Below are 55,558 nucleotides of genomic sequence, written 5' to 3'. Positions count from 1 at the left end.
TCTCGGCGCAACCACCACATCATGTGACGCCGCCCGGTGCGATGCTCATCCGAATTACCCGCCGAAAAGCTGTTGATAGCAAATTTGCATGACCGATCGGCGGTCGCGACAATGCCGAATTTCGAGTGTGGCGGTGGGGACGGATATCCGATTCGTGGTCGGCCGACGTGGCGGCGGTACCGGGTCGCCGCCCCGCTAGCATGGGCGCATGACGTACACCCTCGTGTTGCTGCGCCACGGCGAAAGCGAATGGAATGCTCTGAATCTGTTCACCGGCTGGGTGGATGTGCACCTCACCGACAAGGGTGTCGCCGAGGGGAAACGGGCCGGTGAACTGCTGGCCGAACACGGTATCGCGCCCGATATCGTCTACACCTCGCTGCTGCGCCGCGCGATCAGCACCGCGAATATCGCGCTCGACGCCGCCGATCGGCACTGGATTCCGGTGGTCCGGGACTGGCGGCTCAACGAACGCCACTACGGCGCGCTGCAGGGTAAGAACAAGGCGCAGGTCCGGGACGAGTACGGCGACGATCAGTTCATGACGTGGCGCCGTAGCTACGACACCCCGCCGCCGCCGATCGAGGACGACAGCGAGTACAGCCAGGCCGGTGATCCGCGGTACGCCGGCATCGAGGTCCCGCCGACCGAATGCCTGCAGGACGTGGTGGCGCGCATGATCCCGTACTGGGAATCCACCATCTCCGCGGATCTGGTCGCGGGCAAGACTGTTCTCGTTGCGGCGCACGGTAATTCACTGCGCGCCCTGGTGAAGCATCTGGACGGAATCTCCGACGAGGACATCGCCGGGTTGAACATTCCCACCGGTATTCCGTTGCGCTACGAACTGGACGAGAACCTCCGTCCGGTCGGCCCCGCCGAATATCTGGACCCCGAGGCCGCCGCTGCCGGTGCCGCCGCGGTGGCCGGCCAGGGCGGTAAGTAGCCGGTCCTAGCCGATGCCGGGATCCGGCACCGGCTGCCGTCCGCCGACGATCAGCGCAATATCCTTGGCGGGCAACCGAATCGGTGCCCCGTTTCCGATCCGGAGATCAGTGTCGGTGGCCTCGAGTGCGAGGCCGTCGAGATGCACACCGAAATAGGCCAGCTGCCGTCGATCCGGATCGCCCACCGCGAGTGCGATCCGGTCGGCGGGTGGCTGGGGGAGCCCGAGCGGCTCGGTGATGTCGAGGCCGTGGAAGACATCGTGGGCCAATGCTCCCTGTTGTCCACCGCGCGGCGGGCGCCAGGGGTGTTCGATATTCGCACGCAGCGATGTGAGCAGATCGTCGTCGGACAGCGCGGTGGTGTCACGATGTGCGATGCGGTCGCTGAACCGGTTGAAATTGCCGCCCGCGGCGATGATTCCGGTGATCACCCGCAGACCCGAATGCCGATAGGCGAGCGTGATGTGGGCGACGACCTCCCGGATCCGCCAGCCCGCGCAGAGTGAGGGCGCCGCCCATTGCGCGGGTGTCAGCTCGGCCAGCAGTCCGGCGAGGCGCCGGCGTTCGGCGAAGGTCTCGGCTCGCAGCGTGGATTCGGTCGCGGTCATGTGGTCTCCTCGACAAGACGGTGAGCGTCGACCCGGACGGTGCCGACATCACTTGTACGTCCGAGGATCGCGAAACTCATCGCCGCGCCCCGGCCCGAGTCACAAACGAGGGGGAAGGCCGAACTCCGCGAAGCGCTCACCGGTGCCGAGAAATGTCGTCGTATGTCCGATCCGCTCGTCTCGGAATTCCAGCCCTACCAGTGCGAATGGTTTCAGAACGCCGGTGTCGTCGGGGCGGTACTGGCCGAAGCCGATCTGCCCGTTGACATCGGTGACCAGCAACCGGTCGGCGGCGCAGGCATCGCTCGCGGCGACCAGTGCTGCCACCGTCGCCGAGCCGCGCATCCACCAGCGCAGCGGCGGCATCGAGGTCGTCACATCGGTGTGCAGCACGGCGACCAGCCCGTCCAGGTCGTGGGTTTCGAACGCTCGTAGGTAACGTTCGGCCAGATCGAGCGCGGTCGCATCGGATACCGCCGTCGTCCGATGTTCGGCCAGAGTGGCTCGCGCGCGCTGGAGTGCGCTGTTGACCGCCGCCGTGCTGCTGCCCAGGATCTCGGCGGTCTCCGCTGCCGAGAAGGCCAGCACATCTCGCAGAATCAGCGCGCCTCGCTGCGGCGGGGTCAGCAGTTGGAGAACGGCCACGAATGCGAGCCGGATCGATTCGCGCTCGATCACTCGCTGCGCGGGATCGGTCGCGGCGATCAGATGCGAGCCCGGCATCGGTTCCACCCAGGCCCCTGGTGCCATGGGTTCGCCGAAGACACCGGGTTCACCCAGGTCATCGATGTCCATCGGGGAGGCGCGCCGACTCGTGGCCCGCAGCAGATCGACACAGACATTGTGCGCGATGCGGTGCGCCCAGGTGGTGAGCCGTGCTCGTGCCGGATCGAAGGTGCCGATCTCGCGGAATGCGCGCAGCAGGGTCTCCTGCACCGCGTCCTCGGTCTCCGACGAACCGCCGAGCATGCGGTAGCAGTATCCGGTGAGCGGAATCCGTAGCGCCTCGAGCTCCGTCGCACCCGGCGTGGATGTCATGCCGATGCACGATACCGGCGGCGTTCGCCCGATTCGTCGCGCCATTCCGCGGCCGAATTCCGCCGATTTGGTCGGTCGATATGTCAAACTCACCGGATATGTGATCCCTGCCTCTCTCGACCTGCCTTTGCTATCGAATTGCTGTGGCGGCGAACGCTTCTGGGTTCGTCATCGGCGGTAGTCGCATTCGGGCCGGTAGGGAGTGGTGTGGGTAACTTTCGGTAGGTGAGCCGACGGAATTTCTGCTGGTAGTAGACCTGGGGTGAGAGGCTGAGAAGTTGAGAGGGTTTCTTTGCATTGGTCGTAGCCGCTGGTTTGCAACTTACTCGGCGGTAGATACACTCTCGGACGTTCGACCATTTCGAGAGGCGGGTCACGTCCGATGAAGTACGCGTTACGCGCCACAGTTGCCGCCGTCGCGGCCGCGGTGACCGTCCCCTTCTTCGCTGTTCCGGCGCACGCCGGACCCGTCGCGACCGGCCCGGACGGTGGCGCCGCGGGTGCCGGGTGGACCGCCGCCGAGGATGGGCCCCAGCAGTATCCGAATATTCACATCGATTGGGATGTGCCCATCACGATGAGTGACGGCACGGTGCTGAAGGGCAATGTCTACCGGCCGGCGGATACCGCCAGCCGTCCGGTCGACACCCGCACGCCCGTGGTCGTGAACATGACCCCGTACACGAAACTGGTGTCGAATCTGGCCGACCACGCCAATTCCATTCCGGGGCTGTCGGACGGACTGCTGAATCTGCTGCGCCAGATCGATCTCGGCGGCACTCCGCTGTCCGGCGTCACCGATCTGACCAAGGCGTTCGGCGGCGGTGAACTCCGCAACTTCGCCATCGACCGGCAGTTGATCAAGAGTGGTTACACCCAGGTCGTGGTGGATGTTCGCGGTACCGGCTTCTCCCAGGGGGAATGGGACATGCTGCGGCAGCGGGAACAACAGGATACCGTCGAGGTGATCGATTGGGCCGCACGGCAATCGTGGTCCGACGGCAAGGTCGGTATGAACGGCCTGTCCTATTCGGGCATCAATCAGGTGCAGGCCGCGGAGAAGGCGCCGCCGGCGCTGAAGGCGATCTTCCCGGTCGTCCCGGGCAGCGATCTCGTCGACGATGTGCTCGCCCCGGGCGGCGGATTCGGATTCAACTTCATTCCGTTGTGGCTGACCGCGATCAACAGCTTGAAATGGGTTCCGGATGTGCAGTCGATCCTGACCGGGAAATTCGACAACACCTGGCTCAGCGACCGCATCAGTGATCCGTACACCTATATGGATGTGCTGCTGAACGCCTACACCAATACGGATATGGCCACTCTCGATCCGCGCGTGAAGGGCATGTTGAACGACATGTCCTCCGAACGGCAGGCGTGGCTGGGCGATCCGAGCCGGATTCAGGTGCCGACCTTCGTCACCGGTGGCTGGCACGATCTTTTCACCTACTCGGAATCCAAGATCTACAACGAGATTCCGTTGCCGCCCGGACAGAAGCAGCTGTTCATGGGCAACACCTACCACCTCAATTCGGGGAACGAATACGGTGCACCGGGACTGCCGCCGCGGCTGGATGTACTACAGCGCGCGTGGTTCGACAAGTGGCTCAAGGGAATCGACAACGGCATCGACACCTACGGCCCGGTGACATTGCGCCAGCAGGGTGGCGGCTGGATCACCCAGGGCGGATTCGGGCCGTCGGCCCCCGCCGAGGAGGCGGCTCGTTATCGGCGGATGTATCTGTCGGGCGATCGCAGCGGCACCGCGGGCAGCGTCCACGACGGTTCGCTCACCGGTGAATTCACCGGTGCGCCGGCCAGTTTGACGGTTGCCCCCGGTCTGACCACGTTGTGCTCCAACGATGCCGCGCAGGCCACCGCGGGTGTGCTGGCGGTGCTGGACGGTTGTGCCAAGGATTCCCGGATCGCGGAGACCGGCGCGCTCACCTTCACCAGCGCGCCGGTCGTGGGCGAGACCACCATCTCGGGTCCGATCGCGGTGCGGCTCAACACCGTTCAGGACGCGGCCGACGGGTACTGGACCGTGACCGTGAACGATGTCGCGCCCGACGGGCGATCGACGGTGCTGTCCTCCGGCCAGCTGATGGCGTCGTTGCGGGAGGTCGACGAGGCCAACAGCAGTCGTTCGGACAGCGGCGATTACACCGATCCGCGGGCCTACACCTCGCTGGACAAGCGGCAGCCGACGGTGCCGGGTGAGGCGACCGAACTGAACATCGCCCTGTCCGCCACCCAGGCGGTGCTGGCGCCGGGGCATCGGCTGCGCGTCGACGTGTTCGCCGGTAACTTCCCCAAGGGGCTGCCGATCATGCCGATGCTCATCGATACCGGTCTGAAGCCGGAACATCTGCAACTCGATCCGAATGCCCCCAGTTTCGTGAACATTCCGGTCAAGGGGGACTCGGGCTGGTGAACCCGTAGGGCTCACCGACTGTCCCGGATACGCACAACGGCGTGTGTATCCGGGACTCTTCACGGTGTGGCGCCGGGCGATATAGTCGTCACAGCGTCACTGGGAGGGGAGCTGATTCGGGTGGGTGGATTCTTCGGTGCGACAATGGCTTTCCCGACCGTGCTGTTCACGCTGGGTGTGATCTGGGTGCTGATCTACTGGTTTCTCGTGCTCGTCGGCCGGGTCGAGCCGGATATGAACGGCCCCAAGCGAGATCCGCGGGTGGGAAACAAGTTCCGCGATATTCCGCCGGCCGTCGTGTTCACATCGCTGGCGGCGCAGGCCTGGTTCTGGACTCTGCTCGCGCGCGCGATGTTCGATTGGGACGGCTACAGCGTGATGCGGGTGTTCTTCGACGGCATATTCGTGGCGGTGATCGCACTGTGCCTGGCGTATGTGGGCACCATTCCGGTGGTCTTCGTATTCCGCCGGGTTCGCAGCGCGTGGGACTGAGGCGAACGTCACAGTTCGTCGGCGGGGGGACGCGCCGCTGCCCCGAGCCGACACGCCGAGGCGATCCAGCCACGCCGCGCCGAGACGCCGGATGTGTGGCGCCGTCACGAAATATGGGGGTGAGCGGCCGATTCGGCGGCCGAAACCCGCCGTTCAGGGCTAATCCTCGCCTCGGCCAACTTTGCGTGAACAGGTGGCCAACGATCGCGTAATCGGCCGTGACCTGCACGAAACTTCGTCAACCCGGGTTTGGTGTGCGTGTGTGCGACCGTACGATTCCATATGTGAGCGTTCCCCAGGCCGTGCTGTTGGCAGTACTCGCGGCCGTAGTCGGTCTGGCTGTCGGCGGCTTGGTCATTCCGTATGTGAACGCCCGGCAGGCTCAGCGGCGCGCGGCCGAATCGGGCATGACGATGTCTCAGGTATTGGATCTGATCGTGCTCGCGTCGGAAAGCGGTATCGCCGTCGTCGACGAATATCGTGATGTGGTGCTGGTCAATCCGCGAGCCGAGGAATTGGGGCTGGTACGTAATCGGCTGCTCGATGAGCGCGCCTGGGTGGCCGTCGAGAAGGTCATCGCCACCGGCGAGGATGTCGAATTCGATCAGACCCTGAAAAACCCGCTGCCGGGTCGCAGTTCCATCGCGGTGCGCGGAGTGGCGCGGTCGTTGTCCCGCGGAAATTCCAATTTCGTCGTGTTGTTCGCCGACGACGACTCCGAACAGGCCCGGATGGAGGCCACCCGCCGCGATTTCGTCGCCAATGTCAGCCATGAGCTCAAGACTCCGGTCGGTGCGATGAGCCTGCTTGCCGAGGCGATGCTGGAATCCGCCGACGATCCGGATTCGGTGCGCCATTTCGGGCAGCGGCTGGTGACCGAATCCGATCGGATGGGCAAGATGGTCACCGAGCTGATCGCGCTGTCGCGACTGCAGGGCGCGGAGAAACTGCCACAACTCGAGGCCGTGGATGTGGACACCGTGGTGCACGCCGCGCTGGAACGGTCCCGCACTGCCGCCGAGGCGGCCGGGATCACCGTCAGCACCGACGTCAACAGCGGACTCGAAATCCTCGGGGACGAAACGCTGCTGGTGACGGCGCTGTCGAATCTGGTCGAGAACGCCATCAACTATTCGCCCAAGGGTTCGCACGTCTCGGTGAGCCGGTCGCTGCGCAACGGGCACGTGAACATCGCGGTCACCGATCGCGGTATCGGAATAGCCAAGGAAGATCAGGAGCGGGTCTTCGAACGATTCTTCCGCGCGGACAAGGCGCGCTCGCGCGCCACCGGCGGAACCGGACTGGGGCTGGCCATCGTCAAACATGTGGCGGCCAACCACAACGGTGAGATCACGCTGTGGAGCAAACTGGGGACCGGCTCCACGTTCACCCTGCGCATTCCCGCCTGCCGAACGGGCAATCAGAATTCCGCCGAGCAGGCGGAGTGGAAGAATCCCACCGCAAACGGGGTGGGCAAGAACGACGAAGGTTCGCGCCGGCGGACCGGACAAAACGGTGTGGAGGCAACCCGATGACCAGTGTGTTGATCGTCGAGGACGAGGAGTCGCTGGCCGATCCGCTCGCGTTCCTGCTGCGCAAGGAGGGCTTCGAGGTCACGGTCGTGGGCGACGGGCCATCCGCGCTGTCGGAATTCGATCGCTCCGGCGCCGACATCGTCCTGCTGGATCTGATGCTGCCCGGAATGAGCGGCACCGATGTGTGCAAGCAGCTGCGTACCCGCAGCAGTGTGCCGGTGATCATGGTGACGGCCCGCGACAGCGAGATCGACAAGGTGGTCGGCCTGGAACTGGGAGCCGACGACTATGTCACCAAGCCCTATTCCTCGCGTGAGTTGATCGCTCGTATCCGTGCCGTACTGCGGCGCGGTGCCGGTGAGGAGATGGACGGGTCCAGCGACAGCGGTGTTCTCGAGGCCGGCCCGGTGCGAATGGATGTGGATCGGCACACCGTGCAGGTCAACGGAAAATCGGTGACGTTGCCGCTGAAGGAATTCGATCTGCTCGAATATCTGCTGCGCAACTCCGGCCGGGTGCTGACCCGCGGCCAGCTGATCGACCGCGTCTGGGGCGCCGATTACGTCGGTGACACCAAGACCCTCGACGTGCACGTCAAGCGGCTGCGGTCGAAGATCGAGTCCGATCCGGCCAAGCCGGAACATCTTGTCACCGTCCGTGGGCTGGGCTACAAGCTCGAGGCCTGAGCGACACGAGCACGAAGAAAGCCGCGCGGCCGGTCCGGTCGCGCGGCTTTCGCTGTCGAAGACGCCTGGTGACAGACCGGGCTAAACGAGATGCACCCAGGCGGTGCCGATCTGCGGCACGTCCTGCTTCTGCAACTGGAACCAGCCGAAGTCGTCCTTCTGCCAGCAATCGTCGAGCGGCGTGGTGTTGTCCCGGCAGGCGATCGGCCTGGACGTGCCGTAGGGGCTGACGACGACCTGCTTGCCGTTCTGCTGCGCCTGCAGCGCCGCCGGGTCGTTGTACGCGACGAAGTTGTCGTTCTGCAGCGAGTAGTGGGCGGGGTCGGCGGTGGGGTCGGCGTGCACGGCCGGAGCCAGCGCCAGGGCCGCGCCGGCGGCGAGAACTGCAGTAACCACGAATTTCCTCATCATGTCCAAATACCTATCACGAGGACGTGACGCGCGCATGGCCGGCCGATGACCGTACAGGGGTGCTTCACAATTCTCGTGACGATTTCGTGGTCGAAAGATATGCGCCGAATGCCGCCGCGGATTCGGTGAGTGCTGCCCGTACCGCGGCGTCGGTGACCGCTCCGTCGGCCCCGACCATACTGGCCTGCACCGTAATTCGCCGGCACGCCGATTCGATTTCCGTCGCACCCACATATCCGAGGACCGTGCGCAGCGATGTAACTGCTCCTTCACCACGTCCGGGTGCTGCCACCGAAATCCAGGCGACCGGTTTCTCGTGCAGGTCGGCGGTGCCGACCGTCCACTCCAGAAGATTCTTCAGGGCACCCGGGATCAGGCCCGCATATTCGGGCGAGCAGAAGACCACGCCATCGGCGGCGGCTATTTGCCGGCGCAGCGCGGAGACCGCCGGCGGTGACTGTTCATCGCCCGGGACGAAGGCGGGGATATCGACCAGATCGGTGAACAGTTCGGTCGTGATATCCGGTGCGGCGATTTCGGCGAATGTGCGCAGTGCGGCGGTATTGGTGGATCCCGGCCGAGTGCTTCCGGAAATCAACAGAATTCGAGTGCTGCCCATACGGGTACGAAATGCCTTGGCGGATCAGATATTCCCGCACCGATCGGTGTCGGCCTTCGCGCGCGCGGCGGTCGTGGCCGGATGTACCGCGATCAGTCCCAGCCCTTCACGGCGCCGGCAGTGCCGGGCCAGTTCGTCGTAGGCCGGTTGCCCGATCAGCTCGATCAGCTCGGGCGCGTAGGACTGCCAGACCGGTCGGCTGCCGGTATGAGCATCGGGCGAACCCGAGCAGTACCAGTTCAGGTCCAGGCCACCGGGACCCCAACCGCGACGGTCGTATTCGGTGATGGTGGTGCGCAGGATCTGCTCGCCGTCGGGGCGGTCGACCCAGTCCTGAGTGCGGCGGATCGGCAGCTGCCAGCAGACCTCGGGTTTCACCGTCAACGGTTCCACCCCCGTGCGCAGGGCCATGGTGTGCAGGGCGCAGCCGATACCGCCGGCGAAACCCGGACGATTCAGGAAGATGCACGCACCCTCGTGGCGGCGGGTGCGGATGGCGGGCTCGCCGTCGAGGTCGTCTTCCTCGAGATACAGCTTCTTGCGGACCTTCCCGTCGGTGTCGCGGGCCTCGTCCATCAGCTGCCAGTCCTGCGGCGTGAGCTGCTTGACGGCCTTCTGCAGCTTCTTGCGATCGTCGTCGTCGCAGAGGAAGGCGCCGTGCGAGCAGCAGCCGTCGTCGGGGCGGCCCTCGATGATGCCCTGGCAGGCCGGTGTGCCGAAGACGCAGGTCCAGCTCGACAGCAGCCAGGTGAGATCGACTGCTATCAGATGCTCGTCGTTTGCCGGATCCACGAACTCGATCCACTCGCGCGGGAAGTCGAGATCGACCTCCGGCGCCGGATCGATCTTCGCTGCTGGTCGTAGCCCGCCGGACGGTTCGTTCGGCGAGACGGGTGCGTGCGCGGATGCTCCTGCGGTCACATCGCCAGACGCTAACAGCAACCCCGCTGCGCTCCCAGTCCCGGCCCCGCCGCGGGGTGGAGTTCCGGTTCGTCCTCCGGACCCGGCGCCGACCCCGGTACCGTGTTCATGTGCGGCTCGGTGTGCTCGATGTGGGAAGTAATACCGTCCACCTGCTCGTGGTGGACGCGCATCGGGGTGGACACCCGATGCCGATGAGCTCTACCAAGGCCACGCTGCGGCTGTCGGAGAACATGGACGACGCGGGATGCATCACCCCCGAGGGCTCGGCCAAGCTCACCAAGACGATCTCCGAATTCGGCAGTATCGCAAAGACTTCCGGTTGTGTGCAGTTGATGGCGTTCGCGACCTCCGCGCTGCGGGAGGCGGCCAACTCCGATGCGGTGCTGGCCGACATCCGGGCGCGCACCGGGGTGAACCTGCAGGTGCTGGCCGGCGTCGACGAAGCCCGGCTGACCTTCCTCGCGGTGCGGCGGTGGTATGGCTGGAGTGCGGGGCGCATCCTCAACCTCGATATCGGCGGCGGTTCGCTCGAGATGAGCAACGGCTGCGACGAGGCGCCCGACGCGGCATTGTCACTGCAACTGGGCGCAGGCCGGTTGACCCGGGACTGGCTGCACGACGATCCACCGGGTAAGCGCAAGGTGGCGGTGCTGCGCGACTGGCTGGACGCCGAACTGGTGATCCCCGCCAAACAGCTGCTCGAGGTCGGCCGTCCCGATCTGGCCGTCGGCACATCCAAGACATTCCGCTCGCTGGCCCGGCTCACCGGCGCCGCCCCTTCGGCCGCGGGCCCGCGCGCGCGGCGTACCCTCACCAGTTCCGGTTTGCGTCAGCTGATCGCCTTCATCTCCCGGATGACTGCCGCCGACCGAGCGGAATTGGAAGGTGTCAGCTCCGATCGGTCCCAGCAGTTGGTGGCCGGCGCACTGGTAGCGGAGGCGAGTATGCGGGCGTTGTCGCTGGACACCCTCGAGATCTGCCCATGGGCGCTGCGCGAGGGACTGATTCTGCGCAAACTGGATACCGACCTGGGCAGCGATTCAGGTACGGGTACTTCTCGGCCCATCGGTGTGCCGGGCCCGACCGAAACCGTGACGCGATGATCGCTGCGGAACCGGTCATGTCGGAAAGGATCCAGCATGAGTGAGGATTCGACGCAGTTGTCGGTCGCCGAACTGCTGGCGCGCAACGGCCAGGGGGTTCCCTCCTCCGGCGGTGGGCGCCGGCGTCGTGGCGGACGCGGCATCGCGGTCACCGATCTCACCGGTGACATCCCCGAGGTCCGGGAGGGTTCTTCACACGCCGCTCCCGACGCCGAGCCGGCGCCGGAACAGATGCCCGACTTCCAGCTCTCCGCGCCCGGATACGACAACCAATCACCGGTGTCGGGCCCGATCAGCTACTACGATCCGCTCGCGGGGGAGCAGCCGAGCAGCACCCCCTCCTGGCAGCAGCCGAATTCGTTCCAGCCCTCCGCATTCGAACCGGCGCCCGACCCCGGTTATCGATCCGCACCCGATTTCGGGGGATTCGGCTCGACGCCGGACGCCTACGGCGCGCCCGCCGAATCGACCGGGCACTACGCGCCCGAGAGCCCCGGATTCGCTCCCGATGCCCCGCCCGCGCCGTCGGGACGCCGCGCCCGGCGCGAGTTGCGGGAGGCACTGAACGGACACGAGGCCGCCCCGTTCGCGCCGGAACAGCCGGCCGACACCAACCGCCCCGGGCGCCGTCACCGGCCCGACCCCGATGAGCGCCACACCATGGTGGTGCCGCCGTTCTCCGGTGCGCCGCAGGCCGATCCGGTGGCCGCGCCCTGGGAGCCCGCACCCGAGCCCGAGGCGGGCCCACGCGAATTCGGTGCTCCGGACATCCCGGCACCGGGTGGCCGAGGTGGCGCGCCGGGGCGCAACGGTGCGGAGGCGCCGCGTGGCCTGCCGGCGTGGTCGGCGCGGCGGCGGGCACCCGCTCCCGCCCCGCCCCCGCGTGATTTCAATCAGCCCGGATTCCCCGGGCCCGAATACGGCCAGCAGAATTTCGCGCAGCCGGATTTCGGTGGTCCCGAATACGGCGCGCCCGGTGTCGATGGTCGTGCCGGCGAGCAGCAGGAGGACCGGTCCGCGGGGTGGTCGCTGGCCGGCCGGGATGCGCAACTGCTGTCGGGCGAGACCGTTGCCGGCGATCTGCTGCGCGATGCCAACGAGCGCGGCGGCGACGGGCGGCGCAATCGCGGTCCACGGCGCGGAGTGATCGATCTACTCGATCCCGCGGAGGCCGCCACCGAGTTCTACGAGCCGCTCGAACCCGAACTCGATGACGACATCGACGACGAGTACGACGACGAACTGCTCGACGACGAGGATGAACAACCCTCACGATGGAAGCGTCCGGCCGGGCTCCGGATGCCCTCGCTGCCGGCCGTGTCGTCGCTGTCGCTGCGGGTCGCGGGCGGCGACACCAACCGCAAGCAGTGGCTGGTTCTCGGCGGGCAAGCTGTCGGTGCGGCAGTCGCGGGTATGTTGCTGTTCAAGGGATTCGAGCAGATCTGGGACACCATGCCTTTCGTCGCGCTGATCCTGGCGATGGTCGTCATCCTCGGTCTGGTGGCGCTGGTCCGAGTGCTGCGCCGCACCGACGACATCCTCAGCACGGTGATCGCCGTCGTCGTGGGCATCTTCGTGACGCTCGGACCGCTAGCCTTCCTTCTCAGCACGAACTGAGCAGGGAGCGGCAGTGGGGCACAGCGGTCAGGTGGATACCACCGTCCAGGTGGGATTGTCGACGGCGTCGGTCTATCCGGAGAACACCGAGGCGGCGTTCCGTTATGCCGCCGAACTCGGTTACGACGGTGTGGAACTGATGGTCTGGGCCGAACCCGCCAGTCAGAGCATCGCCACCGTCCAGGCCTATGCGCGCCGCTACGAGGTGCCGGTGCTGGCGGTGCACGCGCCGTGCCTACTGATCTCCCAGCGCGTCTGGGGCTCCGATCCGATCGGGAAGCTCGAACGCAGCGTGCACACCGCGGAAGCTCTCGGCGCCGCCACGGTGGTGGTCCATCCGCCGTTCCGCTGGCAACGCCGCTATGCCGACGGATTCGCCGCGCAGGTCGCCGAACTGGAAGAGGGCAGTCCGGTCGCGGTCGCGGTGGAGAACATGTTCCCGATGCGGGCGGATACGTTGTTCGGCCGCCGCGAGGGTTCGGTGCGCCGGCTGGAACGCCGTGGTGGACCGGGCCTTTCGGTCACCGCGTTCAGCCCCTCCTACGATCCGACCGACACCGGATTCCGGCACTACACCCTGGACCTGTCCCATACCGCCACCGCCGGTATGGACCCGCTGATCCTCGCCGATCGCATGGGCAGCGGCCTGACCCACCTGCACCTGGCCGACGGCCGCGGCGCCGCACACGACGAACACCTGGTTCCCGGCGATGGCGCGCAGCCGTGTGTGGAAGTGTGTGAATCATTGGTGCGCAACGGCTTCAGCGGACATGCGGTGATCGAGGTGAACACCCAGAACGCCCGGACGGCCGGTGACCGGGCCACGATGCTGAAGCGTTCGCTGGAATTCGCTCGGACACATCTGAACCACCGGGCGCCGGCGCCGAATCCGGAACCCTCCGGGGCGCGGTGAGTTCTCTGCCTCCGCTTCGCTCCGGCGGGTGCACCGTCTCGTGGGTGTCGGCCTTGCTGGCGTGGTAACCGCCAGTCCCGGTTCGGGCATCTCGACCAGGTCCCACATCTCCTCGGAGGACGAGTTCGGCGAGTGACGGCCGAGGTCGGCGCTTCGGGTGCTGTCGCTCGGGTACGGGCGCCGAGATGATCGGCTGTGCGTGACGCGGGGGTGCAACGTGTCTCACAGTCGGTAGGGAATCTCCCGGCCATCGGGCAGACTTGTACGCCGTACGAGGCATGGGGTGGGCCTTTCGCACAATGATCGACGGGAGCGGCGGGTGACGGAACTGACCATCGAGGCGGCGCGGCCTGATGTGGACGATGCGCCCTTCAGCCGGGTCTGCGCGATGACCGAAGTGGCGGCCGGTGACGGTGTCGTCCGCTATCGGGGAGTGATCGATCCGGTGTGGACGATCGGGCCGAAGGTGCACGGCGGAACCATGGTGGCCGGTTCGGCCGCCGCGGCGACGACTCGGCTGCGCGCGGCTCATCCCGAACTCGCCGAGATGTTCGCGATCGCCGCCAGCACCGATTTCCTCGGCGCACCCGATCCGGGTGAGGTCGAGTACGAGGTGCGGATCCGTAAGACGGGCCGCCAGATCTGTCTGGTCGACACCGATCTCGTGCAGGCGGGCCGCACGCTCGTGCACACCGCATTCACCTTCGGCCATCTCGACGACGCCGAGCCCGCGTATCGCCGCGAGAGTGTGACCGACATGGCGCCCGAGCCGCCGGCCGACGCGCAGACCTACGAGCCCGATTCGACGATGGGCCGGATGGTGAACGTCGCGCAGGGCGCTTCGGTCGCCATCGACACGTCGTGGGCGCGCTTCCTGTCCGGTGAACGGGGCGAGCCGCGGCTGCGGCTGTGGATCCGGCCGCGCGCCGCCGACGGTCGCGATCCCGATGTCGCCGCCTACTTCGCCATGATGGCCGGCGACATGAGCCCGCCGGTGCCGATGAACATGGGCCGCTTCGGCTGGGCCCCGACCGTCCAGCTCACCACCTACCTGCGGCGTCGGCCGGCCCCGGGCTGGCTGCGGGTGATCGCGACCGCCCAGGAGATCGGTGAGCGGATGTTCGACGAGGATCAGCTGGTGCTCGACAGCACCGGTGCCGTGGTGGCCCAGACGCGTCAGCTGGCACTGATTCCGCTGCCTCGCTGAGCCGGCCCCGCCGCCCATACCGCCGCACCGACCGCGGCTCGGCACGGATAGCCTTGGCCCTCATGACGAGAATTGCGGTGATCGGTGGCGGACGGATCGGTGAGGCGTTGATTGCCGGCCTGCTCGAGGCCGGGCGGCCTGCCAAGGATCTGGTCGTGGTCGAGGCTGTCGCGCCGCGTGCGGAGGTACTACGGGAGCGATTCGGCATCCGGGTCACCGACAGCCTGTCCGAAGCGTCGACCGGAGCCGATGTGCTGGTGGTCGCGGTCAAACCACACGATGTGGACGCGGTGCTGAGCGAACTCGGCAAACTCGAACTCGACAGCGACCGCGATCAGATCCTGGTCTCGCTGGCCGCGGGCATCCCGACCGCCCGGGTGGAGGCGAAGTTGCCGGCCGGATTCCCGGTGGTGCGAGTCATGCCGAACACCCCGATGCTGGTCGGCCAGGGCATGAGCGCGATCGCGGCCGGGCGCTACGCCAAGGCCGCGGAGCTGGAGACCGTGGCGGAACTGCTGGGCGCGGTCGGCAAGGTCGTGACCGTCAGCGAGACCCAGATGGATGCGGTCACCGCGGTCTCGGGCTCGGGACCGGCCTACTTCTTCCTCATCGTCGAGGCGATGGTGGAGGCGGGTGTGGGCCTGGGCCTGACCCGTGATGTGGCCACCGGACTGGTGGTGCAGACCATGCTCGGTTCGGCGGCGCTGCTCGAGGAGTCCGGACAGGACGCCGCCGAGTTGCGGGCCGCGGTGACCTCTCCCGCGGGTACCACGGCCGCGGCGGTACGGGAACTCGAGCGCGGTGGTGTGCGCTCGGCCTTCTGGGAAGCGCTGCACGCCGCGAAGCGCCGTTCGGTCGAACAGGGTGCGACCGGCGAGTAACCGTCGCATGGCGACCTGATGTCGCTCGGCGTGTGACGTGACATCCGCCGGTGACACTGCTATTTCTCCCACCCGTCGCAGCAATCCCACTGGTCCCGCTAAGCTCAGGGGAGCACGTGCGTGTCTGTTCCGCCGGTGGGGAAGCTGGCGGCGCGGACGTGCCGGAGGTCAGTGGTGCAATGATGTCTGGAAACAGCTCTGCGAGTTCCGGTCCCGTCATCGGTGGAGGAGGGACGCAGTTCCTCACCGTCGCCGAGGTGGCGAATCTGATGCGGGTTTCCAAGATGACGGTGTATCGGCTGGTTCATTCGGGAGAACTACCCGCGGTGAGAGTCGGCAGATCGTTCCGGGTGCACGCGAAGGCGGTGCACGACTATCTGCAGACGTCGTATTTCGACGCCGGCTAGCAGATGTGAGAACCGGTTCGGAAGTGGCCGATGTCGTCGATCCGCGGCGGTGACGAGCCGGGCACCACAGGTGCCCGTTTCGTTCGCCGTGGGTTGGCCCGGTACGATGAACCACCGTTGTGTTACCGGCTGCCGATGCTGTGTCAGCTCGGCAGCTGAACACTGGTTGCCTGGCGGCCGCCGAGCGAACCGGAAGATGGGCGTACGTAACCGTCGTGCGTGCCGAGGGTAGAGAGAGAACGCGAGGAACAACCCTATGGGTTCTGTGATCAAGAAGCGCCGTAAGCGGATGTCGAAGAAGAAGCACCGCAAGCTGCTTCGTCGTACGCGTGTGCAGCGTCGCAAACTCGGCAAGTAGGCCTCAGCGCTGAAACAAACTGAATGCCCGTCATCGAGTTCGGTGGCGGGCATTCAGTGTTTCCGGTGATTGAAGTCATCGTTAGAAGCTGGTAAATACCGGCGGCGGCCCCGGTGACAGCCGCTACTCTGGAACCGGAACAAGCCAAGCAGGGGTGCACAGGTGGGATTCGGCGTGAGCACGAATTTGCGAGACGGGCACACGGCTGGCCGTGACGATCAGCCGCCCAAAGTAGTACTGGTCACCGGCGCGAGCCGCTTCTTCGGCGGCAACATCGTGACCCGGCTGGTGGCCGATCCGGCCGTGGAGCGGGTGATCGCGCTCGATGCCCGGATGCCCAGCCGTGATCTGCTGCGCCGTATGGGGCGCGCCGAATTCGTTCGCGCCGATATCCGAAATCCGTTGATCCGCAAGGTTATCGATGGTAACGAGGTCGATACCGTGGTGCATCCGGCGGTGTTGTCCCGCCCGCCTGCCCGTGGCGGTCGCGCCGCGATGAAGGATTACAACGTTTTCGGTGCCATGCAACTGATGGCGGTGTGCCAGAAGTCGCCCAGCGTGCGCCGCGTCGTGGTTCGCTCCTCCTCCGCGGTCTACGGTTGCGGGCCGAAGGATCCGGCGAAATTCACCGAGGAGATGAGTGCGCGCACGCCGCCGCACGGCTGGTTCGCACGCGACATGGTCGAGGTCGAGGGATTCGCCCGCGGTATGGCGCGCCGGCGTCCGGATATCGCTGCGGCAATTCTCCGATTTCCGCCGATTGTCGGGTCTCGGCTGGCGAGCCGGGGATTGCAATATTTCCGTTCTCCGATAACGCCGTCGATTTTCGGCCGTGACCCGCGCATGCAGTTGCTGCACGAAGAGGATGCGATCGCGGCCTTGGCCCATGCCGCGCGGTCGGCACCCGGTGGCACTTTCAATGTCGCCGGAGACGGGACGCTGGCGCTGTCTCAGGCAATCCGACGCGCCGGTCGCATCGAATTACCAGTGCCGATGAGTATTTTCCAAACGGTGGGCCGGTCGTTCATGGGCCCGGTGATGCGGGAGTTCACCACCGAACAGATCGACTACTTCCACTTCGGCTGTGGATTGGACACCACGAGAATGCGTACCGAACTCGGCTTCGCACCGGGCTGGACGACGGTGCAGGCGTTCGACGACTTCATCGGGGGCGCAGCGTTGCGGCCCGTTATCGATCCGCGGTGGATCGACGCCGCAGAAACCAGACTCCTCGGCCTCGTCGGGGCCGGGACGGGAGCACATCGATGAACGACGTGGCCAAAGTCATCCATCTGCACGAGACGGATTTCGAATCCCGGCCGCGACCGGCAGGACGCCGGTGGTCCGGGCAGCCGGGGCTGGAGCCGGTCACCTCGCTGACCGAGCGGCTGGCCGAATCCACCTCGTCGCCCTCGCTGGGCAACCTGGTCCGGGGCGCGGTCGCCGGCGGAATTCGCGGTACCGCCAATTTCGCCCGCCGCCGGCTCACCGGTGACTATCGGGTCGATGAATTCGGCCTGGACGAACATCTGCTCGAATCGGTCCTGCTGCCGGCCCTGCGCCCGCTGTCGGACCTGTGGTTCCGGGTGGAGGTCAACGGCATCGAGAACCTGCCCGCCACGGGTGGTGCCCTGGTGGTGTCCAACCATGCCGGTGTGGTGCCGCTGGACGCGCTGATGCTGCAGCTGGCGGTGCACGACCGGCATCCGGCGCACCGTGTGCTGCGATTGCTGGCGGCCGATCTTGTCTTCGAACTTCCGGTCGTCGGCGGCCTCGCCCGCAAGGCCGGGCACACGCTCGCCTGTCCGGCCGATGCCGAGCGGCTGCTGCGGTCGGGCGCGGTCGCCGGGGTGTTTCCCGAGGGTTTCAAGGGCATCGGCAAGCCGTACGCCGAGCGGTACAAGTTGCAGCGCTTCGGCCGCGGCGGATTCGTCGCGGCAGCGGTGAAGACCGGGGTTCCGATCATTCCGTGCTCGATCGTCGGATCCGAGGAGATCTACCCCAAACTCGCCGACGTCAAGCCGCTGGCACGCCTGCTCGGGCTGCCGTATTTCCCGGTCACCCCGCTGTTCCCGCATCTGGGTCCGCTGGGTGCGGTGCCGCTGCCCTCGAAGTGGACGATCGAATTCGGCACTCCCATTTCGACCGATGGATATCCGGCCGAGGCCGCCGACGATCCGATGACCATGTTCGAGGTCACCGACGAGGTTCGCGAGACCATTCAGCAGACGCTGTACAAATTGCTGACCAAGCGCCGTAACCCGTTCACCGGCTAGCGCGTTCCGAGCCGGGTGTCGCCGGTCGATCCGACCGGCGCCACCCGGTTGCTCAGCTGTGCTGTTCGCGCTTGCGGGTCAGGATCGCGGCGGCGGCGCCACCCGCGGCACCCAGCGCCAGCGCGGTCGGCACACCGATCTTGGCGGCCTTGCGTCCGGTGCGGAAGTCGCGGATCTCCCACCCGCGGTTCTTGGCGACCTCGCGCAGGTCCGAATCTGGATTGATCGCTACCGCGGTACCGGCCAGCGAGAGCATCGGCACATCGTTGTGGCTGTCGGAATAGGCCGTGCAGCGCTTCAGATTGAGCCCCTCCCGAATGGCGAGTGTGCGTACCGCGTGTGCTTTACCGAGGCCGTGCAGAATATCGCCGACCAGTCGCCCGGTGAAGACACCGTCCACACTTTCGGCGACCGTGCCCAGCGCGCCGGTCAGACCCAGTCGTTTCGCGATGACCTGGGCCAGTTCGACCGGTGTGGCGGTGACCAGCCAGACCTGCTGACCGGCATCCAGATGCATTTGCGCCAGTGCCCGGGTGCCGGGCCAGATCTTGTCGGCGATGATTTCGTCGTAAATTTCCTCGCCGAGGGCGGCCAGTTCGGCCGTGGAACGACCGGCGATGAATGACAGCGCCTTTTCCTTGCCGCTGGCCATATCGCCCTGGCTTTCTTTACCGGTGACCCGGAATTTCACCTGTTTCCAGGCCATATCGGCGAGATCCGACGTCTTGAAGTATTTTCGCGCCGCCAAACCGCGCGCGAAGTGCACGATCGATGCGCCCTGCACCATCGTGTTGTCCACATCGAAGAATGCGGCCGCGGTCAGATCCCGGGGCGGCCGCGCATGGGGCGGTAATTCCGAATCCGATTCGGCCGCATCGGATTCCGCCAATTCCGCATCGTGCAATGCGAGGGCGGCGTCCGCGCTGGCCTCACCGGCCAGATTGGCCCGGACCTCCTCCTCGCTGGGGCCGAACGGGCTGCGCGCGATCCGTGTGAGCTGGTCCGACAGCCCCTGCCCCCAGCGCGCCGGGAATTCGCCGAACCTGCCCGCGATGAAACCCGTCCTCGCATCTTTCGATCGTTCCGGCACCAGTACCTCCGCCTGTCCGCGCGAACACCCCAACATTAGCCGAGTGAAGCGTTGTCCCGATGGCTGCTCAGCGATGTGTGCTCAGCGACTCAAATCGGCGCGCAGCCGTGGTTCGTCGACGTCGAAGTAACTGTGTTCGCGGCCGTCGAGCAATACCACCGGCAACCGGTCGCCGAACTCGGCACGCAGCGCGGGGTCGGTGGCCGCGGCCTGGTCGACATCGACGGTGTCCGGTTCGAGGTCGAAGTCCGCGCAGATACCGCGTAACTGCGTGAGCGCGACGGTGCACATACCGCAGCCCTCGCGGGTCAGCAAAGTGACCGAATGTGTGGCAGTACTCATATCGCCATTAAATGCCACCGCACCGACAGCGCCGTCGATACCCGGTCGCCGATACCCGGTCGCCACGCTGTCCGGCCGGTCATGCGCATCCCGAATCGCCGGATATGCCCGCCGAAATGGCCGGTCCGGCGCGCCTGCGTGGAAGCGCACGGCGCACGGCGGTTGAATGGGAGCAGACATTCACCCGGCCGACTGGCGGAGAGTGACTGAATTCACCGACTTTGTGCAGGGCTTCACAAGCAGTTACGGTGGTGACAAGCGAACCGCCTGCTTCTGGCGGCGGACGCACCCGCACCCCGTGTACCAACACTTATTCGATACCGATGTCCGACCCCGGTGTCGGTGGTGGACAAGCGAAGCCCGGACCCTACCCCCGGCCGGACGAGGAGCCGAACGACGTGACAGAGCAGCATGAGACGCCCGGTGGCGTCTCCGGCAGAGCTCTGAACAGCGTTTCCGGCAAATCCATCAATAAGGACATCCCGCAGGCTACGGTGACCCGCCTGGCCACCTATCTCCGGGTGCTCGCCGTCCTGGCCGACGAGGGTGTGCTCATCGTATCGAGTGAAGAACTGGCTGTCGCGGCGGGTGTCGGTTCTGCGAAGCTCCGCAAGGATCTGTCCTTCCTCGGTCCCAACGGCGTGCGCGGAGTCGGTTACGACGTTGCCAAACTGCGCCGTCGCATCGAGGACGTGCTCGGGCTGGCCGACGGTCATCGGGTGATCCTGGTCGGGGCCGGAAATCTGGGCCGGGCGCTGGCCGGATACGGCGGATTCTCCCGGCGGGGATTCACCACGGTCGGCATCTTCGACAACGACCCCGCGGTGATCGGCTCCCCGGTGAGCGGTCTGCGCGTGCGCGGCACCGCGGAGCTGCGGACCGCGGTCGCCGAACTCGCGCCCACCATCGCCGTGATCACCGTTCCCGACGCCGCGGCGCAGAGCGTGTGCGACGAGCTCGTCGCCGCCGGTGTGCAGTGTGTGCTGAGCTTCTCGCCGGTGGCTCTGGATGTGCCGGCCTCGGTCGAGGTGCGCCGCGTCGATCTGGCCGTCGAACTGCAGATGCTGTCGTTCGAACGCGCCCGCAGCGCCGAACTCGAGACCGCCGAGGACCCCACCGAGCGCGTCGCCGCGGGGGAGACCGTGCACGCGGTGTCCACCCCGATCGGCCGCCGGGTGGCACGCGCGGCCAACCCCCGCAAGACAACCTCGCATACGGCAACGGAGCCAACCAGCAAGGGATCGGTGGTCGCACCATGAGTGTGCTTCTCGTGGGAATTTCGCATCGCAGCGCACCCGTTGCGGTGCTGGAGAAGGTCGCGGTGACCGAGGAGGACCGGCCCAAGCTCACCGACCGCATGCTTGCCTCCCAGCACATCTCCGAGGCGATGATCGTCTCCACCTGCAATCGTGTCGAGGTCTACGCCGTGGTCGACGCCTTCCATGGCGGGCTGGCCGAGGTCGGTGACCTGCTGGCCAAGCATGCCGAGCTGTCGCTGCCGGAACTGACCAAACACGCCTACGTCCGCTACTCCGAGGCGGCCGCGGAACATCTGTTCGCGGTGGCCAGCGGCCTCGATTCGATGGTCGTCGGCGAGCAGCAGGTCCTCAGCCAGATCCGCTCCGCCTATGCCGCCGCCGATGCGCAGCAGGCCGCCGGGCGCACCCTGCACGAACTGGCGCAGCACGCGCTGCGGGTCGGTAAGCGGGTGCATTCGGAGACCGGGATCGACCGCGCGGGCGCCTCGGTGGTGTCGGTGGCACTGGACCGCGCCACCGTCGTCCTCGGTGATCTGACCGGCCGCACCGCGGTCGTGGTCGGTGCCGGTGCGATGGGCGGACTGTCGGCGGCTCATCTCGCGCGGGCCGGGATCGGCCGGATGGTGGTGGTCAACCGGACGCTCGAGCGTGCGCGGCGGCTGGCCCACACCGCCTCCACCATGCACGGCGCATCGGCCACGGCGATGGAGCTGTCGAACCTGGTCGAGGCGATGGCCGACGCCGATATCGTCATCACCAGCACGGGGGCGGTCGGATCCGTGGTCACCCTCGCCGATGCGCACCGGGCGCTGAACGTCTCGAAGCCCGGCCATCAGATGGTGATCTGCGATCTGGGCCTGCCGCGCGATGTGGATCCGGCGGTGGCGGGCCTGCCCGATATCACCGTCATCGACATGGAGACCCTGCAGCACGATCCCGCTGCCGGGGCGGCCGCCGACGACACCAGTGCCGCCCGGGCCCTGGTCGCCGAGGAGCTTGCCAAATATCTGTCCGGTCAGCGGATGGCCGAGGTGACCCCGACCGTCGCGGCATTGCGCCAGCGCGCGGCCGAGGTGGTCGAGGCCGAACTGATGCGGCTGGAATCCAAACTGCCCGATCTGGGTGATCCGCAGCGTGAGGAGGTCGCCCGCACGGTTCGCCGGGTGGTCGACAAATTGCTGCACGCGCCCACGGTGCGGGTCAAACAATTGGCCGCGGTGCCCGGAGGCGGTAGTTACGCCGAGGCGCTGCGCGAATTGTTCGAACTGAAACCCGGTGCGGCCCAAGCGGTGGCAGCGCCGATGGAAATCGCCACGCTCGGCGGCGAACTGGCCGACGACTTCACCACGAGTCATCTCGGAGACGAACAGGGGCATCCGCAGTGAGCGCAGACATGGCTGTCGCCGGCGCAGATTTGCAGGAGCACGTTATGACGCGACGCGGAACGCCGGAGGAACCCTGGCGGATCGGTACGCGCGGCAGTGTGCTGGCACTCACCCAGGCCGGCACGATCCGCGACGCGCTGATCGCCGATGGGCAACACGCCGAACTGGTCATCGTGAAGACCGCGGGCGACCAGTCCTCCGACCCGGTCGAGAAGATCGGCGTCGGCGTGTTCACCGCGGCACTGCGCGAGGAACTGGCGGCCGGGACCGTCGACATCGCGGTGCATTCCTACAAGGACCTGCCCACCGCGCCGGACCCGCGCTTCACCATCGCCGCGATACCGGTACGCGAGGATTCGCGCGACGCCCTGGTGGCGCGCGACGGGATGGTGCTGGGCGAACTGCCCGCCGGCTCCCGGGTGGGCACCTCCGCGCCCCGGCGTGCCGCACAATTGCGAGCCCTCGGGCTCGGACTCGAGATTCTGCCGCTGCGCGGAAATATCGACACCAGACTTCGTAAGGTCGCCGACGGCGAACTCGATGCCATCGTGATCGCGCGGGCCGGGCTGTCCCGCACCGATCGCCTCGGCTCGATCACCGAAACCCTGGAACCGGTGCAGATGTTGCCGGCCCCGGCCCAGGGCGCGCTCGCGGTCGAATGCCGCAGCGAGGAAGGCGATCTCGTCACGATCCTGTCCACCCTGGACGATCCGGCCACCAGGGCCGCGGTCGTCGCCGAACGTGCGTTGCTGGCCGAACTCGAGGCCGGTTGCACGGCACCGATCGGTGCGCTGGCCGAGGTCGTCGAATCTCTGGACGACGACGGCCATGTGGTGGAGGAATTGTCGCTGCGCGGATGTGCGGCGGCAATCGACGGCTCGGATGTCATCCGAGCCTCTGCGGTCGGTGCGCTCGCGGATGCGGAGCGACTGGGCCGTGAGCTGGCTCGCGAGCTCCTGGAGCTGGGTGCGCGCGACCTGCTGGCCGGTGCTCCGGCCGTGTCCGACTTCACCAATTCCAGCCCGATGGAGAATCAGCCATGAGCGAGCGCAGCCGAGCCACCAAGAAGCATCCCGGTCGGATTCTGTTCGTCGGGTCGGGTCCGGGCGACCCGGCGCTGCTCACCGTCCGCGCCCGCGAGGTGCTGGGGCGAGCAGAGCTGGCGTTCACCGATCCGGACGTCGACAAGGGCGTACTGGCGATGATCGGTACCGCCGTCGAACCCGGCCCGGACGGCGAGTCCACCGTGGACGTGCGTCCGGCGCTGGGTGAGCCCGCCGAGGTCGCCAAGACCCTGGTCCACGAGGCACGCGCCGGTCATGATGTCGTGCGCCTGGTGTCCGGCGACCCGATGACCACCGACGCGGTGATCGCCGAGGTCAATGCGGTCACCCGCTCGCACATGGCGTTCGAGGTGCTGCCCGGTCTGCCGTCGGCGACCACGGTGCCCGCCTACGCCGGAATCGCGCTGGGCTCCTCGCACACCGAGGTCGACGTGCGCGGCGAGGTCGACTGGGCCTCGGTCGCGGCCGCGCCCGGGCCGCTGGTCCTGCACGCCACCTCCGGTCACCTGGCCGAGACCGCGAGCGCGCTCGTCGAGAACGGGCTCGCGCCACAGACTCCCGTCGCGGTGACGGTCCGGGGCACCACTCGTCAGCAGCGCACCATCGAGGCCACGCTGGCCACCCTGAACTCCGCCGCCTCCGAACTGGTCGGCCCGCTCGTGGTCACGGTCGGCAAGGAGGTCGAGAAGCGCACCAAGATGTCGTGGTGGGAGTCGCGGGCGCTCTACGGCTGGACCGTGCTCGTGCCGCGCACCAAGGAACAGGCCGGTGAGATGAGCGAGAAGCTCGTCATGCACGGTGCCATCCCGATGGAGGTGCCGACCATCGCCGTCGAGCCGCCGCGCAGCCCCGCCCAGATGGAGCGCGCGGTGAAGGGCCTGGTCGACGGCCGCTACCAGTGGGTGGTGTTCACCTCCACCAACGCGGTGCGGGCGGTCTGGGAGAAGTTCGGCGAATTCGGTTTGGACGCACGGGCTTTCTCCGGCGTGAAGATCGCCTGTGTCGGAGAGGCCACCGCGGAGAAGGTGCGTTCGTTCGGAATCAACCCCGAGCTGGTGCCCAGCGGTGAACAGTCCTCCGAGGGCCTGCTCGCCGACTTCCCGCCCTACGACGATGTTTTCGATCCGGTCAACCGGGTGCTGCTGCCACGTGCGGACATCGCCACCGAAACCCTCGCCGAGGGTCTGCGCGACCGTGGCTGGGAGATCGACGATGTGACCGCGTACCGCACGGTGCGTGCCTCGCCGCCGCCGGCCGAGACCCGCGAGATGATCAAGACCGGTGGTTTCGACGCCGTCCTGTTCACCTCGTCGTCGACGGTCCGGAATCTGGTGGGTATCGCCGGAAAGCCGCACGCGCGCACCATCGTTGCCTGCATCGGCCCGAAAACCGCCGAAACGGCAATCGAATTCGGCCTGCGTGTCGATGTACAGCCCGAGACGGCTCAGGTCGGACCGCTGGTCGATGCCCTGGCCGAACACGCCGCGCACCTGCGCGCCGAGGGCCTGCTGCCCCCGCCGCGCAAGAAGAGCCGCCGCAGCCGCTAGTGATTCACCATTCGACGACGCCCGCGTCGTCGAAGAAACCGCCACGTGGACCGTCGTCCGGCAGGGTGGCGAGCCGGATCGCGATCGCGGCGCCCTGCTCGGGTGTGCGCGGTGCCGCGAAACCGGTGAAATCGGTTGCGACATAGCCGGGACAGCAGGCGTTCACGATGATGTTCGTGTCGGCGAGTCGGCGGGCGTACTGCACCGTGACGCTGTTGAGCATCGATTTCGACGGGGCGTAGGCGGCCATGATGGGGCCGGTGTGCAGCGACAGCGAGCCCATGTTGCTCGACATGTTGACGATGCGTGGTGCCGGTGCACGGCGCAGCAGCGGGAGCATCGCGTTGGTCACCCGGACGACCCCGAACACGTTGGTGTCCACAACGGTACGGACGACATCCAGATCGAGTGTCGTCGGATCCTGTGCGCCACCGTCGATCCGGCCACCGATACCCGCGTTGTTGACGAGCGTGTCGAGCCGACCGACCGTTCGCTCGATCGTCGCCGCGGCGGCCGCGACGCTCTCGTCGGAGGTGACGTCGAGGGCGACTCCGAACGCATCGGCCCCCGCGGTGCGTAATTGTTCGACGGCTCGCTCGCGGCGGGCATCGTCGCGGGCGCCCACCGCCACCGTGTAGCCGATCGAGGCGAGGCCCCGCGCGATGGCGAAACCGATTCCCTTGTTCGCGCCGGTGACCAGCGCGATCTTCATATCGTTCACACCTTCCATGCTCGGCGTGGAGTATCCGGAGGTGCCAATACCGGATGGGTTCGCTGTGATACTCACCGGGTATCAGGGCGGTAGGCTACTCGTGTGCACGATCTCGAGACCCGCGAGCTCCGGTACTTCCTCGCCGTCGCCGAGGAGTTGCACTTCGGGCGGGCCGCCGGCCGGCTCGGGATCGCGCAGCCGCCGCTGTCGCGGGCGATCAACCGGTTGGAGCGGCGGCTCGGCGTCCGGTTGTTCGACCGGGATCGGCGCGGCGTGGCACTCACCGCCGCGGGCCGAGTCCTGGTCCGGGAGGCGGGGACGGCTCTGGACGCCGTCGCGGCCGCCGCCCGCCGAACGCGCCGCGCGGGCGATCCGTCGCGGCCGCTGGTACTGGTGACGAAGGCCGGGGCCTCCCACGAAGTGCTGCGGCGACTGCTCGACACCTTCGCCGGTGAACCCGATGCGGTTCCGGTCGAGGTGCTGCTGTGCGAGGTCGGTGAGCAGGCGGGACTGCTGCGTGACGGGCGCGCCGACGTGGCGCTCATGCATCGGCCGTTCGATGACCTCGCCGGATTCGATACCGAAAACCTCTGTGCCGAAGGACAAGTCGCGATTCTTCCCGCGGCGCATCCACTCGCGGCACGCGACCGGCTGACGCTGGCGGATGTCGCCGATGTTCCGGATCTGCCGATCGCTCGATGGCCTCGACTCGACGGGACCTATCCGGACGGGCCCGGACCGGAAGTGCGTACCCAGTCGAAACTCGCTCAGCTGGTGGCGCTCGGTAGAACCCTGCTCGTGATTCCCGCATCCAGCCGCGCCTGGCAGTGGCCCGAACATGTCGCGGTGCCCGTGGTCGACGCACCGGAGGTGACCACCGTGCTCGCCTGGCCGCCGAGCGGCCGCTCCCGATCGGTCGCGGCGTTCGTGCGTTCGGCGGGTGCGCTCGCCGGCGACGCGGGGCCGCCGGCGAGCGCGCGCCGGGCGCCGGTCTCAGACCCGGCGCACGCGCATGAGGTCGCGGACCAGTCGGCAGGTCTTGTCCGAGGGCGGGCGGATGCCCACGGTGTCGGCGGTGCGGCGGATGGTGGTGTTGTCGGCCAGATTGGCCCGGTAGACGCCGGAATCGAGTAGCGCGATGGCCAGTCGCATGGCCTTGAGCCGACGGTTGTGCATGACGTACCAGGACCGAGGGCGGCCCGCGGGTAGTTTCTGCTTCATCAGCGGGACATAGGGATCGATGATCGTCGGTGCGGTGGGCATGAGAATCCTCCCCTCGGATGGAGATTCATCGGATCGTCGAATGAGCGAATCGAAGGTGGGACGGATATGGGCAGTCCGCCCCACCGCCGATCGGTCGGTCGCGCGCCGTGGGCAGTAGCGCGCTACCGGGGTACATACGACTGAGGATGAATCCCCTCGAACACATCTTCGATTCTACCGGAGGGCACCGACAAAAACTGGTCCCCGCAACGGGTTTCGGCGCCGTGCCCGAGCGCTCGGGATGTGCCGGTGTGACCCACGCCAACCGGGCCGGGAGGTGCCTGGGAGGCGGGTGCCGGTGCGGCGTATCGTGCGTTTATGACCGGAATGGACCGCCCGCGGCGGTTGCGTCGTACCCCCGCGATGCGTCGCCTCGTTGCCGAAACCACTGTGCAGCCAAGACATTTGGTGCTGCCCATGTTCGTCGCCGATGGGCTGGACGAACCCCGTGAGATCAGCTCGATGCCGGGTGTGTATCAGCACTCGATGGATTCGCTGCGCAAGGCCGCCGTGGCGGCGACCGCCGCGGGCGTCGGGGGTCTCATGCTGTTCGGTGTGCCGCGACCGGAGGACAAGGACGCGGCGGGAACCCAGGCGAGTGCGCCCGAGGGCATCCTGAACCGCGGGCTGCGCGCGCTGGCCGAGGAGGTGGGCGGCGACACGGTCGTCATGGCCGACACCTGTCTCGACGAATTCACCGACCACGGGCACTGTGGTGTCCTGGATTCCGACGGGGCGGTCGACAACGACGCGACGGTACGACGCTATGTCGAGATGGCGCTGGCGCAATCGGCGGCCGGTGCCGATCTGCTGGGAACCAGCGGCATGATGGACGGCCAGGTCGGCGCGATTCGCGAGGGTCTGGACGCGGCCGGTGACACCGACACCGGCATCCTGGCCTATGCCGCCAAGTACGCCTCCGCCTTCTACGGTCCGTTCCGCGAGGCCGTCGGCTCGTCTCTGCAGGGCGATCGCCGGACCTATCAGCAGGACCCGGCCAATCGGCGCGAATCCCTGCGCGAGCTCGAGCTGGATCTGGCCGAGGGTGCCGACATCGTGATGGTCAAGCCGGCCATGTCATATCTGGACATTCTCCGGGACGTCGCCGATCGTTCCCCGGTTCCGGTCGCGGCCTATCAGATCTCCGGTGAGTACTCGATGATCACCGCTGCCGCCGAGCGTGGCTGGATCGATCGCCGCGGCGCGATCCTGGAATCGCTGGTCGGCATCCGCCGGGCGGGCGCCGACATCGTGCTGACCTACTGGGCCACCGAGGCCGCGCACTGGCTGTCGTGAATCCGACGATCCTGCCGGCCGAGTCCGGTATCCGAACCAGACCGGAAGATGTCCGCACCGCCTGCCAGCTGTGGTGGGCGGTGATCGGACTCGCCATCGTCCGCCTGGCCCTGGGCGCTGTCGACGGCTTCGGTAATCGGCACGACACCGCCAAGAATTTCTACGATCAGCTGAAAACCGAGCAGGGCGAATTCAGTCTGTCGCAGATGGAGTTCGCGGTCTCGATCATCGAGGTGCTGGTCGTGACCTACGGGTTGGCGGTAGCGACCGGTGCGGTGGCCGTCGTGCACCAGCTCGGACTCGGGCGCCTGTGGGCACGCGCGATTGCCGAAGTGGGGGCCGTGGTGCTCGTTCTGGGCGCGATCGGATCGCTGTTCGGTCTCGGTACGGCGACGGGCGCCCCGGCGATGCTCGTCGGGGCCGCGGTGATCCTCCAGGCGGTCCTGGCCTGCGGTGCGGTATTCCTCTGCCGCAGAAGCGAATCCGCTGCCTACTTCCGGTCGAACGGGCACTGAGGCGCGAGGGCGAGTTTGTTACCCGCGGGTCAGGATGTATCGTGAGGGTTGTCACAGACAGCTCGGGAACTGAAAGTCGTTGGTCGTGCGTTGTTCTTCGGATGAGGTTTTTCGATCGGTGTTCGCATCGATCGGCGACTGCGGCGAGAGCTCTGCGCGGATGGCTTCGGTGGATCGGAGACATCGATGCGCGTGGTGATTCAACAGCGGCAGAGCATTCGACGCGACGTTCTGGTGATGGGGCTGTTGCTGCTCCTGGGTTTGCTCACCCTCGCGGTCCTGTTGCTCCCGGGGAAGGTCGGCTGACTTCGCCGCCACCCGCTCGGCTGTCCGCTCGGATCAGCACGCGCGTCGCATTCGGAGGTTTCGCGTGAACGACGCCCACCCCACCACCGAGGTCCGACCGGATTCGGTGTTGTTCAGTGAGCCCGGCGCACGCTGGCGTTCGGTTGCCTACGGGCCGCTGCTCTGCCTGATCGTGCTGATTCTGGAATTGATTCTGGGACGGGGCCCCGTGCATTGGTTCGGTCTCGCGTTCTGCGCGGCACTGCTCGCCGGGTTCGTCGTCCTGCAGGTGGTGGCGGGTAAGCGGCACGTCAGTGTCGAGCTCACCGAGACCGCCCTGCGTGAGGGCACCGAGACCCTGCCGCTGGAGTCCATCGCGCGGGTCTTCCCCGAACACGACGAGGAATCCTGGGACGAGGACCCCTGGCAGTCGGCCCGGGCGCTGGGTGAGCTCACCGGCGTGCCGCGGCGGCGCACCGGTATCGGCCTGAAGCTGCGCGACGGTGCCATGGTCCAGGCCTGGGCCAGGAATCATCGGGAATTGCGCGCTCAGCTGGAAGCCGTGGTCGACGACCGGTCCAAGGTCGCGGCCCCGGCATCGGAGCAGACCCCGGCCGCCGAGGCGCCCGCGCGACCGGATGACATCGCTTCGGACACCCCCGGGACCCCGCGGACGCGGATCGAGCCCGACTCGCCGGAGACCGATGACGCACGATCCGGTGCTCGCACCGGCGAGACTGTGCGCAACGCGGTCGACCCCGTGGACGGCGCCGCGACCGCACCGGCAGAGGGCAAGGAGGATGTGGCGTGATGATGCGCCGACTGCTGATCCTGCTCGACTTGGTGCTCGTGGTGGCGTGCGCGGTGGCGGCGGTGCCGATCTGGCAGCACGGAGTGCGTACCACCTGGTTCGCCGCGATCGGCGATCAGCCCGCCTTCGAATCCACCCGGTATGTCGGTACCTGGCTGGGACTGGCCGCGCTGCTGGTCGCGGCGGCCGGGATCGCCGCGATCGATCTGGTCGTGCGCTTCGCGGTCCGGCCGGGATGATCGCGCGTCAGTGCCACTGCTGGTAGACGTCGAGAATGCGGGTGCCGTGCGATCCGGGGGCGTCCAGGAACACCGCGACGTTGCCGTCCGGATGGCTCGCGGCCTCCTGGATCACCTGGCGCAGTGAGGCGTGCACGTTGCCGTTCTCGTCGTGATAGAGCTGGGTATCGGGTTTGAGGCCCGCGCCGATGCGGTTCTGCGGAATCACCATGGTCACCAGCGCCGGCAGCGGCCCGTCGGCGAGAGCGTCGGTTTCGTCGTGGTTCAGGACCACACCGGCGCGACCCTGATCGGGCTGGATGACGGGCGCGGCGGCACTCGCCCCGGCCGCCGCGGCGACGCTTCCGGCGAGGGTGGTCAACAGGGCTACCCCGAATATCGCTGAACGCATGAACCCTCCCGGCTGTGAGCGTGATGGTGGTTCGAGGTTACGCATGACCGATCGGACCGGTCCGGTTATGTGCTGGAAGAGGTGCGGCGTGTTGCGGTGTGCGGCTGTGGGGTGGCTCACCCCACTACACCCTGTCGTCGACCGGTTCGGCACGTGCTGCGACACTGGATGCCGTGAGTTTTTCTCCGCGCGCTACCCAGGTGAACGTGCCGGTCTCCGCCCAACTTTTCGAACGCGCCGCCGCGACCATTCCCGGCGGGGTGAACTCGCCCGTGCGGGCCTTCAATTCGGTCGGCGGGACGCCCAGATTCATCGCCTCCGCCCGGGGTTGCACTCTGACCGATGCCGATGGCAACGACTACATCGACCTGGTGTGCTCATGGGGCCCGATGATTCTCGGGCACGCGCATCCCGCCGTGGTCGACGCGGTGCGGCGAGCGGCCACCGGTGGGCTGTCGTTCGGTGCGCCCACCGAGGCCGAGATCGAACTGGCCGAGGCGATCGCCGCCCGGGTCGAGCCCGTGCAACGCGTGCGGCTGGTGAATTCCGGTACCGAGGCCACCATGAGCGCGGTGCGGCTGGCCCGTGGATTCACCGGGCGCGGCAAGATCATCAAATTCTCCGGTTGTTATCACGGCCATGTCGATGCGCTGCTCGCCGACGCGGGCTCCGGTATCGCGACACTGGGACTGCCGACCTCGCCGGGAGTCACCGGTGCGCAGGCGGCCGACACCATCGTGCTGCCGTACAACGATCTGGACGCGGTGGCCGCGGTCTTCGCCGAATTCCCGGAGCAGATCGCGTGTGTGATCACCGAGGCGGCCGCCGGGAACATGGGTGTGGTCCCGCCGCTGCCGGGCTTCAACGCGGGGCTGCGGCGGCTGACCGCCGATCACGGCGCCCTGCTCATCCTGGACGAGGTGATGACCGGATTCCGTGTGAGCGCGGCCGGTTGGTACGGGCACGAGCCGGTCGAGGCCGACCTGTTCACCTTCGGCAAGGTGATGAGCGGCGGGCTGCCGGCCGCGGCATTCGGTGGCCGCGCCGAGGTGATGAACCACCTCGCACCGCTGGGTCCCGTGTATCAGGCGGGCACGCTGTCGGGTAATCCGGTGGCGGTGGCGGCCGGACTGGCCACCCTGCGTGCCGCCGATGCGGATGTCTACGCCGCACTCGACCGCAATGCCGAGCGACTCGGCGATCTGTTCACATCCGCCCTGACCACGGCGGGTGTCGCACACACCGTCCAATTCGCGGGCAATATGGTGGGCGTGTTCTTCGCCGAGGACCCGGTCACGGATTACGCTGCCGCCAAGGCGAGCGCCACCTGGCGCTTTCCCGCTTTCTTCCACGCCTTGCTGGAGCGTGGAGTTTACGGACCGCCTAGCCCGTTCGAAGCCTGGTTCGTCTCCGCGGCACTCGACGACGACGCATTCGACCGAATCGCCGCCGCACTGCCCGCCGCCGCGTCGGCAGCAGCGGCCGCCACACCCGAAGGATCCCGCGCGTGAGCGACTCAGATCAGCTCGAATCCGTCACTGCGACAACCGAACCCGAGCCCGCGGTTACCGAGACGGCAGGATCGTCGCAGGAGTCCGGGGCGGCGAAGGCGGCCGAGCAGGCACCGGAATCGGGGTCGGATTCCGGTGCCATCCCTGTGCTTCCGGGCGATGTGGCCTCCGATACCGAGACCATCGTGCACGTGATGCGGCACGGTGAGGTGCACAACCCGAAGGGCATCCTCTACGGGCGCCTACCCGGCTTCAGTCTGTCGGTGACCGGCCGGTCGCAGGCGGCGAGCGTGGCACAGACCCTCGCCGATCACGACATCTCGCTGGTGGTGGCCTCTCCGCTGCAGCGTGCCCAGGAGACCGCCGCACCGATCGCGTCCCGGCACGGTCTGATCGTGCGCACCGACGACAACCTGATCGAGGCCGGTAACACCTTCGAGGGCCTGCGGGTCTCGGTCGGCGACGGGGCGCTGCGCAAACCGCGGCACTGGTGGAAGCTGCGCGATCCGTTCACCCCGTCCTGGGGCGAACCGTATCTGCAGATCGCGCACCGGATGCTGGCCGCGGTCAACAAGGCGCGGGTGGAGGCCGCCGGGCACGAGGCCGTCGTGGTCTCGCATCAGCTGCCGGTGTGGACGCTGCGGCGGTTCCTCGAGGGTAAGCGGCTGTGGCACGATCCGCGCCAGCGCCAGTGCTCGCTCGCTTCGCTGACTTCCCTTGTGTATCAAGGCGATACGCTCATCGACATCGTCTATTCCGAGCCGTCCGGCGGCTCGGATCCCCGGGTGACGGGAGCGTGAGCGGGGCCCTGCGACGGCTGGTGCCGATGCTCGTGGCCTGCGTGGCGGTCGTCGCCGCGCTGGCCGGCTGCTCGACCGGTAATGATGCGGTGGCCCAGGGCGGCACCTTCGATTTCGTCTCGCCCGGCGGTAAGACCGACATCCTGTACGACCCACCGGCCGCACGCGGCACGATCGGCAAGTTGTCGGGCCCGAATCTCATGACCGGCAAGACCGTCTCCGTCGACGACTTCCCGGATCAGGTCGTCGTGGTCAATCTGTGGGGCCAGTGGTGTGGTCCCTGCCGGGCCGAGGTGCCCGCGCTGGAACAGGTCTACGAGCGGTCCAAGGACCAGGGCGTCGCCTTCCTGGGGATCAATGTGCGTGATCCGCAACAGGACAAGGCGCGCGACTTCGTCACCGACAACCACGTCGGGTACCCGTCGATCTACGACCCGTCGATGCGCACCCTGCTCGCACTCGGCGGCAAGTTCCCGACCAGTGTCATTCCGACCACGCTGGTGCTCGATCGGCAGCATCGGGTGGCCGCGGTCTTCCTGCGCTCACTGCTGGCCGAGGATCTGCAACCGGCCGTCGACCGGATCGCCGCGGAGGATCGGCAGTGACCGGATTCGCCGCTCCCGCCCTGGCTTCGGTGGGTGATTCCTTCCAGCAGACCGCGGCCACCGGGCCGTTGCTGCTGGCGCTGGGCGCCTGTGTGCTCGCCGGGCTGGTCTCGTTCGCCTCGCCCTGCGTGGTGCCGCTGGTACCCGGATATCTGTCGTATCTGGCCGGTCTGGTGGGTGCGGAGGCGCCGCCGGTGACCGTCGGCGAGGCCCAGGGGTCGAACGCGGCGGTGGCGTTGCGCACCGGGCGGATGCGGGTCGCGGGCGCGGCCGGACTGTTCGTGGCCGGATTCACCGTGGTGTTCGTCCTCGCCTCGGCGACCGTCTTCGGCGTCATCCAGACCTTGAACGTCAATCGTGAACTGCTGCAGCGCATCGGCGGTGTGGTGACGATCGTGATGGGCCTGGTGTTCGTCGGGCTGGTGCCGATCCTGCAGCGTGACACCAGAATGCATCCCCGCCGGCTCACCGGAATCATCGGTGCGCCGCTGCTGGGCGCGGTCTTCGCACTGGGCTGGACGCCGTGCCTGGGCCCGACGCTGTCGGGCGTGATGGCGGTGTCCGCCGGTACCGAGGGGGCGACCGCCGTGCGCGGTGTCGCGCTGATCGTGGCTTACTGCCTCGGGCTGGGGTTGCCGTTCGTGATCCTCGCCTTCGGCTCCGCCTCCGCACTGCGCGGGGTCGGGTGGCTGCGCCGCAATTCGCGAACCATCCAGGTCATCGGTGGCGTATTGCTCGTCGCCGTCGGAATCGCATTGGTCACCGGGATGTGGGACCAGTTCGTCGGATGGGTTCGCAATGTATTCGTCTCCCAGGTAACCCTGCCGATCTGAGCTGCCCGATGACTGCCACGATGACACCCCCGTCCACCGCCGCGAAGCCGCCGCGCCAATCGCTGCCCCGCCGCGCGCTCGCCCTGCTGCGCAACGCCTGGCGCGGGCTGACCAGTATGCGCACCGCGCTGATGCTGCTGTTCCTGCTGGCGCTGGCCGCGATTCCGGGTGCGCTGCTGCCGCAGCGCAGTCTCAATCCGCAGAAGGTCGACAAGTACATCGCCGACCGCGGCATGCTCGGCCCGTGGATGGACCGGCTGCAGCTGTTCGACGTGTTCTCCAGCTTCTGGTTCACCGCGATCTACGCGCTGCTGTTCGTATCGCTGGTGGGCTGCATCGTTCCGCGCGTCTTCGATCACTACAAGGCGCTGCGGACACCGCCGGTCATGGTGCCGCGCAATCTGTCCCGGCTGCCGCATCACGCGTCGACGGAGTCCGGCGAGACACCGGCCGCGGCGATCGAGCAGGCACGGCGGGGGCTGCGCGGCTGGCGGGTCGTGGTGCGCGAGGAATCCGAGGTTCGCAACGGTCGTCCGGGTGAGGTGACGCTGTCGGCCGAGAAGGGTTATCTGCGCGAACTCGGCAACCTGGTCTTCCATCTGGCCCTGGTGGGACTGCTGGTCGCGATCGCGGCGGGCAAGCTGTTCGGTTACGAGGGCAATGTCATCGTCGTCGCGGACGGCGGGCCCGGATTCTGCTCCACCTCGCCCGCGGCATTCGACTCGTTCAAGGCCGGCCGGGTCAACGACGGCACCGGGCTCACCCCGATCTGTGTGCGGGTCAAGGACTTCAAGGCCGACTATCTGCCCAACGGGCAGGCGGAGATGTTCACCGCGAACATCTCGTACCAGACCGGTGCGGATCTGGAATCCGATACCTGGCGCGACACCACCGTTCAGGTCAACCATCCGCTGCGCGTCGCGGGTGACCGCGTCTACCTGCAGGGGCACGGTTACGCGCCGACGTTCACCGTCACCTACCCGAACGGTCAGACGCGGACCGAGACCATCCAGTGGCGGCCGGACGACGGCTCCACCTTCCTGTCCAGCGGTGTGATGCGGTTCGATCCGCCCGGCGGGATGTACGGCAGCGAGGACGAGCGCCGCAAGAATCAGATCGCGATCGAGGGGCTGTTCGCGCCCACCGCGCTGATGCACGGCAGCCTGCTCACCTCGCGGTATCCGGGCATGGACGATCCGGCCGTGGCGATCGACATCTATCGCGGTGAGACGGGTCTGGACACCGGGCGCGCGCAGTCGCTGTTCTCGCTCGATCCGGAGATGATCAAACAGGGCCGCCTGGCCAAGCAGACACGGGTCAATCTGCGGCCCGGGGAGTCGGCGACGCTGTCCGACGGATCGAAGGTCACCTTCGACGGGGCGCAACAGTATGCGAATCTGCAGGTCTCGCATGATCCGGCGCAGACTTGGGTGCTGGTGTGCGCGTTGACGATGATGGCCGGTCTGCTGGTCTCGCTGGTGGTGAAGCGGCGCCGCATCTGGTTGCGCGCCTACCCGGACGGGCCGGGCGATGACGGCCCGGAGCAACGACGTACTGTAGTAGAAATGGGTGGACTGGCACGCACCGACCAAGCGGGTTGGGGCGGCGAGTTCGACCGCTTGCGGATGCGGCTGCTGGGCTCCGAACACCCCGGCGGGCCCACTGATCAGCGCCCGGTCGCCCGGACCGAGAGCACGGGAGAGTGAACATGCCGATCGACGAAACGCTCGCCGGTTACAGCAATCTCGCCTTCAAAACGGCATTTGTCGTCTATCTGCTCGTGCTCGCGATGCTGATCGTGCAATACGCCTCGGCCAAGAAGAAGGTGACCAGCGCGCAGGAAGGCGAGCGCGAACTGGTCGGCGTCGGTGCCGCCGGTGGTTCGGCCGGGGATCGCCCGCTCGCTCCGGGCAAGCTCGAACCCGCGGCCAAAACGCCGCTGGCCGAACGGCTCGGCAACATGGCCTTCGCGGTCGTCTTCGTGGCGATCGGCCTGCATCTGGCCTCGATCGTGTTGCGCGGCTTCGCGACCCATCGCTTCCCGCTCGGCAACATGTACGAGTTCATCACGATGGCGACGTGCGCGGCGATGGTCACCGGTCTGGTCTTCATCCACGAACGCCGTTACCGCTCGATGTGGGTGTTCCTGCTGGTCCCGGTCCTGATCCTGATGTTCCTGGCCGGCCAGGTGCTCTATGCCGACGCCGCGCCCGTGGTGCCGGCGCTGAAGTCGTACTGGCTGCCCATCCACGTCACCATCGTCAGCGTCGGCAGCGGCATCTTCATGCTCTCCGGCATCGCCAGCCTGCTGTTCCTGCTGCGCATGAACCAGCCCGAGGGCGCGGAGTCGAACAATCCGCTGGGCGCGCTCGCCCGCCGCCTCCCCGACGCCCGCACCCTCGACCGCCTGGCCTACCGCACCACGGTCGTGGCCTTCCCGCTGTTCGGCACGGGCATCATCCTCGGCGCCATCTGGGCCGAATCCGCGTGGGGCCGATTCTGGGGCTGGGATCCGAAGGAGACGGTGTCGTTCATCGCCTGGGTGATCTACGCGGCCTACCTGCACGCCCGCGCGACCTCGGGCTGGCGTGAGACCAAGGCGGCGTGGATCAATGTCGCGGGGTTCGTCGCGATGCTGTTCAACCTGTTCATCATCAACATCGTGGTGAGCGGGTTGCACTCCTACGCGGGTCTGAACTGAACCCTGTCGCGTCCAAGTGATGTATCTCACTTCGCGTCAGGTCTGGGCGGTAAGACGTGTCTCTAGGGCATGACTGATTTCGCAAGCACCATCACCAAGGTCGTTGTTCTCGGCGGCGGTTACGCCGGGGCCGTGGCGGCCAATCGGCTGCGCGTACGCAGCGACATCGACATCACTCTCGTCAACCCCCGACCGGACTTCGTCGAACGGATGCGGCTACATCAGTTCGTGGCTGGTACCCACGAGGCCACCACCGACTACGACGCATTGCTCGGCGAGGGTGTACACCTGGTTGTCGACAGTGCCGTCCGCATCGATACCGCCGCCCGGACCGTCGAGCTGGCTTCGGGGCGCGCACTCGACTACGACTATGTGATCTACGCGATCGGTAGCACCGCAGCGGTGCCGGCATCTGTTCCGGGGGCCGCGGAATATGCCTATCCCATCGCGGAATTGGAACACGCGCAACGGCTGCGGGACGCCCTTGCCGAGATACCCGCGCAAGCGCCGGTCGTGGTCGTCGGCGGGGGGCTCACCGGCATCGAAACAGCCGCTGAACTCGTTGAGCGGGGACGCACGGTCACACTGGTGTGCGGCGAAACGTTGGCGCCCAGCTTCTCGACATCGACCCGGCGATCGGTGCGGAAGTGGCTCGTGAGGAATGGGGTCGATGTGCGCGAAAGTGCGCGGGTGAACGAGGTGCTACCGGACGCGGTCGTGCTGGCGGATGGCAGTGTATTGCCGGGTGCGATCACGATCTGGACGGCGGGATTCGGTGTGCCCGACCTCGCCGCGCGCAGTGGGTTGCGCACCGACGCACTGGGCAGGTTGCTCACCGACGAGACGTTGACCTCTGTCGACGACGATCGAATCGTCGCCGCCGGCGATGCCGTCGCACCGTCGGGCCGGCCGCTTCGAATGAGTTGTTACGCGGCTCAGCCGCTGGGAGCGCAGGCCGCCGACAATGTGATGGCCCGCATCGACGGCGCCGAACCCGCCGTACTCGATGTGGCGTTCGCGGCCTGCACCGTGGGATTGGGCAGCCGTTCCGGTGCGATGCAGTTCAGCCGCCGGAACGACATGCCGGTCAATTTCCACCTCGGCGGTCGTACTGCGGCACTGATCAAGGAGCGTGCAGGTCTCGCGGGCCCTATCGCGACCATCCGTAAGGAAGCGCGTAAGCCCGGCTCGATCCCGTCCTTCAAGGGTCTCGGCAGACGTAAGGACCTGCCGAAGGCCGGGGTGGCGACGGTGGCGCAACCGTGACCGGCGCCGATCAGCACACCGAGCGTTTCGTCCATCTGCGCCCCTTGCTGTTCACCATCGCCTACGAAATCCTCGGTTCGGCAACCGAGGCCGACGACGTGCTGCAGGACAGCTACCTGCGGTGGGCGCAGGTGGATCTGTCCATCGTCCGCGACACCAAGTCGTATCTGGCGCAGTTGGTCACCCGGCAAGCGCTGAACACATTGCGAGCCGGCGCCCGTTGTCGTGAAGAGTACGTCGGCCCCTGGTTGCCCGAGCCGCTGTTGCTGGCCGACGGTGACGCGTCCGCCGATGTCGTGCTCGCCGAATCGGTGTCGATGGGGATGCTGGTGGTGCTCGAAACGCTCACACCCCATGAGCGGGCGGTATTCGTCCTGCGTGAAGTCTTCGGCTTCGACTACGACGAAATCGCCTCGGCGGTAGGCAAATCCGTAACCGCCGTGTACCAGATGGCGCACCGTGCCCGCGACCACGTGCAGGCGCGCCGCAAGCGGTTCGGTCCGGTCGACACCGCCAGGACAGCCGAGGTCACCGAACGGTTCATGACCGCCGCGACCACCGGCGACCTGGAGGGCCTGCTGTCGTTGCTCGCGCCGGACATCACCTGGACCACCGACAGCGGCGGCAAGGTGACCGCACTGCCCGAGCTGATCATGGTCGGCGCCACACCGGTGGGCTCGATTCTCATGGGCGTCTTCCGGTACGCGCGGCGGCGACCGGAGGTCCGTATCGAGGCGGTGAACTGCAACGGCCAGTCCGCTCTGGCCTGCTATATCAGCGACAACCTGGAAGCTGTGCTCGTCTTCGACATCGCCGATGGCAAGATCGCCAACGGTTACGGCATTCGCAACCCCGACAAACTGGCCGCGCTCGAGATCCAGCGCACCATCAGCCGTGATGAAACAACACCCCGGCCGTAGTTGGCCCCTGCGTCGAGCCGTCGATCTCAAACACTGGTGGCCAGCATCGCGAACAGGACGACGGTCAGGAAGACCGGGTAGCCGATCGCGTGGGCGCGATCGGGGATTCGGGGTAATGCTCGCCGGATCAGGGCCATGGTCGGGAGTGAGCCGGCCAGCAGGGCGACTGCGGCGATCGGATCGACGTAGCCCAGCGGTCCGGAATCATGAGGTGCGGCAAGGGAATAGGTCAGGGTCGCGGCGATGGCCACCGGGAGGCCGAGTGGGTTGGCCAGGGCGGTGGATTCGGCCATGGACAACCCGCGGCGGCGTAGCAGCGGCACTGTGAGGACGCTGCCGCCCACGCCGAGAAATGCTGCGACGGCGCCGATTCCGGTGCCTGCCACGATCGACCGCGAGGTCCCGAGCGGCTCGGGTTCGGCCACGCGGTCATGAGAGCGGGAGATGAAGCCGCGCCGCAGGGCGATATCGGCGATCGCGATCACCAGATACGCCGCGAACAGCAGGTGCAGCGCCCGGTCGGACACGGCATTCGAGGCCAGTGCGCCGGCGACGGCGCCGAGGGTGATGAACCCGACCAGGGGGCGGAGATGGTCGCCGCGCAGCCGCCCGGAACGGGCCTGGGCGCAGGTCGCGATGGCGGCGTTGACGATCATGACCGCCGCCGAGGTCGCGACCGCGACGTGCATGGCCTCGGATCGGGAGACGGCGGTCGATACGGCATAGACGACGGGGACGGTCACGAACCCACCACCGAATCCGAAGACGAGTGTGGTCGCTCCCGTCAGGCATCCGAACACGACCAGGACCAGGACCATTGTGAGCACTCCGGCACCGTATGGCGCGGAGGGCGTGACGCACATTCGAAATTATGACAGATTTCATTGAGAATCCGACAAGCGCTGATTACCGTCGATCGGTGCGCAATACTCCGATCGACCAGGTCGATTCGACGCCACGAGCGGTGCTCGCGATCGGCACGGATTATCCCGAGCATCATCTGCTGGTCACGCACCGTCACCGTCGTGCCCAGGTGTTGTACGCGGCAAGTGGGGTCATGCGGGTCGAGACCACGCACGGGACGTGGACGGTGCCGACCCGGCGCGCGGTGCTGATTCCGTCGGAGGTCGATCACCGGGTCGAGATGGCGGGTGTGAGCACCCGCAGCCTGTACCTGGAACCCGGTGCGGTGCCGTGGTTTCCGGCGCAGTGCCGAGTCGTGGAGGTATCGCCGTTGCTGCGGGAACTCCTCCTCGCGGCAGTGGACATGCCAACGATGTACGACACCCGCGGCCGGGACGGTGTGCTGGCCGACCTGATCCTGCGCGAACTCCAGACACTGGCTCCGGCCCCGTTCGACCTGCTGCTACCCAGGCACGTCGAGCTGCGGCGACTGTGCCAGGAATTCCAGGGGCGGCCCACGATCGGATCGACCCCGCAGGACTGGGCGCGGCGATTGCGCTGCAGCACCCGAACGCTCAATCGCTGGTTCCGGTCCGAGACCGGCCTGACCTTCCAGCAGTGGCGGCAACGCGCGTGTGTACTGCACGCCGTACGTGCCCTGCTCTCGGGTGCCACGGTCACCGCGGTGGCCGGTGACCTCGGATACGACACACCGGCGGCGTTCACGGTGATGTTCCAGCGGGAGACGGGGGCGTCGCCGAGCGCCTTCCGGGCTCCCTGATCGACCGTGGGCCGCCTCCCGCCGTCGCGCACCGGGCGTCTCCGGTATCAGTACCGGATCGGCGCTCGCCGACGTGCTCCGGCGGTCCGGATCACTGGTCCGCGCTCCACGTTTCCGCCGTTTCGCCGGTGGCCAGGAAAATGGTGCGGCGGCCCACCTCGACGGCGTTGTCGGCGAAGCGTTCGTAGTAGCGGCCCAGGAGAGTGAGGTCCACGGCCGCGGTGATGCCGAAGGCCCACTCGGGGGCGAGGACCGTGCCGAGGAGTTCTTCGTGGAGATGGTCCATGATGTCGTCCTGGGCGTCCAGGTCGGCGGCGGCGGTGGGATCGCCCGATTCGAGGACCTCGGCGGCGCTCGCGGCGACGGCTGCCGCCGCGGCGCCCATCCGGGCGATCAGTGGGCGTACCGATTCCATGATCACCGGATCGGGATGTCGGCGGCGGGCGCTGGTGGCGATATGAGCGGCCAGCGCGCCCATACGCTGCAGGTTACCGATGAGCTGGATGGCGCTCACGACCTGCCGTAATTCGCTCGCCACGGGTGATTGCAGGGTCAGCAGGCGCATCGCTTCCTGTTCGGCCTGCTGCTGCATGGTTTCCACCCGGCCCGCGATGTCTATCGCGGCCTCGGCCTGCTCGATATCCGCGTCGACCACAGCGTTCGTCGCGGCCTCGACCGCAGTGCGGCCCTGCAAGCACATCGCGTGCAGCAGCTCCGCGAGCTGCCGCAGATTCTCGTGATACTGGGTGCGCATACCTTCCATACAAGCTGAAACTGTGCCGCACCGCTAACCGCGTGTCGCGGAATCGGGATCGGGTGCGTCGCCGGAGTGGTCGCTCGGTGGTGTTTTCCGTTCGTGTTCGACGGTGCCATCGGTCGGCGTCGGCCAGCAGATTGCCCACAGCAGTACCGAAAGTGGCAGTGCGGCAGCGATTGTCAGACCGATCACCGCGGCGGGGTCAGGGCGGATGGCCGAGTCGGGGCGAGGAGAGTGAGTACGGCTCGATCGGTGTCGTTCACGCGCGCCCTCCGATCGGCGTCCAGCGGGCGAAGGACAGTCGAGGACAGGCGATTTCGACACCGGCCAGATGCATGACGAGATTGAGCGTGAGCGCGTCGAGATGGTCCGGTGCGGGCAGGACGACCGCGTCGACATCGGCTGTCCGGATCTGGTCGATCAAGGGAACCGTCCGTGTCTGGACCGGCCAGGTGAGTGCGTACCCCAGATGTCTGGCCAGCCGTCTGACCTGCGCCGCATCCCAGACCGGTGCGGTACTGATCTCCGGATCGATCCATGCCATCGCCGTCGGATGTGCTCTCATCGTGACCCTCCTCTGCGTATGTTCCAGATTCGTCGCAGGTGAGGGCGTCGAGGAACAGTGAAGGGACAGGGGGGACACCGGCGCGGTATCGATCTACGCTCGGTGGATGGGCGAACACGTGGGGCGGCGGATCGCGTCGGAGCGCAAGATCGCGGGGTTGGGGCAGCGGCAGTTGGCGGTGCGGGCCAGCTATTCGTTGTCGATGGTGAAGGCGGTGGAGCAGGGGCGTGAGGTCGCTTCGCCGGGGTTCGTGTCCGCGGTGGCTCGCGCGCTGCACATCACGCCGGAGCAGCTCACCGGAGCGCCGTACAACGACGGCAAGCCGCTGTCGGATGCGGTGAACGGGCTGTCGGTGTTGCTGGCCGAGGGCAGGTTCGTGCGTGCCGGCGAGCCGGGGACTCTGGCTCGACTGGAGTCGGATCTGACTGCGGCACAGCAGCTCTACCGCGGTGATCGGACTCGGCAGACCATCGAGGCGTTGCCCGATCTGATTCGCCGGTTACACGGCGCGATCCGGGAACTGTCCGGAGATGAGCAGGCACGGGCGTACACGCTGCTGACGTCGGCCTACCTGCTCGCGGAATGGTCGGTGCGCCGCACGGGCCATATGACGCTGGCACTTCCGGCACTGGAATTGGCAGACGTCTATGCGGCATCCGCCGACGATCCGACCTTCGCGCCGTTGTCGAGGCTGGCGCGGGCCCGTGTCCTCACGCACTACGGTGAATCCGATGTGGCTGCGCGGCTGATCGATTCGGCTGTCGAAGCGGGTGACAGCTCCCGTGCGGGAGCCGTTCTCGCCGGATATTCCCACCTGGCCGGTGCGGTCAACGAGGCCCGATCGCTGAACTACAGCGGCGCGATGGCACACATCGGCTCCGCGCGGGAACTCGCGGCGCGCACCGGTGAAACCGATCTGTATATGACGGCGTTCGGGCCGCTGAATGTCGAAATCCACGCGCACGCAATCGAACTGGAATCCGGCGATCCGCACAGAGCGGCACTCGAGGGTGCGCAGCTGACGCACTCGCCCGATGCGCCACCGACCCGCATCGCGCATCACTGGCAGGACAATGCGCGGGCGTGGTTGATGTCGGGTAAGCCGGATCGGGCGTTGGCGGCGTTGAATAAAGCGCGTGCTGCTGCGCCGCAGCAGACGCGGTTGCATCCGTCGGTGCGGGAGACGCTGTATGGGATCGCGGCTGCGCAGCGGCGGCAGTCCGAGGGACTGCTGGGATTCGCTTCGTGGATCGGGGCGGGGATCTAGGAGACGCAACTCGAACTTCGACCCGAGGAGGCAGTGACCGGAGACAGGCTGGTCGTATCGATCTACGCTCGGTGGATGGGCGAACACGTGGGGCGGCGGATCGCGTCGGAGCGCAAGATCGCGGGGTTGGGGCAGCGGCAGTTGGCGGTTCGGGCCAGCTATTCGTTGTCGATGGTGAAGGCGGTGGAGCAGGGGCGCGAGGTCGCTTCGCCGGGGTTCGTCGCGGCAGTGTCGAAGGCGCTGGGTGTCGATCCGGATCGCTTGCAGGGCACGCCTTATCTGGACACCCTCGAGGAGGATGGTCCACTGGAGGGGCTGCCCGAGTTGCGCGCTGTGCTCGCCGAGGGGGCGTATGTGCGCGCACTCGAACCGCCGACTCTCGCGGAGTTGCGTGCGGAGCTGGCGTCGATCGAGGGCGCACTGCACAACGACCGGACGCGGCGCGCTCTTGCCCTGTTGCCCGATCTCATTCGCCGATTGCACGGGGCTGCCGAAGAAGCCCGCGATGAGGCCGAACGAGCGCAGGCCTACGACATGCTGTGCGCGGCCTACATCGCCGCGGAGGGAGCCTGCTGCCGCCTCGGGTACTCATCGCTGACTGCTCTGGTGCTCGATCGGCTCGACACCGTCGCCGCGCGTTCGAACGATCCCGGTTATGCGGTGCGCAGCCTCATGAAGCGCTCACGATTGCTCATGACGCACGGATCGACCGATGTGGCAATGTCTTTGGTCGAGCGTGGGCTGTTGCTGGTACCGGGGTCCAGCGAAGGTGAGCGGGTGCTGCGGGGATATGGGCATCTGCGGGCCGCGATCGTTGCGGCTCGAGGGCGTCGGCTGGAACTCGCCCGGGATCACATCACGGCAGCGCGAGATATCGCCCGCCCGATGACCGCCGAGAGCTCGCTGTACACCACCGACTTCGGTCCGGGAAACGTCGAAATACATTCCTGTGCCGTCGAATTGGAGGCGGGCGATCCAGGAAAGGCCGCCCGTGACGGCGCCGAACTGCCCATCCCCGCCGACCTCGCCGCCCCGCGCGCGGGATATCACTGGCAGGACAATGCGCGGGCGTGGTTGATGTCGGGTAAGCCGGATCGGGCGTTGGCGGCGTTGAACAAGGCGCGCGCTGCTGCGCCGCAGCAGACGCGGTTGCATCCGTCGGTGCGGGAGACGGTGTATGGGATCGCGGAGGTGCAGCGGCGGCAGTCGGAGGGGCTTTTGGGGTTCGCGGCGTGGTTGGGGGCCGGACTGTAGGAGCGCGGAAGGCGCGGCGTTCGATCGGATCGTGAGCGTCTGCCGATCGGTCCTGTTCCGGTCCGGCGGTTTCAGGCGGTCGCCTCGAATGCACGCGCCACCGCCAGGCTGTCCTCGTAGACGTGGTGGCGGGTGATCAGGCCGTCGGCGATGGTGAGATGGAGAGCGAAGCGAGCCCGGTAGGGGATACCGGTCGGGCGTGCGGTCTGCCGAATTTCGCCCAGCACCACGGCATTCGGACCGTCCACGAGGATCTGATCGACGACGGTTCCGACCTCCTCCGGCACGTGATGGTCGGTGATCGTGCGGTAGTGGTCGGCGGCATCGGCGGGTGCCGGGCGGTGCCGAATCCATGGTGTGGCGGTGCGCCCGTGCTCGGATTCCGGCCAGTTGAGTTTCCACTCGCAGTCCGGCGCATACAGCTCGGCGATCGCATCCGGATCGCCGGAGCCGATGCGGGACAGCAGTTCCTCGACGGTGCGCCGGGCGGTGGTCGTTTCGTCGCTCATGGACGACAACACTGCCCGCGCGGGTGCGGCGAGTCGATTACCTCGTGGGTAATGCGAGCGGGCACGAGTGCCGGATCTGTTCGACCGCGCGCCGCCCCGAGTGGAGAGACATTCGGGCTCAGTACTCGTCGCGTTTTCGGGGCCAGTTGTCGAAATTGTCGCCGCGGCCGTTCGGGGCGCGGTCGAGTAGTTGCCAAGTGGCATTGAGGGCGTCGGTGCCGCGGTCGTAGGTCGAATAGGTGTGATAGACCTGCCCGTCGGCCAAGGCGAAACTGCTCAGCGCCATCAGTTCCATGACCTCGAGCATGTCGCCGGGCGGGCGTTTCACGCTCGGCGTACGCATGAGCTCGTAGAAATCGTCGTTGAAACCGTTGTCGCCCATCGAAACCCATTCGATGTCCCAGCCGAAGCGGCGCTTGTACTCGTCGAGTGTGGACAGCGGTGAGCGCGAGGCCAGGATGAAAGTGACGTCGCGATGGGCCAGATGCGGCACCGCGCCGACCAGATTGTCGGTTTCGAAGGTGCAGCCGGGGCAGCCCTCGGGTGTCTTCGGGCCGTGCATGAAGTGACGGATGATCAGCTGGGAACGACCGTCGAACAGTTCGGCGAGGGTTTTGACGCCCGCCTCGGTGTCGAAGCAGTATTCCTTGGTGACCGGCACCCAGGGCAGGGCCTGGCGTTCGCGCGCGAGTTCGTCACTGCGCCGGGTCAGTTCCTTCTCCTGGGTGCGCAGATCCTCGTACGCTCGTCGCCACTGTTCTCGGGTACCGACTTCATGTGCGGGCATGGCACGTCCTTTCGCGATCGGCCGCTACGTGAGTTGGGACGGTGCGCCCGGACGGAAATCATCGGCCGACGACTGTTGTGCCCTCCACCTGGTACGGAACGTGATCGGCGTCGGATGAGCGGAGGGTCGATGCCGTCCGCTCATCCGTTTCGGAGTATGTCGCGGGGATCCGCTCGCGAGTGAACGTGTCGGTGGTGGATGCGAAAATGGAGTCGTTGCGGACAGCACTCAGGGGGGTACGAATGGACGAGCCGGGGGATCGGCGTCCCAAGGGACTCGGCAAGCGCGCATGGCTGACCACCAAGTTCGTGCGGCGCATTCTGCGCACGATGGCGTGGTCGAATATCGTCCACGTGACCGTGATCGGGCGGGAACTGGTGCCCAGGAGCGGTCCGGTGATCGTGGCGAGTAATCACATCTCGATGCTGGACGCCGTCTTCCTGTGGGGTGCGCTGCGGCGCCGGGCCATCGCCCTCGCGATGGCGGAGCTCTGGTCGTGGCCCGTGGTGGGGTGGCTGGTCCGGCGGCTCGGACATATTCCGGTGGTGCGGCGCGACAGCGCGTCCGGGCAGTCGGCGATGGCGCAGGCCGAGCAGATCTTGCGCCACGACGGGGTGCTGATCATCTATCCCGAGGGGCGGCTGGTCGCGGCGGGCGAGCATGAGGCGTACAAACCCGGTGTCGCGAAACTCGCTCTGGCGACCGGGGTTCCGATCATTCCCGTGGGGACCACGGGAACCGATCGGGTGCTGCCCATGAAACGTCATCGGGGTGACGGACCGGCCTTCGATCGGCGCCAGCGGGTGACCATCCACTTCGGAGCGCCCGTCGACCCCGCCGGATTCGACGATGCGGACAAGTTGCTGGATCACCTGCGGCAACGCATCGAGGAACTGCGGGAATGAGCGGTCGCCCAGGCCCGGCCACCAGGGAAGTTCAGCACCGCCCGTATGGTCGGGCCGTGCGCACACCTGCTCCGACGCGAATGGAACGGCCGTGAGCTCGCAGTATGTCTGGTACGCGGCCTATGGCTCCAATCTGTTCGAACGCCGGTTCGCCTACTACCTCGAGGGCGGGAATCCGCCGGGCACACCCCGGGTCTATCCCGGTTTCCGCGATCGCACCCCGCCACCGGGCAATCGGCCGCTGACTCTGCCCGGGTGTATCTATTTCGCCTGGGAGAGTCCGGTCTGGACCGGCGGGGTGGCGTTCTACGCGCATCGGCCGCCGGCGTCGTGGCCGATCGGCGCCGCCGCCAGGGGATATCTGCTGACCGTCGAGCAGTTCCGCGATCTGATGGCTCAGGAGATGCACCGCCAACCGGGGGAGGTGGACGAGTTCGATCCGGCGGAGGTCGTTCGCCATGGGGTCCTGCGCCTGGGGGATGGGCACTACGAAACCCTCTGGCATGTGGACGATCTCGACGGCTGTCCGGTGCTGACCTTCAGCTCGCCCTGGGAGCCGGAGGCGGTCCGGCCGAATCGGCCGTCCGCTCGCTATCTGAGCATGCTGGCCGCCGGACTGGCCGAGTCGCACAATTGGGCGACGGAGGAGATCGTGGGCTATCTGTCGGGAAGACCTGGTGTGCTTGGCAATTGGAGTGCGGAGGAGCTGCGTGCCGTGGTGGGCACGCAGCGCTGAAGGCCGCTTCCGTGCTCATGCCGCGTTCAGGCGATCGAGCAGCCAGGGGCGCAGGGACGGGCCGTATTCGTCGGAGTCGAGGGCGAAATCCACTGCGGCGCGCAGATATCCGCCCGGGTTGCCGATGTCGTGACGAGTGCCGCGATGGACGACGACGTGCACCGGATGTCCCTCGGCGATGAGCAGATCCACGGCATCGGTGAGCTGGAGTTCACCGCCGGCGCCCGGTTCGATCCGCCGCAGCGCATCGAATATGGCCCGGTCCAGCAGGTAGCGGCCGGCGGCGGCCAGCCTCGACGGCGCGGCGTCCACCGTGGGTTTCTCCACCATGGCCGCGACCCGCAGCACGTCGGGATCCGGATGAGGGGTCGGGGTCACATCGAAGATTCCGTAGGAGCTCACCTCGTGCTCGGCTACCTCGATCGCACACAGGACACTGCCGCCCCGGCGCTGGCGCACCCGTGCCATCGTGTCCAGTACCCCGTGCGGGCGCACCAGATCATCGGGCAGCAGGACGGCCACGGCGTTCTCGTCCGCGGTCAGCGCGGGTTCCGCCTGGAGCACCGCGTGCCCGAGGCCCAGCGGCTGTCGCTGGACCACGGTGCCGACCTCGAGTAGTTTCGGCGCATTGCGCACCTTGTCGAGCTGCGCGAACTTGCCGCGCTGGGCCAGCGCGTTCTCCAATGCCGGGTCGTCCGCGAAATATGATGCCAGTCCGGGCTTTCCGGGTGAGGTCACCAGGATCATGCGATCCGCGCCGGCCTGTGCCGCTTCCTCGGCGACCAGTTCGATACCGGGAGTGTCGAGGACCGGCAGCAGTTCCTTCGGCACGGTTTTGGTGGCCGGCAGGAAACGGGTTCCCAGCCCGGCCGCCGGCACCACGGCGGTGCGGAACTGGCGCGGGATATCCAGGGCGGCTCGTGCCATGTCGGTGCTCCTTCGTCGTCGGATGTCGTGGCGTGTCCGGCCCGACGAAACCGACGGTAGGGAGGCGATATCGGCGCAGCGTTGGCGCGACCTGCGAATTTCATGGGAATGCGCGGCGCCGTGACGCCGGCCACGCGGACGATCAATTCCCGCCGCGCCGTGTCCGGCCGGCTCGAGAGCGCAGAATGGCGGCCGCTGTGCCCGCGACCACCGGATCGGCGTCGCCGGACAAGGCGCCGAGTTGTGCCGTCGTACCCGGAATTTCCGCGAGCGCCTGGGTGAGGCGCAGCCGCGCCGCCGGATCGGTGCCGGTATCGAGTTCGTGTCGCAGGTTCCCGATGATGTCCGCGCCCGGAGCCGGGTCCCGGGCCAGCAGCCCCAGCAGTTCGGCGGCTTCCACATCGGATCGCCCGTCGACGACCATCGCCAGCAGCGCGGGGACGGCATCGAACACCTGCCGGGCACCCAATGCCAGCGCCGCACGGTCCCGCACGATGACATCGCTGTCGCCGAGGGCCTCGATGAGCAGCGCCGTCGCCTCGGCCGTCGGGACCTCGGCGATGGCGACCGCCGCCCGGTGGCGACGATCGGCGTCCGCGGAATCCAGGCCCGCTGCCAGCTTCGTCAGCGCGGCATCGCCTGCCCGGGCCAGTGCCCAGCGCAGGGCGCCGGCGACATTGAGATCCTCTTCGGCCAATGCCGCCTCGACCAGCGCGTCGACCGGTGGTGCCGCACCCCCGTGCTGCGCCAGTGCGGCCCGCTGGCGGTGATCACCCAGATCCGATTCGAGCGCCCGCAGCAGTGTGACGACGTTCAGCACATCGTCCCATTGCTCGGGTGCGGCCGATTCGACCTGCTCGAGTTTCGCGAGCAGTTCCGTTTCCGCCGCGATGCGTGCCCGGGTGTGCTGGACGAGATCCCCGACCAGGGCACTGGGCGCGAAATCGGCTTCGTCCAGTGCCCGTTTGGTGTCGCCGAGTGAAAGTCCCAGTGTCCGAAGGCTTTCGACATGGAAGAGACGACGGATGTCATCGGTGGAGTACTCGCGGTAACCGCCGGTGGTGCGGCCCGTCGGCCGCACCAGGCCGAGCCGGTCGTAATGGCGCAGCATGCGGGTGCTGACACCGGAACGGCGCGAGACCTCACCGATCAACATCGCATCGTCTCCTCTGGTTCGTGCCCGTCCGCGGGTCGCCGTCAGCTGTCCGTGCCGGTGGCGGCGACGCGTTTGGCGAATTCGAGCGACAGCGTGAAGCCGCTCTCGGGGTCCGAGATCAACCGCCCGGTCGCCTCGGCATGGGCTCTGATGTGCGGATCGGCGGAGGCCGCCGCGGTAGCGAGTACCGGCTCCACGGGCTCGCCCAGCCCCGCCAGCGCCCGGCTCAGGCTGCGCTGCACCGAATGTGAACCCCGGCCGAACTCCTTCGCCAGTTCTGTCGCCAGAACGGACTCCGAGCCCGGTGGTACCAGCACCGCACCGGCCCGCCAGGCGCTGAGTGCGACCTCCTCGTCGGCGTCGTGCAGCAGCGCCGCGACCCGCGGCCACGCACTGCTGTCCCCGATCTTGGACAGGGTGTGCAGTGCCTGACTACGAGCCTGTGCGATATCGGAATCCAGCTCGCCCAGCAGCATCGGCAGGGTGATCTCGGCGGGCAGCCGGCACAGGGCCCAGGTGAGCATGTCCCGGACGAAGAAATCGGGCTCGACCGCGCAACGGTCGACGAGAATCTCCGCGAGCCGCGCATCCTTCTGGGTTCCGGCGGCGAGGGCCGCCCGCAGCCGAACCGACGACTCCGATGCGGTCAAGGCCGCGACGAGGCGAGCATCCGGCTCGCCGTAACCGGTGGTGAACACTGGTAACCACCTCCTTCGCCGACCATTGGAAACCTTGTCACAATGTCAGGGTCAAGTCCGGCAACACCCGGTGGCGGCCGAGGTCGACGCGGCTGTGCGGGCTACGGCTGTGCCGGTGGGATGGTGCCCTGGGTGGCGTGCAGGGCGATCCGGGCCGCGGCGACGGCGGGGTGGTCGCGGGTGCCGGCGCGATAGGCGATGCGGGTGCGGCGGCGAATCGGGAGGACGGTCAGCTCGACCGCGGTCGCGTGGTTCTCGGATTCCGGGGGAATGGCCAGTTCCGGGATGAAGGCGACGCCCTGGCCCGCGTCCACCAGCGCGAGCACGGTGCCGAAATCGTCGGAGTGGTGCCGGATGCGAGGGATGAAACCGGCGGCCTCGCAGGCGCGCACGGTCATCGTGTGGCACAGGGTTCCGGGAGTCGCGGCGATCCACGGCGAATCATGGTGGGCGGCCAAGGGTTCCGCCGAGCACGCGGCCAGATACACCGGCTCCTCGAGGAACGGCTCGGTGTGCAGGCCGGGTTCGGTCGGCAGCGGCACGTAATCGTATTCCTGGATCAATGCGATATCGAGGATTCCGGCACGCAGCGCGGCCGGGACATCCGCCGGATCCAGTTCCGTGACATGCAGTGCCAGCCGTGGATGCGCGCGGCTCAACCGCACCAGCGCGTCGGGGAGAATGTGCTGGACGGCGGTGGGGAATGCGCCGATGTGCAGGGCGCCGCCGAGCTGTGCCGGAGCCGTGGCCAATTCGGCCTCGGCCTGCTCGAGTATCGCGAGTACGGCCTCGGTGTGTTCGACCAGGCGCCGGGCCGCGGGAGTGAGATCGACTCCGCGCCCGGAGCGTTTCAGCAGTGCCACCCCAGCCTCGCGTTCGAGCACGCTCAACTGCTGCGATACCGCCGACGGGGTGTAGGCCACGGCCTCTGCCACGGCCACGATCGTGCCCCGATGAAACAGTTCTCGCAGCAACCGCAGCCGTCGAACATCGAGCATCGGCTCAGCTTATTCCTGTGGATGAATGGGTAAATCGGATCTGATGAGATACGTGCATTCGTTCATCCGGCGGCGCATTCGGCGACGGCCGCAACGGTGAGGTCGATGAGGTACCGATCGGCTACGGCTGTCGTGCACGGGGTGCGGCTGTAGTTACCGTGGCCCCAGCCGGTGTAGGTCAGCAGGGTGGCGTGCGGGGTGAGAGCCGTCACGTGGGTTGCCCATTCGTGCGGGGTCGCCGGATCGTGCAGGGAGTTCATCACCAGGATCGGCGGGCCCTGCCGGATGTCGGGGCGGTGCTGTGGATTGCGTACCTCGATCGGCCACCCCGAGCACAGAGTTCCGGCGCCCCAGGCGAAGTGGGCTCGTAGCACCGGTGACGCGGCGTTCTGTTCGTGCCACAACCGTAGCCAATCCTGTTGATCGGCGATATCGAAGCGCCAGTCGGAGCACATCGCCACCGCCGGCATCGGGCTCGGCTGCCCCGAGCGCCGAATGGGTTGCACCGGTTCGGGATCGTGATTCGGTTGCGCGGTCATGGTTTTCAGATCCATTGCCAGGCGGGACCATTCGGGGGCGTAGAGCCGCTGGGTGACCGCGCGGCTCAGTGCGAGCACATCCATCGGTCCATTCGGATCCCACAGTTCGCCACGGCCGGCCCGCGCGACCAGATCGGCGTGGACACGGCGCACATCCTGACCGTGCAGTACGCACTGCTCGTCCCGATCGCACCATGAGGCGAATTCGTCGAAGGCGTCCTCGCCCGCGCGCGCTTCGGAGGCGAGGAAGGCTCGTCCGTCCAGGCTGTGATCGTCGACGCTGTCGAGCAGCGCGGCGCGCAACCGTTGCGGGAACAATTCCGCATAGGCCTGGGCGGGCATCGTCCCGTAGGACCGGCTGTAGAGGGTGATCCGATCGGCGCCGAGCGCCGCGCGCACCGCGTCGACATCGCGCGCGACGCTGATCTGATCGATGTGATCGATCAGCGGACCGGTGAACTCCCGGCAGCTGTTCGCGAGTTCCTTCGCGTAGGCATGCGCATCCTCGATCCGGCCACCGTTGTCCGGCACCATGTTCGGCTGGTGCGCGGCCAGCCCGCTGTCGCAGCGAATCTCGTGGCTGCGTCCGACGCCGCGCGGATCGAGGCTGACGATGTCGAAGCGCGACCGCAGCTCCGGCGAGAATTTTCCGCCGCGCAGTATCTCGTCCACACCGGATGTCCCCGGCCCGCCGGGCAGCGATATCAAGGTTCCGGCCCGGTGGGCGGGGTCGTCGGCGCGATCACGGATCACGGCGACATCGATGGTCGCGCCCGCCGGGTGCGACCAGTCGATCGGCACGGTGACCGTCGCACAATCGAATTCGGCGTTCTCCCGGCAGCTGTGCCAGGCGGGTTCCGGTGGCGGACTCGCCGTCGACACACACGCGGACAAGCCGATCGTCAGTGCTGCCGCGGAGAGCACACAGAATAAATCGCGAACCGGATGCATATCTCGACCCTCGCCGCGGAAACCGCTGCGCCACATCCCGCTACGGGCCGATTCCGCCCTCACTCCGGGGTACTGGAGTACGGATTCCGGCCAACTTTTCGCGCCGCACCGCCGAGTGCCGGTGAGCATAAGTTGTACTTATGTCTATGGATAGATATGTGAACTGGACCTGAATCGAGGGCTGAATCAGGCTGTCGGGTATGACTTTCAGCGGCCTCTTCGTCCCATTGATCACGCCCTTCACCGACCGCGACGAACCCGCCTACGACGTGCTCGCGCGGCTGGCAGCCGAGGCCCTGGACGCGGGTGCGAGCGGCATCGTGGCACTGGGCACCACCGCCGAACCCGCCACCCTCACCCCGGCGGAGCGGCGGTCGGTGGTCCAGGTGTGCGCCGAGGTGTGCCTGGATCGCGGCGCACCGCTCATCGTGGGAACCGGCGGCAATTCGACCGCGGATTCCGAACGGGAGCTGGCCGCACTGGATCCGCGGGCTGCCGGTGCCCTGACAGTGGTGCCGTATTACACCAAGCCCTCACCGGCCGGGGTGATCGAACATTTCCGCCGACTGGCCTCGATCAGCCCGGTTCCGCTGGTGATCTACAACGTTCCGCATCGCACCGGCCGGCCGCTCGACGCGCCGACGCTGTGCAGCCTGGCCGAGCTGCCGAATGTGGCCGGGTTCAAGCATGCGGTGGGCGCGGTGGACGAGACCACGGTGGCATTTCTGGCCGCCGCCGCGCAACGCACCGCCGTGTTGTCCGGCGATGATCTGTTCACCGCGCCGCTCCTGGCACTCGGTGCGCGGGGAGCCGTTCCGACCTGTGCGAATGTGGCGACCGAAGCCTGTGTGACATTGGTCGCTGCCTGGCGTGACGGACGGATCGATGTGGCCCGGCGTTGCGGGGACGCGCTCGTCGAGCCGGCGCGTGCCCTGTTCGCGGAGCCCAATCCGGTCGTGGTCAAAGCTGTATTGGCCGCGCAGGGGCGAATTCCGAGCGCAACCGTACGGCTGCCGTTGCTACCGGCCGGCCACGACGCAACGGTCGCGGCGCTGGCCGCATTCGAGTCGATATCCGGCGATGCCCGGATGGATGCCTTCGCTCTGGGGTGAGCTCAGCGGTCCGAACCGGGATCACCGTCACGATGCTGGCGGGAGATCCGCCAGAGGAATTCGGGATCGTCGTCCGGGCCCAGGGCCCGGCGACGGTTGTCGTGGGTCCGGCCGCTGCCGATTCGGGGCATGCTCCCCGGTCCGAACGCTTTCCAGCACAGCACCGCGACAGCCACGACCGCGATGAGTGCCAACAGGTACGCCACGTCGCTCACCTCCTGACATCGAGGGTAATCCCGTGTGCGTACCTGCGGCACGGTGACCGTGAGATTCGGTGCTGTGTCAGGTGGGACACCGCACCCGGGTCGGGCCGGCAAGCGGTCGCTGACCGGCCCTGTTCCCTCAGGGGCGGGTGGCCTCTGTGGTCAGCGACCTGAGCAAATTCATGACCTCGGACTCACGGAAGCGGCGATGGCCTCCCGGCGTGCGCAGCGAGCCCAGTCGCCCGGCGTGAGCCCACCGGGTGACCGTTTTCGGATCGACGTGGAACAGCGCCGCCACCTGGCCTGGGGTCAGGAGGGCCTCCTGGCCGTTGACGGAACCCAACGTGCGGCTCGCCGCGGTGATCGCAGTCATTCGCAAACCTTTCCGTAATCGACAGATCCCTCATCAGATAGCGACATAGTTACATTCGGACCCCTGGGTACTCGAACGATCTAACGTTGGTAAAGGGGAAGTAATAGACAAAACGGATATACGTTCGATTGGAAGTAATCGGGGCAGCGAACCGGGAGCGACCCATGTTCGGCAGAGGAGTGCCGGAGGGCAGCGGCTCGTCGGCCGGATCAGGTGCGGGTGTCCCGCAACCACACGCGGCCGGTGGATGACCATCGCGTGGCGGCGTGCGGGCCGGATCGGGTGCGCTGTCTCGCCGGCACAGCTGGGCAGGTCGGAATGGGTATTCCGGCGTCGCCTACCCTGGTCTTGTGAGTGAAGCATCCCGACCCGACGACGCCGCGAGCGATCGGGCCCCGGCCTCGGCGGGGCGGCGGCTCGCAGGCAACCTGGCGCTCTACACCCTGGCGCGATTGGGACTGGTCGCGCTGATCGCGGTGATCATCCTGGTGGTGGCGAATCTGGTGCATGTGGACATCCCGCTGATCGTGGCGCTGTTGTTCGCGCTCGTGGTCGCGATGCCGCTGTCGCTGGTGTTGTTCAAGAAGTTGCGTACCCGGGTGAACGAGGGCATCGCCGCCGTCGACGAGAAGCGCCGCAACGACAAGGCGAACCTGCGCGCGAGGATGCGGGGCGAGGAGGGCCGGTGAGCGACAATCGCGTAGTGGCTCGTCGGCCCGATCGGGTGCGGGTGTCCCGCAGAGCACAGGAGGGCCGGTGAGCGACAATCGCGTAGTGGCTCGTCGGCCCGATCGGGTGCGGGTGTCCCGCAGAGCACAGGAGGGCCGGTGAGCGACAATCGCGTAG

58 protein-coding genes and 1 pseudogene are annotated in these 55,558 nt (G+C 67.2%); 38 read left to right on the top strand and 21 right to left on the bottom strand.

Annotated elements, in window-relative coordinates; all coding sequences use genetic code 11:
- Positions 1-208: 208 nt before the first annotated feature.
- On the top strand, positions 209-946 hold the full coding sequence (locus tag AB0L57_RS26765; protein ID WP_364967554.1) for a phosphoglyceromutase: 738 nt from the start codon (positions 209-211) through the stop codon (positions 944-946).
- A gap of 6 nt (positions 947-952) precedes the next feature.
- Here the strand turns inward: AB0L57_RS26765 and AB0L57_RS26760 are convergent, their stop codons facing one another.
- Entirely contained in the window at positions 953-1,555 is a 603-nt protein-coding gene (locus AB0L57_RS26760; protein WP_364967551.1) for a maleylpyruvate isomerase family mycothiol-dependent enzyme, read from the bottom strand.
- 99 nt (positions 1,556-1,654) lie between these two features.
- A complete protein-coding gene (locus AB0L57_RS26755; protein WP_364967549.1) occupies positions 1,655-2,593 on the bottom strand; it encodes an RNA polymerase subunit sigma-70 in 939 nt (312 codons plus the stop codon).
- A gap of 382 nt (positions 2,594-2,975) precedes the next feature.
- Here AB0L57_RS26755 and AB0L57_RS26750 point away from each other — a divergent pair, with 382 nt between their 5' ends.
- The 4 genes from AB0L57_RS26750 (at position 2,976) to AB0L57_RS26735 (ending at position 7,740) form a co-directional block, all read left to right on the top strand.
- Positions 2,976-5,027 carry a CocE/NonD family hydrolase gene (locus AB0L57_RS26750; protein ID WP_364967547.1) on the top strand — a complete coding sequence of 684 codons (2,052 nt, stop codon included), beginning with the start codon at positions 2,976-2,978 and terminating at the stop codon, positions 5,025-5,027.
- Positions 5,028-5,171: 144 nt separating this feature from the next.
- Complete coding sequence (locus AB0L57_RS26745) at positions 5,172-5,519, top strand: hypothetical protein (protein WP_364967544.1); 348 nt, start codon at positions 5,172-5,174, stop codon at positions 5,517-5,519.
- A gap of 284 nt (positions 5,520-5,803) precedes the next feature.
- Positions 5,804-7,054, top strand: a complete 1,251-nt coding sequence (locus AB0L57_RS26740; RefSeq protein WP_364967543.1) for an ATP-binding protein — start codon at positions 5,804-5,806, stop codon at positions 7,052-7,054.
- Entirely contained in the window at positions 7,051-7,740 is a 690-nt protein-coding gene (locus tag AB0L57_RS26735) for a response regulator transcription factor (protein WP_364967541.1), read from the top strand. Before AB0L57_RS26740 ends, AB0L57_RS26735 begins: the two co-directional genes overlap by 4 nt.
- 81 nt (positions 7,741-7,821) lie before the next feature.
- On the opposite strand, the gene AB0L57_RS26730 is transcribed toward AB0L57_RS26735, so the two are convergent.
- The 3 genes from AB0L57_RS26730 to AB0L57_RS26720 form a co-directional block, all read right to left on the bottom strand.
- A complete protein-coding gene (locus AB0L57_RS26730) occupies positions 7,822-8,136 on the bottom strand; it encodes a hypothetical protein (protein ID WP_364967538.1) in 315 nt (104 codons plus the stop codon).
- A 79-nt stretch (positions 8,137-8,215) separates the two neighbouring features.
- Positions 8,216-8,770 (bottom strand): NAD(P)H-dependent oxidoreductase, encoded by a 555-nt coding sequence (locus tag AB0L57_RS26725; RefSeq protein ID WP_364967536.1) that lies wholly within the window; start codon positions 8,768-8,770, stop codon positions 8,216-8,218.
- A gap of 24 nt (positions 8,771-8,794) precedes the next feature.
- Complete coding sequence (locus tag AB0L57_RS26720) at positions 8,795-9,616, bottom strand: hypothetical protein (protein WP_364967708.1); 822 nt, start codon at positions 9,614-9,616, stop codon at positions 8,795-8,797.
- A gap of 185 nt (positions 9,617-9,801) precedes the next feature.
- Here AB0L57_RS26720 and AB0L57_RS26715 point away from each other — a divergent pair, with 185 nt between their 5' ends.
- From AB0L57_RS26715 to AB0L57_RS26675, 9 genes are all read left to right on the top strand, one after another.
- Positions 9,802-10,797: a Ppx/GppA phosphatase family protein gene (locus AB0L57_RS26715; RefSeq protein WP_364967534.1), complete on the top strand. Its 996-nt coding sequence runs from the start codon at positions 9,802-9,804 to the stop codon at positions 10,795-10,797.
- Between the two features lie 36 nt (positions 10,798-10,833).
- Positions 10,834-12,414, top strand: coding sequence for a hypothetical protein (locus AB0L57_RS26710; protein ID WP_364967532.1), 1,581 nt, complete (start codon positions 10,834-10,836; stop codon positions 12,412-12,414).
- A 49-nt stretch (positions 12,415-12,463) separates the two neighbouring features.
- A complete protein-coding gene (locus AB0L57_RS26705) occupies positions 12,464-13,327 on the top strand; it encodes a sugar phosphate isomerase/epimerase (RefSeq protein WP_364967705.1) in 864 nt (287 codons plus the stop codon).
- A 388-nt stretch (positions 13,328-13,715) separates the two neighbouring features.
- Positions 13,716-14,534 (top strand): thioesterase family protein, encoded by an 819-nt coding sequence (locus AB0L57_RS26700; protein WP_364967702.1) that lies wholly within the window; start codon positions 13,716-13,718, stop codon positions 14,532-14,534.
- A gap of 62 nt (positions 14,535-14,596) precedes the next feature.
- Positions 14,597-15,415 (top strand): pyrroline-5-carboxylate reductase, encoded by an 819-nt coding sequence (gene proC, locus AB0L57_RS26695; RefSeq protein WP_364967529.1) that lies wholly within the window; start codon positions 14,597-14,599, stop codon positions 15,413-15,415.
- A 182-nt stretch (positions 15,416-15,597) separates the two neighbouring features.
- Positions 15,598-15,822 (top strand): helix-turn-helix domain-containing protein, encoded by a 225-nt coding sequence (locus AB0L57_RS26690; RefSeq protein ID WP_364967527.1) that lies wholly within the window; start codon positions 15,598-15,600, stop codon positions 15,820-15,822.
- 256 nt (positions 15,823-16,078) lie between these two features.
- Positions 16,079-16,180 carry an AURKAIP1/COX24 domain-containing protein gene (locus AB0L57_RS26685; protein ID WP_003402602.1) on the top strand — a complete coding sequence of 34 codons (102 nt, stop codon included), beginning with the start codon at positions 16,079-16,081 and terminating at the stop codon, positions 16,178-16,180.
- 174 nt (positions 16,181-16,354) lie between these two features.
- Positions 16,355-17,449: an NAD-dependent epimerase/dehydratase family protein gene (locus AB0L57_RS26680; protein ID WP_364967525.1), complete on the top strand. Its 1,095-nt coding sequence runs from the start codon at positions 16,355-16,357 to the stop codon at positions 17,447-17,449.
- Positions 17,446-18,456, top strand: coding sequence for a lysophospholipid acyltransferase family protein (locus AB0L57_RS26675; protein WP_364967522.1), 1,011 nt, complete (start codon positions 17,446-17,448; stop codon positions 18,454-18,456). Before AB0L57_RS26680 ends, AB0L57_RS26675 begins: the two co-directional genes overlap by 4 nt.
- 52 nt (positions 18,457-18,508) lie before the next feature.
- On the opposite strand, the gene AB0L57_RS26670 is transcribed toward AB0L57_RS26675, so the two are convergent.
- Positions 18,509-19,582 carry an HAD-IB family hydrolase gene (locus AB0L57_RS26670; RefSeq protein ID WP_364967519.1) on the bottom strand — a complete coding sequence of 358 codons (1,074 nt, stop codon included), beginning with the start codon at positions 19,580-19,582 and terminating at the stop codon, positions 18,509-18,511.
- A gap of 45 nt (positions 19,583-19,627) precedes the next feature.
- Positions 19,628-19,888, bottom strand: a complete 261-nt coding sequence (locus AB0L57_RS26665) for a glutaredoxin family protein (protein ID WP_364967517.1) — start codon at positions 19,886-19,888, stop codon at positions 19,628-19,630.
- A gap of 398 nt (positions 19,889-20,286) precedes the next feature.
- Between AB0L57_RS26665 and AB0L57_RS26660 the strand changes: the two genes are divergently transcribed.
- Genes AB0L57_RS26660 through AB0L57_RS26645 form a run of 4 tightly spaced genes read left to right on the top strand, consistent with a single transcriptional unit; the run spans position 20,287 to position 25,143 of the window.
- Positions 20,287-21,147: a redox-sensing transcriptional repressor Rex gene (locus AB0L57_RS26660; RefSeq protein ID WP_364967516.1), complete on the top strand. Its 861-nt coding sequence runs from the start codon at positions 20,287-20,289 to the stop codon at positions 21,145-21,147.
- Positions 21,144-22,532: a glutamyl-tRNA reductase gene (locus AB0L57_RS26655; protein ID WP_364967514.1), complete on the top strand. Its 1,389-nt coding sequence runs from the start codon at positions 21,144-21,146 to the stop codon at positions 22,530-22,532. The genes AB0L57_RS26660 and AB0L57_RS26655 overlap by 4 nt, the downstream gene beginning before the upstream one ends.
- Before the next feature lie 44 nt (positions 22,533-22,576).
- Positions 22,577-23,575: a hydroxymethylbilane synthase gene (hemC, locus tag AB0L57_RS26650; protein ID WP_364967511.1), complete on the top strand. Its 999-nt coding sequence runs from the start codon at positions 22,577-22,579 to the stop codon at positions 23,573-23,575.
- On the top strand, positions 23,572-25,143 hold the full coding sequence (locus tag AB0L57_RS26645) for a bifunctional uroporphyrinogen-III C-methyltransferase/uroporphyrinogen-III synthase (RefSeq protein ID WP_364967509.1): 1,572 nt from the start codon (positions 23,572-23,574) through the stop codon (positions 25,141-25,143). The genes hemC and AB0L57_RS26645 overlap by 4 nt, the downstream gene beginning before the upstream one ends.
- Before the next feature lie 4 nt (positions 25,144-25,147).
- Here AB0L57_RS26645 and AB0L57_RS26640 read toward each other — a convergent pair whose 3' ends face one another.
- Complete coding sequence (locus tag AB0L57_RS26640) at positions 25,148-25,855, bottom strand: SDR family oxidoreductase (protein ID WP_364967699.1); 708 nt, start codon at positions 25,853-25,855, stop codon at positions 25,148-25,150.
- A gap of 102 nt (positions 25,856-25,957) precedes the next feature.
- Here AB0L57_RS26640 and AB0L57_RS26635 point away from each other — a divergent pair, with 102 nt between their 5' ends.
- The 5 genes and pseudogenes from AB0L57_RS26635 to AB0L57_RS26615 all read left to right on the top strand — a co-directional run bounded on the left by AB0L57_RS26635 (position 25,958) and on the right by AB0L57_RS26615 (position 30,264).
- Positions 25,958-26,989: a LysR family transcriptional regulator gene (locus AB0L57_RS26635; protein WP_364967506.1), complete on the top strand. Its 1,032-nt coding sequence runs from the start codon at positions 25,958-25,960 to the stop codon at positions 26,987-26,989.
- A 447-nt stretch (positions 26,990-27,436) separates the two neighbouring features.
- Positions 27,437-28,414: a porphobilinogen synthase gene (gene hemB, locus AB0L57_RS26630; protein ID WP_364967503.1), complete on the top strand. Its 978-nt coding sequence runs from the start codon at positions 27,437-27,439 to the stop codon at positions 28,412-28,414.
- Positions 28,411-28,929, top strand: coding sequence for a hypothetical protein (locus AB0L57_RS26625; RefSeq protein WP_364967501.1), 519 nt, complete (start codon positions 28,411-28,413; stop codon positions 28,927-28,929). The genes hemB and AB0L57_RS26625 overlap by 4 nt, the downstream gene beginning before the upstream one ends.
- A 370-nt stretch (positions 28,930-29,299) precedes the next feature.
- A pseudogene (locus AB0L57_RS26620) lies at positions 29,300-29,782 on the top strand (hypothetical protein); the annotation flags it as partial.
- A gap of 242 nt (positions 29,783-30,024) precedes the next feature.
- On the top strand, positions 30,025-30,264 hold the full coding sequence (locus tag AB0L57_RS26615) for a hypothetical protein (RefSeq protein WP_364967499.1): 240 nt from the start codon (positions 30,025-30,027) through the stop codon (positions 30,262-30,264).
- Positions 30,265-30,271: 7 nt separating this feature from the next.
- Here AB0L57_RS26615 and AB0L57_RS26610 read toward each other — a convergent pair whose 3' ends face one another.
- A complete protein-coding gene (locus AB0L57_RS26610; protein ID WP_364967497.1) occupies positions 30,272-30,655 on the bottom strand; it encodes a hypothetical protein in 384 nt (127 codons plus the stop codon).
- A gap of 173 nt (positions 30,656-30,828) precedes the next feature.
- Here AB0L57_RS26610 and hemL point away from each other — a divergent pair, with 173 nt between their 5' ends.
- From hemL to sigJ, 8 genes are all read left to right on the top strand, one after another.
- A complete protein-coding gene (gene hemL / locus AB0L57_RS26605; protein WP_364967494.1) occupies positions 30,829-32,166 on the top strand; it encodes a glutamate-1-semialdehyde 2,1-aminomutase in 1,338 nt (445 codons plus the stop codon).
- 194 nt (positions 32,167-32,360) lie between these two features.
- The gene (locus tag AB0L57_RS26600) at positions 32,361-32,966 is read left to right on the top strand and encodes a histidine phosphatase family protein (protein ID WP_364967696.1); all 606 of its coding nucleotides are present in this window, start codon (positions 32,361-32,363) and stop codon (positions 32,964-32,966) included.
- Positions 32,967-32,992: 26 nt separating this feature from the next.
- Positions 32,993-33,571, top strand: coding sequence for a TlpA disulfide reductase family protein (locus tag AB0L57_RS26595; protein WP_364967693.1), 579 nt, complete (start codon positions 32,993-32,995; stop codon positions 33,569-33,571).
- Positions 33,568-34,404, top strand: coding sequence for a cytochrome c biogenesis CcdA family protein (locus tag AB0L57_RS26590; protein WP_364967491.1), 837 nt, complete (start codon positions 33,568-33,570; stop codon positions 34,402-34,404). Before AB0L57_RS26595 ends, AB0L57_RS26590 begins: the two co-directional genes overlap by 4 nt.
- 8 nt (positions 34,405-34,412) lie before the next feature.
- Complete coding sequence (locus AB0L57_RS26585; protein ID WP_364967488.1) at positions 34,413-36,110, top strand: cytochrome c biogenesis protein ResB; 1,698 nt, start codon at positions 34,413-34,415, stop codon at positions 36,108-36,110.
- A gap of 2 nt (positions 36,111-36,112) precedes the next feature.
- Positions 36,113-37,105 carry a c-type cytochrome biogenesis protein CcsB gene (gene ccsB / locus AB0L57_RS26580; protein WP_364967486.1) on the top strand — a complete coding sequence of 331 codons (993 nt, stop codon included), beginning with the start codon at positions 36,113-36,115 and terminating at the stop codon, positions 37,103-37,105.
- Between the two features lie 69 nt (positions 37,106-37,174).
- Positions 37,175-38,371 carry an FAD-dependent oxidoreductase gene (locus AB0L57_RS26575; RefSeq protein WP_364967483.1) on the top strand — a complete coding sequence of 399 codons (1,197 nt, stop codon included), beginning with the start codon at positions 37,175-37,177 and terminating at the stop codon, positions 38,369-38,371.
- On the top strand, positions 38,368-39,291 hold the full coding sequence (gene sigJ / locus AB0L57_RS26570; RefSeq protein WP_364967480.1) for an RNA polymerase sigma factor SigJ: 924 nt from the start codon (positions 38,368-38,370) through the stop codon (positions 39,289-39,291). The genes AB0L57_RS26575 and sigJ overlap by 4 nt, the downstream gene beginning before the upstream one ends.
- Before the next feature lie 26 nt (positions 39,292-39,317).
- On the opposite strand, the gene AB0L57_RS26565 is transcribed toward sigJ, so the two are convergent.
- Complete coding sequence (locus AB0L57_RS26565) at positions 39,318-40,109, bottom strand: sulfite exporter TauE/SafE family protein (RefSeq protein ID WP_364967691.1); 792 nt, start codon at positions 40,107-40,109, stop codon at positions 39,318-39,320.
- 101 nt (positions 40,110-40,210) lie between these two features.
- Between AB0L57_RS26565 and AB0L57_RS26560 the strand changes: the two genes are divergently transcribed.
- On the top strand, positions 40,211-40,975 hold the full coding sequence (locus AB0L57_RS26560) for a helix-turn-helix transcriptional regulator (protein WP_364967477.1): 765 nt from the start codon (positions 40,211-40,213) through the stop codon (positions 40,973-40,975).
- A 91-nt stretch (positions 40,976-41,066) separates the two neighbouring features.
- Here the strand turns inward: AB0L57_RS26560 and phoU are convergent, their stop codons facing one another.
- Both phoU and AB0L57_RS26550 read right to left on the bottom strand, forming a co-directional pair.
- Complete coding sequence (gene phoU / locus AB0L57_RS26555; protein WP_364967475.1) at positions 41,067-41,729, bottom strand: phosphate signaling complex protein PhoU; 663 nt, start codon at positions 41,727-41,729, stop codon at positions 41,067-41,069.
- Between the two features lie 262 nt (positions 41,730-41,991).
- A complete protein-coding gene (locus AB0L57_RS26550) occupies positions 41,992-42,297 on the bottom strand; it encodes a hypothetical protein (RefSeq protein WP_364967472.1) in 306 nt (101 codons plus the stop codon).
- Between the two features lie 106 nt (positions 42,298-42,403).
- Here AB0L57_RS26550 and AB0L57_RS26545 point away from each other — a divergent pair, with 106 nt between their 5' ends.
- Positions 42,404-43,564: a helix-turn-helix transcriptional regulator gene (locus AB0L57_RS26545; RefSeq protein WP_364967470.1), complete on the top strand. Its 1,161-nt coding sequence runs from the start codon at positions 42,404-42,406 to the stop codon at positions 43,562-43,564.
- 75 nt (positions 43,565-43,639) lie between these two features.
- Positions 43,640-44,818 (top strand): helix-turn-helix transcriptional regulator, encoded by a 1,179-nt coding sequence (locus tag AB0L57_RS26540; RefSeq protein WP_364967467.1) that lies wholly within the window; start codon positions 43,640-43,642, stop codon positions 44,816-44,818.
- A gap of 71 nt (positions 44,819-44,889) precedes the next feature.
- Here AB0L57_RS26540 and AB0L57_RS26535 read toward each other — a convergent pair whose 3' ends face one another.
- Together AB0L57_RS26535 and AB0L57_RS26530 are read right to left on the bottom strand one after the other, a co-directional pair.
- Positions 44,890-45,327: a nuclear transport factor 2 family protein gene (locus AB0L57_RS26535; protein ID WP_364967464.1), complete on the bottom strand. Its 438-nt coding sequence runs from the start codon at positions 45,325-45,327 to the stop codon at positions 44,890-44,892.
- A 118-nt stretch (positions 45,328-45,445) separates the two neighbouring features.
- Entirely contained in the window at positions 45,446-46,114 is a 669-nt protein-coding gene (locus AB0L57_RS26530; protein ID WP_364967462.1) for a DUF899 domain-containing protein, read from the bottom strand.
- Between the two features lie 242 nt (positions 46,115-46,356).
- Between AB0L57_RS26530 and AB0L57_RS26525 the strand changes: the two genes are divergently transcribed.
- A complete protein-coding gene (locus tag AB0L57_RS26525) occupies positions 46,357-47,019 on the top strand; it encodes a lysophospholipid acyltransferase family protein (RefSeq protein WP_364967459.1) in 663 nt (220 codons plus the stop codon).
- 91 nt (positions 47,020-47,110) lie between these two features.
- Positions 47,111-47,755: a histone deacetylase gene (locus tag AB0L57_RS26520; protein WP_364967456.1), complete on the top strand. Its 645-nt coding sequence runs from the start codon at positions 47,111-47,113 to the stop codon at positions 47,753-47,755.
- A 15-nt stretch (positions 47,756-47,770) separates the two neighbouring features.
- On the opposite strand, the gene AB0L57_RS26515 is transcribed toward AB0L57_RS26520, so the two are convergent.
- From AB0L57_RS26515 to AB0L57_RS26495, 5 genes are all read right to left on the bottom strand, one after another.
- Positions 47,771-48,682 carry a UTP--glucose-1-phosphate uridylyltransferase gene (locus AB0L57_RS26515; protein WP_364967454.1) on the bottom strand — a complete coding sequence of 304 codons (912 nt, stop codon included), beginning with the start codon at positions 48,680-48,682 and terminating at the stop codon, positions 47,771-47,773.
- A gap of 142 nt (positions 48,683-48,824) precedes the next feature.
- Entirely contained in the window at positions 48,825-49,838 is a 1,014-nt protein-coding gene (locus AB0L57_RS26510) for a MerR family transcriptional regulator (RefSeq protein WP_364967452.1), read from the bottom strand.
- A gap of 41 nt (positions 49,839-49,879) precedes the next feature.
- On the bottom strand, positions 49,880-50,536 hold the full coding sequence (locus AB0L57_RS26505) for a HEAT repeat domain-containing protein (protein ID WP_364967449.1): 657 nt from the start codon (positions 50,534-50,536) through the stop codon (positions 49,880-49,882).
- 101 nt (positions 50,537-50,637) lie between these two features.
- Complete coding sequence (locus AB0L57_RS26500; protein ID WP_364967446.1) at positions 50,638-51,534, bottom strand: LysR substrate-binding domain-containing protein; 897 nt, start codon at positions 51,532-51,534, stop codon at positions 50,638-50,640.
- A gap of 62 nt (positions 51,535-51,596) precedes the next feature.
- Positions 51,597-52,997: an alpha/beta fold hydrolase gene (locus AB0L57_RS26495; protein ID WP_364967443.1), complete on the bottom strand. Its 1,401-nt coding sequence runs from the start codon at positions 52,995-52,997 to the stop codon at positions 51,597-51,599.
- Between the two features lie 227 nt (positions 52,998-53,224).
- On the opposite strand from AB0L57_RS26495, the gene dapA reads away from it, so the two are divergent.
- Positions 53,225-54,136, top strand: coding sequence for a 4-hydroxy-tetrahydrodipicolinate synthase (gene dapA, locus AB0L57_RS26490; protein ID WP_364967440.1), 912 nt, complete (start codon positions 53,225-53,227; stop codon positions 54,134-54,136).
- A 2-nt stretch (positions 54,137-54,138) separates the two neighbouring features.
- Here dapA and AB0L57_RS26485 read toward each other — a convergent pair whose 3' ends face one another.
- Both AB0L57_RS26485 and AB0L57_RS26480 read right to left on the bottom strand, forming a co-directional pair.
- Positions 54,139-54,342, bottom strand: coding sequence for a hypothetical protein (locus AB0L57_RS26485; RefSeq protein ID WP_364967437.1), 204 nt, complete (start codon positions 54,340-54,342; stop codon positions 54,139-54,141).
- 136 nt (positions 54,343-54,478) lie between these two features.
- Positions 54,479-54,712, bottom strand: coding sequence for a BldC family transcriptional regulator (locus AB0L57_RS26480; protein WP_364967434.1), 234 nt, complete (start codon positions 54,710-54,712; stop codon positions 54,479-54,481).
- A 350-nt stretch (positions 54,713-55,062) separates the two neighbouring features.
- Here AB0L57_RS26480 and AB0L57_RS26475 point away from each other — a divergent pair, with 350 nt between their 5' ends.
- Entirely contained in the window at positions 55,063-55,401 is a 339-nt protein-coding gene (locus AB0L57_RS26475; RefSeq protein ID WP_364967432.1) for a DUF4229 domain-containing protein, read from the top strand.
- Positions 55,402-55,558 lie beyond the last annotated feature (157 nt).

It is taken from the genome of Nocardia sp. NPDC052254 (genome assembly GCF_040679495.1).
GTDB lineage: Bacteria > Actinomycetota > Actinomycetes > Mycobacteriales > Mycobacteriaceae > Nocardia.
This window is presented reverse-complemented; position numbering and strand designations above follow the sequence as displayed.

Coding starts and splice junctions, on each gene's coding strand:
- AB0L57_RS26765 (WP_364967554.1), top strand. CDS start 209: ATGACGTACACCCTCGTGTTGCTGCGCCACGGCGAAAGCGAATGGAAT.
- AB0L57_RS26760 (WP_364967551.1), bottom strand. CDS start 1,555: ATGACCGCGACCGAATCCACGCTGCGAGCCGAGACCTTCGCCGAACGC.
- AB0L57_RS26755 (WP_364967549.1), bottom strand. CDS start 2,593: ATGACATCCACGCCGGGTGCGACGGAGCTCGAGGCGCTACGGATTCCG.
- AB0L57_RS26750 (WP_364967547.1), top strand. CDS start 2,976: ATGAAGTACGCGTTACGCGCCACAGTTGCCGCCGTCGCGGCCGCGGTG.
- AB0L57_RS26745 (WP_364967544.1), top strand. CDS start 5,172: ATGGCTTTCCCGACCGTGCTGTTCACGCTGGGTGTGATCTGGGTGCTG.
- AB0L57_RS26735 (WP_364967541.1), top strand. CDS start 7,051: ATGACCAGTGTGTTGATCGTCGAGGACGAGGAGTCGCTGGCCGATCCG.
- AB0L57_RS26725 (WP_364967536.1), bottom strand. CDS start 8,770: ATGGGCAGCACTCGAATTCTGTTGATTTCCGGAAGCACTCGGCCGGGA.
- AB0L57_RS26710 (WP_364967532.1), top strand. CDS start 10,834: ATGAGTGAGGATTCGACGCAGTTGTCGGTCGCCGAACTGCTGGCGCGC.
- AB0L57_RS26700 (WP_364967702.1), top strand. CDS start 13,716: ATGACCGAAGTGGCGGCCGGTGACGGTGTCGTCCGCTATCGGGGAGTG.
- proC (WP_364967529.1), top strand. CDS start 14,597: ATGACGAGAATTGCGGTGATCGGTGGCGGACGGATCGGTGAGGCGTTG.
- AB0L57_RS26690 (WP_364967527.1), top strand. CDS start 15,598: ATGTCTGGAAACAGCTCTGCGAGTTCCGGTCCCGTCATCGGTGGAGGA.
- AB0L57_RS26685 (WP_003402602.1), top strand. CDS start 16,079: ATGGGTTCTGTGATCAAGAAGCGCCGTAAGCGGATGTCGAAGAAGAAG.
- AB0L57_RS26675 (WP_364967522.1), top strand. CDS start 17,446: ATGAACGACGTGGCCAAAGTCATCCATCTGCACGAGACGGATTTCGAA.
- AB0L57_RS26670 (WP_364967519.1), bottom strand. CDS start 19,582: ATGTTGGGGTGTTCGCGCGGACAGGCGGAGGTACTGGTGCCGGAACGA.
- AB0L57_RS26665 (WP_364967517.1), bottom strand. CDS start 19,888: ATGAGTACTGCCACACATTCGGTCACTTTGCTGACCCGCGAGGGCTGC.
- AB0L57_RS26655 (WP_364967514.1), top strand. CDS start 21,144: ATGAGTGTGCTTCTCGTGGGAATTTCGCATCGCAGCGCACCCGTTGCG.
- hemC (WP_364967511.1), top strand. CDS start 22,577: ATGACGCGACGCGGAACGCCGGAGGAACCCTGGCGGATCGGTACGCGC.
- AB0L57_RS26645 (WP_364967509.1), top strand. CDS start 23,572: ATGAGCGAGCGCAGCCGAGCCACCAAGAAGCATCCCGGTCGGATTCTG.
- AB0L57_RS26640 (WP_364967699.1), bottom strand. CDS start 25,855: ATGAAGATCGCGCTGGTCACCGGCGCGAACAAGGGAATCGGTTTCGCC.
- hemB (WP_364967503.1), top strand. CDS start 27,437: ATGACCGGAATGGACCGCCCGCGGCGGTTGCGTCGTACCCCCGCGATG.
- AB0L57_RS26615 (WP_364967499.1), top strand. CDS start 30,025: ATGATGCGCCGACTGCTGATCCTGCTCGACTTGGTGCTCGTGGTGGCG.
- AB0L57_RS26610 (WP_364967497.1), bottom strand. CDS start 30,655: ATGCGTTCAGCGATATTCGGGGTAGCCCTGTTGACCACCCTCGCCGGA.
- AB0L57_RS26600 (WP_364967696.1), top strand. CDS start 32,361: ATGCGGCACGGTGAGGTGCACAACCCGAAGGGCATCCTCTACGGGCGC.
- AB0L57_RS26595 (WP_364967693.1), top strand. CDS start 32,993: ATGCTCGTGGCCTGCGTGGCGGTCGTCGCCGCGCTGGCCGGCTGCTCG.
- AB0L57_RS26585 (WP_364967488.1), top strand. CDS start 34,413: ATGACTGCCACGATGACACCCCCGTCCACCGCCGCGAAGCCGCCGCGC.
- ccsB (WP_364967486.1), top strand. CDS start 36,113: ATGCCGATCGACGAAACGCTCGCCGGTTACAGCAATCTCGCCTTCAAA.
- AB0L57_RS26575 (WP_364967483.1), top strand. CDS start 37,175: ATGACTGATTTCGCAAGCACCATCACCAAGGTCGTTGTTCTCGGCGGC.
- AB0L57_RS26565 (WP_364967691.1), bottom strand. CDS start 40,109: ATGGTCCTGGTCCTGGTCGTGTTCGGATGCCTGACGGGAGCGACCACA.
- phoU (WP_364967475.1), bottom strand. CDS start 41,729: ATGCGCACCCAGTATCACGAGAATCTGCGGCAGCTCGCGGAGCTGCTG.
- AB0L57_RS26550 (WP_364967472.1), bottom strand. CDS start 42,297: ATGAGAGCACATCCGACGGCGATGGCATGGATCGATCCGGAGATCAGT.
- AB0L57_RS26545 (WP_364967470.1), top strand. CDS start 42,404: ATGGGCGAACACGTGGGGCGGCGGATCGCGTCGGAGCGCAAGATCGCG.
- AB0L57_RS26540 (WP_364967467.1), top strand. CDS start 43,640: ATGGGCGAACACGTGGGGCGGCGGATCGCGTCGGAGCGCAAGATCGCG.
- AB0L57_RS26535 (WP_364967464.1), bottom strand. CDS start 45,327: ATGAGCGACGAAACGACCACCGCCCGGCGCACCGTCGAGGAACTGCTG.
- AB0L57_RS26530 (WP_364967462.1), bottom strand. CDS start 46,114: ATGCCCGCACATGAAGTCGGTACCCGAGAACAGTGGCGACGAGCGTAC.
- AB0L57_RS26525 (WP_364967459.1), top strand. CDS start 46,357: ATGGACGAGCCGGGGGATCGGCGTCCCAAGGGACTCGGCAAGCGCGCA.
- AB0L57_RS26515 (WP_364967454.1), bottom strand. CDS start 48,682: ATGGCACGAGCCGCCCTGGATATCCCGCGCCAGTTCCGCACCGCCGTG.
- AB0L57_RS26510 (WP_364967452.1), bottom strand. CDS start 49,838: ATGTTGATCGGTGAGGTCTCGCGCCGTTCCGGTGTCAGCACCCGCATG.
- AB0L57_RS26500 (WP_364967446.1), bottom strand. CDS start 51,534: ATGCTCGATGTTCGACGGCTGCGGTTGCTGCGAGAACTGTTTCATCGG.
- dapA (WP_364967440.1), top strand. CDS start 53,225: ATGACTTTCAGCGGCCTCTTCGTCCCATTGATCACGCCCTTCACCGAC.
- AB0L57_RS26480 (WP_364967434.1), bottom strand. CDS start 54,712: ATGACTGCGATCACCGCGGCGAGCCGCACGTTGGGTTCCGTCAACGGC.